At 73.3% G+C, this 56,658-nt stretch carries 51 protein-coding genes, 1 tRNA gene and 1 pseudogene; 17 read left to right on the top strand and 36 right to left on the bottom strand.

Annotation, left to right across the window (positions count from 1 at the left end; all coding sequences use genetic code 11):
- Positions 1-66: 66 nt before the first annotated feature.
- Both ABT006_RS31380 and ABT006_RS31375 read left to right on the top strand, forming a co-directional pair.
- Positions 67-1,566, top strand: a pseudogene (locus ABT006_RS31380) (transposase); the annotation flags it as partial.
- A gap of 129 nt (positions 1,567-1,695) precedes the next feature.
- The gene (locus ABT006_RS31375; RefSeq protein ID WP_350712088.1) at positions 1,696-2,919 is read left to right on the top strand and encodes an ABC transporter substrate-binding protein; all 1,224 of its coding nucleotides are present in this window, start codon (positions 1,696-1,698) and stop codon (positions 2,917-2,919) included.
- Between the two features lie 88 nt (positions 2,920-3,007).
- Here ABT006_RS31375 and ABT006_RS31370 read toward each other — a convergent pair whose 3' ends face one another.
- The 4 genes from ABT006_RS31370 to ABT006_RS31355 all read right to left on the bottom strand — a co-directional run bounded on the left by ABT006_RS31370 (position 3,008) and on the right by ABT006_RS31355 (position 8,116).
- Positions 3,008-3,601, bottom strand: coding sequence for a GTP-binding protein (locus tag ABT006_RS31370; RefSeq protein ID WP_091260490.1), 594 nt, complete (start codon positions 3,599-3,601; stop codon positions 3,008-3,010).
- Position 3,602: 1 nt separating this feature from the next.
- Positions 3,603-3,980, bottom strand: a complete 378-nt coding sequence (locus ABT006_RS31365) for a DUF742 domain-containing protein (RefSeq protein WP_030329021.1) — start codon at positions 3,978-3,980, stop codon at positions 3,603-3,605.
- A gap of 93 nt (positions 3,981-4,073) precedes the next feature.
- Positions 4,074-4,478, bottom strand: coding sequence for a roadblock/LC7 domain-containing protein (locus tag ABT006_RS31360; protein WP_067370442.1), 405 nt, complete (start codon positions 4,476-4,478; stop codon positions 4,074-4,076).
- The gene (locus tag ABT006_RS31355) at positions 4,475-8,116 is read right to left on the bottom strand and encodes a nitrate- and nitrite sensing domain-containing protein (protein WP_350712087.1); all 3,642 of its coding nucleotides are present in this window, start codon (positions 8,114-8,116) and stop codon (positions 4,475-4,477) included. Before ABT006_RS31355 ends, ABT006_RS31360 begins: the two co-directional genes overlap by 4 nt.
- Positions 8,117-8,575: 459 nt before the next feature.
- Here ABT006_RS31355 and ABT006_RS31350 point away from each other — a divergent pair, with 459 nt between their 5' ends.
- Positions 8,576-8,914, top strand: coding sequence for a hypothetical protein (locus tag ABT006_RS31350; RefSeq protein WP_350712086.1), 339 nt, complete (start codon positions 8,576-8,578; stop codon positions 8,912-8,914).
- A 21-nt stretch (positions 8,915-8,935) separates the two neighbouring features.
- Here the strand turns inward: ABT006_RS31350 and ABT006_RS31345 are convergent, their stop codons facing one another.
- From ABT006_RS31345 to ABT006_RS31335, 3 genes are all read right to left on the bottom strand, one after another.
- Positions 8,936-10,015: an adenosine deaminase gene (locus tag ABT006_RS31345; RefSeq protein ID WP_350712085.1), complete on the bottom strand. Its 1,080-nt coding sequence runs from the start codon at positions 10,013-10,015 to the stop codon at positions 8,936-8,938.
- A 162-nt stretch (positions 10,016-10,177) separates the two neighbouring features.
- Positions 10,178-10,591, bottom strand: a complete 414-nt coding sequence (locus ABT006_RS31340; RefSeq protein WP_350712084.1) for a PPOX class F420-dependent oxidoreductase — start codon at positions 10,589-10,591, stop codon at positions 10,178-10,180.
- Complete coding sequence (locus tag ABT006_RS31335) at positions 10,588-10,767, bottom strand: hypothetical protein (RefSeq protein ID WP_350712083.1); 180 nt, start codon at positions 10,765-10,767, stop codon at positions 10,588-10,590. The genes ABT006_RS31340 and ABT006_RS31335 overlap by 4 nt, the downstream gene beginning before the upstream one ends.
- 57 nt (positions 10,768-10,824) lie before the next feature.
- Between ABT006_RS31335 and ABT006_RS31330 the strand changes: the two genes are divergently transcribed.
- The 5 genes from ABT006_RS31330 (at position 10,825) to ABT006_RS31310 (ending at position 16,320) form a co-directional block, all read left to right on the top strand.
- On the top strand, positions 10,825-11,298 hold the full coding sequence (locus ABT006_RS31330) for a MarR family winged helix-turn-helix transcriptional regulator (RefSeq protein ID WP_350712082.1): 474 nt from the start codon (positions 10,825-10,827) through the stop codon (positions 11,296-11,298).
- Positions 11,299-11,413: 115 nt separating this feature from the next.
- Positions 11,414-13,597 carry an MMPL family transporter gene (locus tag ABT006_RS31325; RefSeq protein ID WP_350712081.1) on the top strand — a complete coding sequence of 728 codons (2,184 nt, stop codon included), beginning with the start codon at positions 11,414-11,416 and terminating at the stop codon, positions 13,595-13,597.
- Positions 13,594-14,811, top strand: a complete 1,218-nt coding sequence (locus ABT006_RS31320; RefSeq protein WP_350712080.1) for a sensor histidine kinase — start codon at positions 13,594-13,596, stop codon at positions 14,809-14,811. Before ABT006_RS31325 ends, ABT006_RS31320 begins: the two co-directional genes overlap by 4 nt.
- Positions 14,799-15,443 (top strand): LuxR C-terminal-related transcriptional regulator, encoded by a 645-nt coding sequence (locus ABT006_RS31315; protein WP_350712079.1) that lies wholly within the window; start codon positions 14,799-14,801, stop codon positions 15,441-15,443. Before ABT006_RS31320 ends, ABT006_RS31315 begins: the two co-directional genes overlap by 13 nt.
- Before the next feature lies 1 nt (position 15,444).
- A complete protein-coding gene (locus ABT006_RS31310) occupies positions 15,445-16,320 on the top strand; it encodes a putative RNA methyltransferase (RefSeq protein WP_350712078.1) in 876 nt (291 codons plus the stop codon).
- 42 nt (positions 16,321-16,362) lie between these two features.
- On the opposite strand, the gene ABT006_RS31305 is transcribed toward ABT006_RS31310, so the two are convergent.
- The 9 genes from ABT006_RS31305 to ABT006_RS31265 all read right to left on the bottom strand — a co-directional run bounded on the left by ABT006_RS31305 (position 16,363) and on the right by ABT006_RS31265 (position 26,599).
- On the bottom strand, positions 16,363-17,043 hold the full coding sequence (locus ABT006_RS31305; RefSeq protein ID WP_350712077.1) for a DUF4272 domain-containing protein: 681 nt from the start codon (positions 17,041-17,043) through the stop codon (positions 16,363-16,365).
- Between the two features lie 110 nt (positions 17,044-17,153).
- Entirely contained in the window at positions 17,154-18,434 is a 1,281-nt protein-coding gene (locus tag ABT006_RS31300; protein ID WP_350712076.1) for a thymidine phosphorylase, read from the bottom strand.
- A gap of 178 nt (positions 18,435-18,612) precedes the next feature.
- The gene (locus ABT006_RS31295) at positions 18,613-19,317 is read right to left on the bottom strand and encodes a cytidine deaminase (protein ID WP_350712075.1); all 705 of its coding nucleotides are present in this window, start codon (positions 19,315-19,317) and stop codon (positions 18,613-18,615) included.
- A gap of 14 nt (positions 19,318-19,331) precedes the next feature.
- Positions 19,332-20,612: an ABC transporter permease gene (locus ABT006_RS31290; protein WP_350712074.1), complete on the bottom strand. Its 1,281-nt coding sequence runs from the start codon at positions 20,610-20,612 to the stop codon at positions 19,332-19,334.
- Between the two features lie 3 nt (positions 20,613-20,615).
- Entirely contained in the window at positions 20,616-21,947 is a 1,332-nt protein-coding gene (locus tag ABT006_RS31285; RefSeq protein WP_350712073.1) for an ABC transporter permease, read from the bottom strand.
- Between the two features lie 76 nt (positions 21,948-22,023).
- The gene (locus ABT006_RS31280; RefSeq protein ID WP_350712093.1) at positions 22,024-23,574 is read right to left on the bottom strand and encodes an ABC transporter ATP-binding protein; all 1,551 of its coding nucleotides are present in this window, start codon (positions 23,572-23,574) and stop codon (positions 22,024-22,026) included.
- Between the two features lie 265 nt (positions 23,575-23,839).
- Positions 23,840-24,904 carry a BMP family lipoprotein gene (locus ABT006_RS31275; protein WP_350712092.1) on the bottom strand — a complete coding sequence of 355 codons (1,065 nt, stop codon included), beginning with the start codon at positions 24,902-24,904 and terminating at the stop codon, positions 23,840-23,842.
- Between the two features lie 278 nt (positions 24,905-25,182).
- Positions 25,183-25,524 carry a hypothetical protein gene (locus tag ABT006_RS31270; protein WP_350712072.1) on the bottom strand — a complete coding sequence of 114 codons (342 nt, stop codon included), beginning with the start codon at positions 25,522-25,524 and terminating at the stop codon, positions 25,183-25,185.
- A gap of 46 nt (positions 25,525-25,570) precedes the next feature.
- Positions 25,571-26,599: a hypothetical protein gene (locus ABT006_RS31265; protein ID WP_350712071.1), complete on the bottom strand. Its 1,029-nt coding sequence runs from the start codon at positions 26,597-26,599 to the stop codon at positions 25,571-25,573.
- A gap of 89 nt (positions 26,600-26,688) precedes the next feature.
- Between ABT006_RS31265 and ABT006_RS31260 the strand changes: the two genes are divergently transcribed.
- Positions 26,689-27,288, top strand: coding sequence for a TetR/AcrR family transcriptional regulator (locus ABT006_RS31260; RefSeq protein WP_350712070.1), 600 nt, complete (start codon positions 26,689-26,691; stop codon positions 27,286-27,288).
- A gap of 67 nt (positions 27,289-27,355) precedes the next feature.
- Here ABT006_RS31260 and ABT006_RS31255 read toward each other — a convergent pair whose 3' ends face one another.
- The 4 genes from ABT006_RS31255 to ABT006_RS31240 form a co-directional block, all read right to left on the bottom strand.
- Positions 27,356-29,218, bottom strand: a complete 1,863-nt coding sequence (locus ABT006_RS31255; protein WP_350712069.1) for a glycoside hydrolase family 13 protein — start codon at positions 29,216-29,218, stop codon at positions 27,356-27,358.
- Positions 29,219-29,439: 221 nt separating this feature from the next.
- Complete coding sequence (locus ABT006_RS31250) at positions 29,440-30,357, bottom strand: sugar ABC transporter permease (RefSeq protein WP_502891043.1); 918 nt, start codon at positions 30,355-30,357, stop codon at positions 29,440-29,442.
- A gap of 5 nt (positions 30,358-30,362) precedes the next feature.
- Complete coding sequence (locus ABT006_RS31245) at positions 30,363-32,003, bottom strand: ABC transporter permease subunit (RefSeq protein ID WP_350712068.1); 1,641 nt, start codon at positions 32,001-32,003, stop codon at positions 30,363-30,365.
- Positions 32,003-33,256 carry a sugar ABC transporter substrate-binding protein gene (locus tag ABT006_RS31240; protein WP_350712067.1) on the bottom strand — a complete coding sequence of 418 codons (1,254 nt, stop codon included), beginning with the start codon at positions 33,254-33,256 and terminating at the stop codon, positions 32,003-32,005. The genes ABT006_RS31245 and ABT006_RS31240 overlap by 1 nt, the downstream gene beginning before the upstream one ends.
- Positions 33,257-33,457: 201 nt before the next feature.
- Between ABT006_RS31240 and ABT006_RS31235 the strand changes: the two genes are divergently transcribed.
- The 3 genes from ABT006_RS31235 to ABT006_RS31225 all read left to right on the top strand — a co-directional run bounded on the left by ABT006_RS31235 (position 33,458) and on the right by ABT006_RS31225 (position 36,915).
- Positions 33,458-34,531, top strand: coding sequence for a LacI family DNA-binding transcriptional regulator (locus tag ABT006_RS31235; protein WP_350712066.1), 1,074 nt, complete (start codon positions 33,458-33,460; stop codon positions 34,529-34,531).
- Positions 34,532-34,728: 197 nt separating this feature from the next.
- Positions 34,729-36,363: a glycoside hydrolase family 13 protein gene (locus ABT006_RS31230; RefSeq protein WP_350712065.1), complete on the top strand. Its 1,635-nt coding sequence runs from the start codon at positions 34,729-34,731 to the stop codon at positions 36,361-36,363.
- 180 nt (positions 36,364-36,543) lie between these two features.
- The gene (locus ABT006_RS31225; RefSeq protein ID WP_350712064.1) at positions 36,544-36,915 is read left to right on the top strand and encodes a VOC family protein; all 372 of its coding nucleotides are present in this window, start codon (positions 36,544-36,546) and stop codon (positions 36,913-36,915) included.
- Between the two features lie 72 nt (positions 36,916-36,987).
- Here ABT006_RS31225 and ABT006_RS31220 read toward each other — a convergent pair whose 3' ends face one another.
- The 6 genes from ABT006_RS31220 to ABT006_RS31195 all read right to left on the bottom strand — a co-directional run bounded on the left by ABT006_RS31220 (position 36,988) and on the right by ABT006_RS31195 (position 41,661).
- Positions 36,988-37,431, bottom strand: a complete 444-nt coding sequence (locus ABT006_RS31220) for a hypothetical protein (RefSeq protein WP_350712063.1) — start codon at positions 37,429-37,431, stop codon at positions 36,988-36,990.
- Between the two features lie 112 nt (positions 37,432-37,543).
- A complete protein-coding gene (locus tag ABT006_RS31215) occupies positions 37,544-37,912 on the bottom strand; it encodes a GntR family transcriptional regulator (RefSeq protein ID WP_466021927.1) in 369 nt (122 codons plus the stop codon).
- 14 nt (positions 37,913-37,926) lie between these two features.
- A complete protein-coding gene (locus ABT006_RS31210; RefSeq protein ID WP_350712061.1) occupies positions 37,927-38,850 on the bottom strand; it encodes a YihY/virulence factor BrkB family protein in 924 nt (307 codons plus the stop codon).
- Positions 38,851-38,971: 121 nt separating this feature from the next.
- A complete protein-coding gene (locus ABT006_RS31205; RefSeq protein ID WP_350712090.1) occupies positions 38,972-39,529 on the bottom strand; it encodes a 2'-5' RNA ligase family protein in 558 nt (185 codons plus the stop codon).
- Positions 39,530-39,576: 47 nt separating this feature from the next.
- Positions 39,577-40,602 carry a tryptophan--tRNA ligase gene (trpS, locus tag ABT006_RS31200; RefSeq protein ID WP_350712060.1) on the bottom strand — a complete coding sequence of 342 codons (1,026 nt, stop codon included), beginning with the start codon at positions 40,600-40,602 and terminating at the stop codon, positions 39,577-39,579.
- A gap of 33 nt (positions 40,603-40,635) precedes the next feature.
- Entirely contained in the window at positions 40,636-41,661 is a 1,026-nt protein-coding gene (locus tag ABT006_RS31195) for a hemolysin family protein (protein ID WP_350712059.1), read from the bottom strand.
- Positions 41,662-41,835: 174 nt separating this feature from the next.
- Between ABT006_RS31195 and galE the strand changes: the two genes are divergently transcribed.
- From galE to ABT006_RS31180, 3 genes are all read left to right on the top strand, one after another.
- On the top strand, positions 41,836-42,819 hold the full coding sequence (gene galE, locus ABT006_RS31190; protein WP_350712058.1) for a UDP-glucose 4-epimerase GalE: 984 nt from the start codon (positions 41,836-41,838) through the stop codon (positions 42,817-42,819).
- Entirely contained in the window at positions 42,816-43,976 is a 1,161-nt protein-coding gene (gene galK / locus ABT006_RS31185; RefSeq protein ID WP_350712057.1) for a galactokinase, read from the top strand. The genes galE and galK overlap by 4 nt, the downstream gene beginning before the upstream one ends.
- Before the next feature lie 77 nt (positions 43,977-44,053).
- Positions 44,054-45,298, top strand: coding sequence for a tetratricopeptide repeat protein (locus ABT006_RS31180; protein WP_350712056.1), 1,245 nt, complete (start codon positions 44,054-44,056; stop codon positions 45,296-45,298).
- 3 nt (positions 45,299-45,301) lie between these two features.
- Here ABT006_RS31180 and cysN read toward each other — a convergent pair whose 3' ends face one another.
- From cysN to ABT006_RS31135, 9 genes are all read right to left on the bottom strand, one after another.
- Positions 45,302-46,606, bottom strand: coding sequence for a sulfate adenylyltransferase subunit CysN (gene cysN / locus ABT006_RS31175; RefSeq protein WP_350712055.1), 1,305 nt, complete (start codon positions 46,604-46,606; stop codon positions 45,302-45,304).
- Complete coding sequence (cysD, locus tag ABT006_RS31170; protein ID WP_350712054.1) at positions 46,606-47,517, bottom strand: sulfate adenylyltransferase subunit CysD; 912 nt, start codon at positions 47,515-47,517, stop codon at positions 46,606-46,608. The genes cysN and cysD overlap by 1 nt, the downstream gene beginning before the upstream one ends.
- An 80-nt stretch (positions 47,518-47,597) precedes the next feature.
- Positions 47,598-48,431 carry an inositol monophosphatase family protein gene (locus ABT006_RS31165; RefSeq protein ID WP_350712053.1) on the bottom strand — a complete coding sequence of 278 codons (834 nt, stop codon included), beginning with the start codon at positions 48,429-48,431 and terminating at the stop codon, positions 47,598-47,600.
- A gap of 111 nt (positions 48,432-48,542) precedes the next feature.
- Positions 48,543-49,133 carry an aminoacyl-tRNA hydrolase gene (pth, locus tag ABT006_RS31160; RefSeq protein ID WP_350712052.1) on the bottom strand — a complete coding sequence of 197 codons (591 nt, stop codon included), beginning with the start codon at positions 49,131-49,133 and terminating at the stop codon, positions 48,543-48,545.
- 105 nt (positions 49,134-49,238) lie between these two features.
- Positions 49,239-49,928, bottom strand: a complete 690-nt coding sequence (locus tag ABT006_RS31155) for a 50S ribosomal protein L25/general stress protein Ctc (RefSeq protein ID WP_350712051.1) — start codon at positions 49,926-49,928, stop codon at positions 49,239-49,241.
- Between the two features lie 297 nt (positions 49,929-50,225).
- On the bottom strand, positions 50,226-51,206 hold the full coding sequence (locus tag ABT006_RS31150; protein ID WP_350712050.1) for a ribose-phosphate diphosphokinase: 981 nt from the start codon (positions 51,204-51,206) through the stop codon (positions 50,226-50,228).
- 57 nt (positions 51,207-51,263) lie between these two features.
- A complete protein-coding gene (gene glmU, locus ABT006_RS31145; RefSeq protein ID WP_350712049.1) occupies positions 51,264-52,886 on the bottom strand; it encodes a bifunctional UDP-N-acetylglucosamine diphosphorylase/glucosamine-1-phosphate N-acetyltransferase GlmU in 1,623 nt (540 codons plus the stop codon).
- 63 nt (positions 52,887-52,949) lie between these two features.
- A tRNA-Gln gene (locus ABT006_RS31140) sits at positions 52,950-53,021 on the bottom strand.
- 24 nt (positions 53,022-53,045) lie between these two features.
- Positions 53,046-53,891, bottom strand: a complete 846-nt coding sequence (locus ABT006_RS31135) for a helix-turn-helix domain-containing protein (RefSeq protein WP_350712048.1) — start codon at positions 53,889-53,891, stop codon at positions 53,046-53,048.
- A 136-nt stretch (positions 53,892-54,027) separates the two neighbouring features.
- Between ABT006_RS31135 and ABT006_RS31130 the strand changes: the two genes are divergently transcribed.
- Together ABT006_RS31130 and ABT006_RS31125 are read left to right on the top strand one after the other, a co-directional pair.
- A complete protein-coding gene (locus tag ABT006_RS31130) occupies positions 54,028-54,987 on the top strand; it encodes an acyl-CoA desaturase (RefSeq protein ID WP_350712047.1) in 960 nt (319 codons plus the stop codon).
- A gap of 227 nt (positions 54,988-55,214) precedes the next feature.
- Positions 55,215-55,898, top strand: a complete 684-nt coding sequence (locus ABT006_RS31125) for a TetR family transcriptional regulator (RefSeq protein ID WP_350712089.1) — start codon at positions 55,215-55,217, stop codon at positions 55,896-55,898.
- Positions 55,899-55,911: 13 nt separating this feature from the next.
- Here the strand turns inward: ABT006_RS31125 and ABT006_RS31120 are convergent, their stop codons facing one another.
- Positions 55,912-56,388 carry a DUF4383 domain-containing protein gene (locus tag ABT006_RS31120; RefSeq protein ID WP_350712046.1) on the bottom strand — a complete coding sequence of 159 codons (477 nt, stop codon included), beginning with the start codon at positions 56,386-56,388 and terminating at the stop codon, positions 55,912-55,914.
- Between the last annotated feature and the right edge of the window lie 270 nt (positions 56,389-56,658).

Genomic DNA, 56,658 nt, shown 5'->3' with positions numbered 1-56,658 from the left:
TTTTTTGGGGCGGAGCCCGGCGCCCGCCACTTGGTAAAAATTTTTGGTAGAGCTACACCCTCGTTGGCCGCCCCGGTGGGGTGCCCGGGCGGCGCCCCCACCCCCCGCCGGGCCCCGCCCGCCGGGGCGCCCCCCGGCCGGCGGGCCGCGGCCCGACGCGGCGAGCCGGTCGGCGACCTGCCCGGCCTCGCCCCCACCGGAGCGGGCCCGCGTCCCGTCCGGGTGACAGAGCCCGAGCCGGCCCCGTCCGGCGGTCGCCGGAGCCGGCCGGAACCCGTTTCCGGCGCGACGCCGCCCCCGGCGCCACGGCCACTCGGCCCGCCGCCGGTCGCCCCGGCGCCCGTCGCGCCGCCGCCGGTCGCCCCGGCGCCGGTGACCCCGGCCGCGGTGGCCGGTCCGCCCGTCTCCGCGCCGCCCTCGCGGCCGGCCTCGGCGCCGAGCCGGATCGACGGCCCGACCAACCGCCCGGTCTCCGCGCCGCCGCCCCCGCCGCCCGGCATCACCCCGATCGCCCCGGCACAGCGCGGCACCGTGCCCCCGGCCGAGGCCGGGGAGCCGTTCCGGCCCACGCTGACCACCGCGGCGATCCAGAGCGCCCGCGCCGAGCGGCAGCGCACAGTGATCCCGCCCCGGCCCAAGACCACCGGCGAGCCCCCCGCGCCCACGGGCGGCTTCAGCGCCACCGACCACAGCGTGCCCGTGCCCACGCCGCGGCCCGACCAGGAGTCCGCTCCCCCCGGGTCCCGGGCCAACTGGCCACTGGTCAACAACCCGGAGGACCCGTCCGACAGCCCGGCCAAGAGCCCGGTCGCCGGCCCCTACCGCGACCGGGGCGGAAGCGGCATCGACGCGCCGACCGACCCGGGCGCCGAGCGTCGGGTCACCCCGCCCTGGCTCGCCGACGACCTGCCCCAGGAACCGCCGATGCTGCGCCTGGTCGAGCCGCCGCCGCTGGCCGACCGCGCGCTGCGTGGCGGGCCGGGCCAGGCCGCGGAGCCGGAGACGCCGCCGCTGCGGCTGGTCGACCGCGAGGAGCCCGGACGCAACGGCCGCCCGGCCGCCCGCGCCGAGCGCCCGGTGGCCGAGCATCGACCGGCGCCACCCGTGGAGCGGCGGCCCCCGCCGGTCTCCGACGAGGGCGACGGCGACCTGCTGATCTTCGCCCAGGCGAAGTCCGCCTGGTTCGTCGGGCACGCCGAGGAGTCCGACCTGGACTGGTCCACCACGGCCGACACCGGCTGGCAGGCGGCCGAGCAGGCCGCCCGCCCGGCGGTCGGCGCGGAGACAGCGGCCGGGCTGCCCAGGCGGGTCCCGCAGGCCAACCTCGTCCCCGGGTCCCCGTTGCGGGACGAGCGTCCGCTGCGGATCGTCCGGGACGCGGCGAGCCTCGCCGAGAACACCACCGGCTACTTCCGCGGCTGGCGCCGCGGGCAGGAGATCGGCGGGTTCGCGGTCGGCGGCCGACCCGGCCGGGAGGCCGCCGGGGGCTGGGACTTCAGCCGCGACACCGGCGACCGCGACGACGACCGGGAATACGAGTACCGTTCCGCCGGCTACCGCTCCTGAGTGGACAAACCGCCTTCCACCTGCGTGTTCCTGCCCACACCCGGATAATTTGACGCCGGGTCGCGGCGGCCGGGAGCATACCCGGCGGAACAGCCGGCGGCAGGGGTCGCCGGGGTGGGAAGGCGACTCGTGGCGACATCGGCAACCAACCCCTCCGTGCTCACCCGTCGCGGCCTGCTGGCCGCGACGGCGGGCAGCCTGCTGCTCAGCGCCTGCGGGCGCGGCGATGCGGGCGAGAGGGATCCCGTCAGGACGGCCGCGCCGGGCGGTCACGAGCTGCTGATCGGGGCCAGCCTGGAGCTGACCGGGCCCGGTGCGGCACTTGGCGTACTCCAGCAGCGGGCGTTGGACATCACCGCCGAGGCGCTCAACGACAAGGGCGTGCCGGTCGGCAACCTGCGCCGCACCGTACGACTGGAGGTGCGGGACAACGCCGGCGATCCCCGGCTGGCGGCCCGGCAGGCCACCGAGCTGGCCCGCGACACCGGCGTGCACGCCCTGCTCGGCGGCACCATGGCCGAGACCTCGATCGCCCTCGCCGAGGTGGCGCAGCAGCAGCGGGTGCCGTTCCTCTCGCTCGGCTTCGGCGACGGCATCGTGCTGCCGCTGCCGCAGCGGACGTACGTCTACAAGCTCACCCCGGACGCCGGTGACATGGCCCGGCGGCTGGCCCGGCTGGTCGCCTCGCAGCGGCTGCGCCGGGTGGCGGTGCTGGCCGCGCACGGGCTGCACGGCGACTCGGGCGTACGGGCCATGACGGGGGCCCTGCGGACGGCCGGGATGGAGCCGGCGGCCAGCATCCGGCTGCCCCGCACCGGCGAGGACTTCCGTCGCGCCGCCCGCTCGACGGCCGCCGCCCGCCCGGACGGCGTGGTGGTCTGGGCGACCGCCCCGGACTCCGCCGCCGCCGTCGGGGCGCTGCGCCGGGCCGGTTACGACGGGCCGGTGTTCCTCGACGCGGGCGCGGTCGCCGAGGAGACCCTGGAGGGCGCCAACGCCTCCCTGATGGAGGGTGCGTACGCGGTCCACCCGGTCTCGCTGGGCGGGGCCATGCTCGCCAACACCACCATGTCGGCGCTGCAACGCAAGGACTTCGTCTACCGCTACGTGCAGCTGCACGGCGGGTTCAGCGGCTTCGCCCCGTACGCGTCCGACGCCGTGCAGCTGATCGCCGACGCGGCCCGGCTCTCCACCAGCGTCGACCGTGGACGGCTGCGGGCGTTCCTGCAGAACCAGGTCACCGAGGGGATGGTGGGGATGTACTCCTTCACCCCCATCCGGCACGGCGGCATGGACCAGGGGTCACTGGGCCTCTACACCGTCAGCTCGGGCGCCTGGACCCGGGTGTCCTGACGTCCGCCCACGCCGGCCTGACCCGGACGCGGGCAGCGACGAGCGCCCGGTGACGGCCGAAGCCGCCGCCGGGCGCTCGTCGAAGCGATCAGGCCGGGGCGACGGCGCGCGAGCGCCGCATGGTGAGCACGTACTCGACCAGCGAGATCAGCACGTGCTTCGTCGACTCCCGGTTCCGGGCGTCACAGGCCACCACCGGCACGTCGCTCGAGATCGCGAGCGCGTCCCGGACGTCCTGCGGGTCGTGGTACTGCATCCCGTCGAAGCAGTTGATGGCCACCAGGTACGGCAGCCGCCGGTGCTCGAAGAAGTCGATCGCCGCGAAGCAGTCGGCCAGCCGGCGGGTGTCCACCAGCACGACCGCGCCGATCGCGCCGCGCACCAGCTCGTCCCACATGAACCAGAACCGGGTCTGACCCGGCGTACCGAACAGGTACAGGATCAGATCGCGGTCGATCGAGATACGACCGAAGTCCATCGCCACCGTGGTCGTCGTCTTGCCCGGCACCTGCCGGGTGTCGTCGACGCCCACGCCGGCGGAGGTCATGATCGCCTCGGTCGTCAGCGGCGTGATCTCCGAGACCGAGCCGACCAGCGTCGTCTTGCCGACGCCGAATCCACCGGCGATAACGATCTTCGCCGACGTCACGCGCCCGCTCGGGGCCGGCGGCCGGTGCGACATGTCAGAGCCTGCGAAGTCCACTCAGCACCCTCTCCAGCAGTTCAGTGCCCACCGCGTCGTCCGAGTCGTCCAGAATGGTCGGCTCGTGGACCGCGACCAGGCCGTCCGTCGCCATGTCGGCGATGAGCACCCGGGCCACACCGAGCGGGAGCTGCATCCGCGCCGCGATCTCGGCGAGCGACTGCACACGTCCGTCACACAGCGCGGCGATGTACTGGTGCTCGCGGCCCTGGCCGCCGTTGCCATTGGCAGCGGCCCGGCCGCGCACCGTCGTCTCGACGAGCGCCTCCAGCGCGATGTCGAGACGGGGGCGGGTACGACCGCGGGTCACGGCGTATGGACGGACCAACGCCCCGGTCGGTTCGTCACGATCGGCCATGTCGCCGCTCACCTCCTTCGCACCCGGCACCGGCTCCGGATGGAGCCCGTCGTTGTCGTTGTCGCCCCGCCGACCTCACCGGTCAGCAGTTCGTCAGCCCAGCATGCCCGCGGCCGCACGCGGCTGCGGGGTCAACGCGTCGCCCACCCGGTCGACCAGCAGGGCCATCTCGTAGCCGACCTGCCCGACGTCGCAGCTGCGGGCGGCGAGCACCGCGAACGACGAGCCGTCCGAGATGGACATCAGGAACAGGAAGCCGTTGTCCATCTCGACCACCGTCTGCAGCACCGCGCCTCCCTCGAAGCAGCGGGCCGCGCCCTGGGTGAGGCTGACCAGGCCGGACGCGATCGCGGCCAACTGGTCGGCCCGGTCACGCGGGAGATCCCGAGACGACGCGAGGAGCAGGCCGTCCGCGGAGACGGCGACCGCGTGCGCGACGCCGGGCACCCGGTCCGCGAAGTTGGCCAGCAGCCAACCGAGATCCTGCGTAGTTGTCATCCTTCTTGCTCCTTCTGCCTGCTCCCGGCCACCGGGCCTGAGCCAGACTGCGAGGATTGCTGCCCTCCCGGAGTCGCCTCCGGGTTGGTCGGGTTGCTGTCCGATGGGTGCGTACGCCCCCGCTGCACGCCCCGGTGGTATGCCGAGAGCAGGCCACGGACACCCTCCGGCGTGCGCCGCTGCACGGAGGTGGTGGGCTTCTCCACCGCGCCCGGCACCAACTGTGCCATGGGGGTGCGCTTGGGCAGCCCCGTCGAGGTGGTCGCCGCCACCGGCACCTCGGTCGCCGCCGAAGCCGCGCGCCACCCGTCGTCGGCGGCGGTCTGCCAGCCGCTGCCCTGCTGCTGCGAGGGCCGGCGATGACCGAAACTGTCGGCGACGCCGGGGCGGGCAGCCCCGTTGACCGTCGATCCGTTCTCGCGCGGCGCTCCTCCGGCCGTCGGCTTCTCTGCCATCGGTGCGTTACCTGTCCCGAGTGGTGTCTGCTGCGGGCCCGGACCGCCGGCGTCGACCCGGGCGAACTGCTGGGTCGCGGCGCCGTTGGCCGCCGTCTTCGCGGCGGGCGCTGCCGCCTCCTCCGGGCCCGGCCGACGGGTCCGGAACCAGGCCGACTCGAGCTCCCGGAAGATCGGCAGCTCCATCGTCTCGTCCGCGTACCGCTGCCGGTTCTGGGCCTGCTGCGGGGCGGTCGGCCGGGCCGGCGCGGCGACCGGCTCCGGAGCCTGGGCCTGGGCCTGGGCCTGGGCCTGGGCGGTCGGGTGCTCCGCGCCGGGGCGGGGCAGCCGCGGCAGCTCGGTGGTCATGTCCAGCGCGGCGGCGAGGCGCTCGGGCACCGGCGGGGTCACGGCGTCACGCTCCGCCCCGGCGACCGGCGGCCAGGCCGGCGGTGCCGGCGTGGCCGGGCCCTGCGCGCCGGGAACCGGGCGCTGCGGCAGCGGGCCGCTCGGCGGCGCCGAGACCGGCGGGCCGGAGAACGGCGCGGCCGAGACCGGGTGGCCGGAGACGGGCGACGCCGAGACCGGGTGGCCGGAGACCGGCGACGCCGAGACCGGCATGCCGGAGACCGGCGGGCTGGACACCGGGGGCGCGGAGTAGGGAATCGGCGGGGTCGACACCGGCGGGCCCGCGTAGGGCACCGGCGGCGCGGAGATCGGCGGGACCGGCGGAGCCGAGTAGGGCCGGGCCTCGGGGCTGCTGGGCAGCTGCCGCGGGACGGCGGACTGCTGGCCGGTCGCGTCCGGGTCGTCGCTGGACCGCCGCTGCGGCAGCGGATCGATCGGCTGGCCGTTGGAGGTGCGCGGCCGGAATGCCTCGCCGTTGGTGGTGCCGCTGGCGCCGGTCAGGTCGGACCAGGCCGGCATGGACCGCGTCCCACCCGTCGAGGCCGACGTGCCGGCCCCGTTGCGCGGCGCCGGGTCGAACGGCCGGCCGCCCAGGGTGACCTGGTTGCCGGACTCGCCGGGGCGCTGGGTCGGCGTCGGGTTGGCCGGGCGGCTGCCGAGCGCCGGCAGCGCGCCGAACGCCGGGGCGGGGCCGGACGACGGCCCGCCGAACGCCGGGGCGGGGCCGGAGGACGGCCCGCCGAACGCCGGGCCGGAGGACGGGGCGCCGGAGGCGGGCAGGGCGGGCGACGACTGCACGCGGCCGGAGAGGGCCCGGGGCACGAGCACCGACGTGGGCATGACCACCTCGGCGACGGTGCCCCGGTCGGTGCCGGGACGCAGCTCGACCTTGACGCCGTGGCGGGACGCCAGCCGGGCGACCACGACCAGGCCCATCATCCGCGAGACCGCCACGTCCACCTGCGGCGGCGTGGCGAGACGCTCGTTGAGCTCGTTGAGCTGCTCGGGGCTGATGCCGATGCCCCGGTCCTCGACGTAGAGCGACGCGCGGTCGCCGACCCGGCGGGCCTCGACCATGACGTGCGAGTCCGGCGGCGAGAACGCGGTGGCGTTGTCGAACAGCTCGGCGACCAGGTGCACCATGTCGTTGACGGCGTGCGCGGCGACCTCGATGTCCCGGTCGATCACCCCGAACTCGATCCGGGTGTAGTGCTCGACCTCGGACTGGGCGGCCCGGAGCACGTCGATCAGCGCGGCCGGCTCGCGCTGCACGCGGGTGGAGTCGGCGCCGGCGAGCACCAGCAGGTTCTCGTCGTTGCGGCGCATCCGGGTGGCCAGGTGGTCGAGCTGGAACAGCTCGGCCAGCCGGTCCGGGTCCTCCTCGCCGCGCTCCAGCCGGTCCAGGTGACCGATCAAACGGTCGACCAGGATCTGCGACCGGCGGGCCAGGTTGACGAACATCGTGGCGACGGACGCGCGCAGCGCGGCCTGCTCGGCGGCGGTACGGACCGCCTCCAGGTGCACCGCGTTGAACGCCTCCGTCACCTGGCCGAACTCGTCCTTGCTGCGCACCGGCAGCGGCTCGGCGATCTGGTTGGCGAGCTGCACCGGGGAGAGCTGGCCGGTGACCTGGGGATCACGCAGCCGGGCCACCGCCTGGGGCAGGCCGTACTGGGCGATCGAGAGGGCGCCCTGCCGCAGGTCGCGCAGCGAGCGGGCCATCGAGCGGGCGACCAGGTAGGCGAAGAGGATGGCCAGCAGCAGCATGCTGAGCAGCAGGCCGGTCTCCAGGAACACCTGGCGCTGCACGTCCGAGCGCAGGTCGTCGGCGACCGCGACGACGTCGCCGTCGATCTTCGACTCGACCGTGCGGATGAGCTTGGCGTTGGCCACCATGGCCGCGTCCCACTCGTCCGCGTCGAACGGCGCGCCGGTCAGGGTGTCGGCGGTGGTGATGCCGTTGAGCCAGCTGTTGTAGGTGTTCGCCTCGCGCAGGTCGGGGCCGGCGACCACCTGCGCGTAGTACTCCTGCTCGGACTGGGAGGCCACCACCCGGAAGCTCTGCAGCCACTGGCTGGAGCCGGTGCTGGCGGCGATGTACTCGTTGCGCAGGTTCGGCGTGAGCCGCTGCTGGATGAACGCGCGGTGCACCACGTCCCGGCGGCGGGACAGGAACTCCTTGTTCCGGGCGGTGGCGGTCGCGGCGCGCATCTGGTCGCTCAGCTCGTTGTCGCCGGCGAGCTGGGTGGCCGAGTCGCGGACGCTCAGCAGGTTGTCGATCAGGCCGTCGTACGCCTGCATCGCCGGGACGAGCCCGAGCTTGCCGTTGAAGACCTGACTGCGGGTGCCGGAAAGGTCGGTCAGGGTCTGGTCGATCTCGCGGAGCAGGGTCTCGAGGTTGGCCGGGAGGTCCTCGACCTTGCCCCGCTGCTGGGAGTACGGCCCCCATGCCTTGTCGACCCGGCCGTTGGCCTCCTCGTACGCCTGCTTGAAGCGGGCCGCGTCCTGCCCCTTCGGCACGCCCAGCAGGCGCAGCGCGTTGGTCCGTTCGTCCTGGAGCGTGTCGACCAGGTCACCCGAGTAGCCGACGAGATTGGCCAGGTCACCCGCGCGGTTGGCATTGTTGAGGGTCTCCAGGTGGTCCACCAGACCGCTGGTGCCCACGACGACCGTGGCGATGGTCGGCACGATCATGATGAGACCGAGCTTGGACCAGATCGGCATGTCGCGGAGCCGACCGGCCGGCCGGCGCAGCCGCGACAGGAAGGAGCCCGCCGTCTTTGGCCGTTTGCTCACGTCACCGCCCTCGCGATTATGCGTCCGCGTCGCCCTCGGGCAACGCCCAGCGGCCGACCCGGCGGGTCGGACCATCCGAGATTCCATCACGCTACCCCTCAAAGAGAAAGCCCAGGTTGGCCGTCACTCGAGGTGTGATGAGATGTTGATGCAATTTGATCGCAGTCCGTCTGGCCGGAGTCACTGAAGGTAATGGATCACCCCCACCGCGTTGTCCTGCTCGCCGGCCCTTCCGGCTCAGGAAAGTCGTACATAGCGCAGCGAACTGGCCTCCCGGTGCTATGCCTGGACGACTTCTACAAGGACGGCGACGACCCTACGTTGCCGCGACGCGACGGCCTGGTCGACTGGGAGTCACCCCGGTCCTGGGACGCCGAAGCCGCCGTGGAAACGATTGCCCGACTGGCCAGGGAGGGCAAGGCCGATGTGCCGGTTTATGCGATCGGTGAGGACCGCCGCGTGTCCACCCGGCCATTCGACATAGCTGGTTCGCCACTCTTCGTTGCCGAAGGGATTTTCGCTGCCGACATCGTCGAGGAGTGCCGCCGGCGGGGGCTGCTCGCCGGGGCGTACGCCCTGCGCCGGCCGCGCGGCGCGACCTTCGTGCGCCGGCTGGCCCGCGACCTCGCCGAACAGCGCAAGGCACCCCGGGTGCTGGTGCGCCGGGGGCTGACGCTGCTGCGCAGCGAGCCGGCCGTGCTGCGCCGGCAGACCGGCCTCGGCGCGGAGGCCGCCCGGGCGGGCGAGGTGTTGCGCCGGGTGGCCGGACTGCTCGCCGGCCACCCGCACCGCCCCTGACGCCGGCCGCGCGGCCCGCGCTCAGCCCAGCAGCTTGGCGTACGCCGGCTTGATCACCTCGTCGATGATCTTCAGCCGCTCGTCGAACGGGATGAAGGCGCTCTTCATCGCGTTGATGGTGAACCACTGGAGTTCCTTCCAGCCGTAGCCGAAGGCGTCCGCCAGCAGGGCCATCTCCCGCGACATCGAGGTGCCGCTCATCAGCCGGTTGTCGGTGTTCACCGTCACCCGGAAGCGCAGGTCCCGCAGCAGCCCGATCGGGTGGTCGGCGATCGAGGCGGCGGCGCCGGTCTGCACGTTCGACGACGGGCACAGCTCCAGCGGGATCCGCTTGTCCCGCACGTACGCGGCCAGCCGGCCGAGCACCGGCTCCGGGCCGGGGGTGATGTCGTCCACGATCCGCACCCCGTGGCCGAGCCGGTCCGCCCCGCACCACTGGATCGCCTGCCAGATCGACGGCAGGCCGAACGCCTCGCCGGCGTGGATGGTGAAGTGGAAGTTCTCCCGCTGGAGGTACTCGAAGGCGTCCAGGTGCCGGGTGGGCGGGAAGCCGGCCTCGGCGCCGGCGATGTCGAAGCCGACCACCCCGGTGTCCCGGTGCCGGACGGCCAACTCGGCGATCTCCTGCGACCGGGCGGCGTGCCGCATGGCGGTGAGCAGGGTGCCGACCCGGATGGGGGTGCCCGCCTCGGCGGCCAGCGCGCTGCCCTCGACGAAGCCGGCCAGCACCGCCTCCACCACCTCGTCCAGGGTCAGGTCCCGTTCCAGGTGCTGCTCGGGGGCGAACCGCACCTCGGCGTAGACCACCCCGTCGGCGGCCAGGTCCTGCGCGCACTCCCGGGCCACCCGGCGCAGCGCCGGCGCGGTCTGCATGACGGCGACGGTGTGCGCGAACGTCTCCAGGTAGCGCTCCAGGGAGCCGGAGTTGGCCGCCTCGACGAACCACCGGCCGAGCGCCTCGGGGTCGGTGGTGGGCAGCTCGTGGCCTGCCTCGGCGGCCAGCTCGACGATTGTCGCCGGCCGCAGGCCGCCGTCGAGGTGATCGTGCAGCAGCGCCTTCGGGACCTTGACGATGTCCTCGTAACGGATTGTCGCGACCATGCCCAGACCCTAGTCGGCCCCGCCCTCCCGGCCCACGCTGCCGTACTCGCAGAGCCGGGCCGAGAGGCCCCGGACCGCGCCGGGGACCGGCGGGGGCCGGGGTCACGCGCCCCGGGAGGCCGCCCGTGCCACGCCGGCCCGACCGGGGCGACGTCGCGTCGGTCAGGGGCGCCAGCCGTAGAGCCGGTCGACGGTGAGCCGGAGCATCAGCCGGCCGTCGGCGACCATCGCCGCCCGGTAGTCGGCCCAGTCGGGGTGCTCGCCGCGGATCCGCCGGTAGACCTCGACCAGCTCCTCGACGGTGGCGTCGTCGGGCGCCGCCGCCGGCGGGGTGAGCGCGGCCCTCCCCTCCGCTACGGCGTACGCCCCGCCGTCGACCGTGGTGACGTGGAAGCTGACCCGGGGGTCGCGGCGCAGGTTGCGCACCTTGGCCCGGCCGGCGGTGGTGGAGCACCGGATCAGGCCGGGCTCGGCCAGGTAGTCGACGTTGGAGAGCTGCGGTCGGCCGTCCCGGCGCAGGGTGACCAGCACGCCCCGGCCGCGTTCGCCGAACAGCTCCCACAGGCGGGCGGTCACGCCGACACCCGCAGCGGAGCGAGGGCGGCGGTGAGCCGGGCGACCTTGGTGAACCAGTCGCTTGGCCGGCGGCCCACCCGGCCGGATCGAGGGCTGGCGACGATGACGTTCAGACGGCCGAACAGCACGAGGCCGGTCAGCAGCCGGACCAGCCGGCCGGGCAATTTGGTTGACATGTCACGCACCCTAGGATCGGGTTGATGACATGTCAACCAGATGGCTACGATGACGGCATGGAGCAACCACGCTGGCTCGACGACCGGGAGCAGCGCGCCTGGCGGGGCTACCGGCGGATGCGCCGCCTGCTCGACCTGGAGCTGGCCCGCGAGCTCGCGCGGGACGCGGGCCTGTCCGAGCCGGACTACGACGTCCTGTCCGACCTCTCGGAGACCCCCGACCAGCGGCTGCGGCTCAGCGAGCTGGCCGACCGGATGCTCTGGTCCCGCAGCCGGCTCTCCCACCACCTCACCCGCATGCAGCAGCGCGGCCTGGTCACCCGCGAGGAGTGCACGACGGACGGCCGGGGCGCGGTCGTCGCGCTCACCCCCGAGGGCCGGCGCGCGATCGAGGCCGCCGCCCCGGGCCACGTGGCGGCCGTCCGCCGGCACCTCATCGACCTGCTGACCCCCGACGAGGTCGACGCGCTGGACGCGCTGACCCACCGCGTGGTCGACCACCTGACCGGGATGGACCGGGCCCGACGGTGAACCGATGGTGGTGCAGGCACCACCATCCGACCGGCGTGCGCGCACCATCGAAGTGACCCGTCCGGCTGCCTAGCGTCACTGGCGTCACCAGAAGCCGAGACGGGGAGAGTTGCACGTGTTCACGACATTGGCCACGGCGGTGGTCCGGCGTCCGGGGCGGGTGATCGCCGGCTGGCTGCTCGCCATCGCCGCGCTGACCGCCGCCACCTTCGCCGTCTACGGGCCGGAGGGGCCTCGGCCCGCCGACAGCCAGGCCGAGTTCCTGCCCGACCGGTACGAGTCCGCGCGGGCCGCCGCGATCGGATCCCGGATCTTCCCCGAACCACCGGGCAGCAGCGCGGTGCTGGTCGTCCGACGGGCCGACGGGGCGGCGCTGACCGCCGACGACAGCGCCCGGATCGACCGGCTGCCGCAGCAACTGCGGGTCGTCGGCGTCACCGGGGTGACCGCCGGCGCGACCGCCCCGGACGGGCGGCTACGCCTGGCCGAGGCACGCCTGCCCGACGCCGCGCACGCGGAGACGACCGTCCAGACGGTCAAGCGGCTGCGGGCGGCCACCGACGACGCGCTGGCGGGAACCGGCCTGGTCGGTGGCTGGACCGGGCAGGCCGCCGGCGCGGCCGACAGCTTCCTGCTCGACCTGATCGTCCACGGCGCCATGCTGCTGGTGATCCTGGTCCTGCTGCTGGTCGTCTTCCGCAGCCCGGCGATCGCGCTGCTCAACCTGTTCCTCGTGCTGCTGGTCGCGCAGGCCGCCACCGGGCTGCTCGCCCTGGGCGGGAAGGTCTTCGGATACGCCCTGGACGCCTCCACCACGGGCCTGCTTCCGGTCGTGCTGCTCGGCATCGGCACCGACTACGCCGTCTTCCTGCTCTTCCGCTACCGGGAACGTCTCCGGGCCGGCGACGACCGCCGTACCGCGATGGTCCACGCGGCCAGCCGGATCGGCGGGGTGGTCACCGTGTCCGCGCTGGTCGTGGCGGTGGCGTTCGGCGCGCTAGTGCTCTCCCGGCTCGCGTCCTTCCAGGTGCTCGGCCCGGCGCTGGCCGTCGCCGTCCTGCTCATGGTGGCCGCCGCGCTGACCCTGTTCCCCGCGGTCTACTCACTGCTCGGCCGCCGGGCCTGGTGGCCGGCGAAGCTGGTCGCGCCGGGTGCCGGGTCGACGCCGGGCCACGGCGGCGACGAGGCGACCGGGCGGTCGGCCCGGACCGCCCGTCTGGTCGCCCGCCGGCCGGCCCGGGTCGCGCTGGCCACGGTGGCCGCCCTCCTGCTGCTCGGTCTCGGCGCGCTGCAGGTCCGGCCCAGCTACGAACTCGACACGCTGCCACCCGGCTCCGAGTCGGCCCGGGCGCTGGAGTGGCTCCACTCGGGCCTGCCCGCCGGGACGCTCTCCCCGACGGTCGTGTACCTCACCGGCGCCGGGGTGGACGCGGCCACCGCCGAACGGTTCGCCGCGCGCCTCGCCGAGGTGCCGATCGTGGCGGCCCCGGGCGGGGTCGAGATCGAGGGGGACGTGGCCCGGGTGCGGCTGCTGCTCACCGAGCCCCCGTACTCGCAGCGGGCGATGGACGCGGTGGAGAACCAGCTACGCCCGGCCGCGCACGCCGCCGCACCGCCCGGCACCCGGGCGTACGTCGGTGGGGAGACCGCCACCTTCGCCGACATCCGGACCGTGCTCGACGAGGACCTCCGGCTGATCTTCCCGGTGGCCGCCGGGCTGATCGGGCTGCTCCTGCTGCTGATGCTGCGCGGCCTGCTCGCCTCGCTGGGCCTGCTCGCGGCGGTCGCGCTCGGGTTCGCCGCCACCCTCGGCACCAGCGTGCTGGTGTTCCAGGTCATCGGCGGCCAGTCGGGGCTCAACTTCCAACTGCCGCTGGTCGTGTTCCTCTTCGTCACCGCGATCGGGACCGACTACAACATCCTGATGATCGCCCGGTTCCGGGAGGAACTGCGCGCGGGACGGCCGGCCCGTCAGGCCGCCGCGGAGGCGGTACGCCGGGCCGGCCCGGCGGTCGCCGCCGCCGGGGTCATCCTGGCCGGCAGCTTCGGGGTGCTCGTGGTGTCGCCGATGCTGGCCCAGATCGGGCTCGCCGTCGCGGTCGGCGTGCTGATCTCGACGTTCGGGCTCTCCTGGCTCCTGGTGCCGGCGCTGGCCGCGCTCACCGGTCGGGCCGCCTTCTGGCCGGCCCGTACCCGGCCCCGGCCCGGCCCCGCTCCCCTGCCGGGCGTCGCGCCGGAGGCCGAGCCGGTCCCCGCGCCGGCGGGGGACGCCGCGCCGGCTGGGACAATGGCCCGATGAGTGGGGTGCGGCGGGCATGGCGGGACCTGCACCAGTTGGCTGTCGGGGCGGGGCTGGCCGGGGCGGGCATCGGGCTCGCGCTGGCCACGCTCCTCACCGCCGGGCTCAGCCTGCTCGGTGTCGGCCTGCCCCTGCTCGACCGCACCCTCGCCGGCACCCGGACGCTGCTGGACCGGCAGCGCCGCCGGGTGCCGGGCCCACCGGTCCGGTCCCCGTACCGGCCGGTGACCGGCGGGCTGGCGGCCCGGTTGCGGACGGCGGCCGGGGATCCGGCCACCTATCGGGACCTGGCGTTCCTGTTCGCCCACTTCTGTCTCGCCCCGGTCGCCGTGGTGCTGGCCGTGGGGCTCTGGCTCGGCGTCGCGCAGGGCCTCGCCCTGCCGCTGATCCACACGGTGGCGCCCGGCGCGATCGACAACTTCCTCGGCCTGCCGATCGACTCGCTGCGCAACGCCGCGCTGGCCGTGGTGCTCGCGCTACTGGTGGGGGTCGGGGCGTACTGGCTGCCCCGGGGGCTGCTCCACCTGGAGCACCGGCTGACCCGGGCACTGCTCGCGCCGACCGCCCGGGCGGCCCTCGCCGAGCGGGTGGAGGAGCTGGCCGACACCCGCGCCCAGACCGTCGACGCCCAGGCGGCCGAGCTGCGCCGGATCGAGCGCGACCTGCACGACGGCGCGCAGGCGCGGCTGGTCGCGATGGCGATGAACCTCGGCCTCGCCGAGGAACTGCTGGCCCGGGACCCGGAGGCGGCCCGGGGGCTGGTCACCGAGGCCCGCTCCGCCGCCGGCACCGCCCTGTCCGAGCTGCGCGACGTCGTACGCGGCATCCACCCGCCGGTGCTGGCGGACCGGGGGCTCGCCGGCGGCGTCGCCGCCCTCGCCCTCGGCGCGGCCCTCCCGGTCGACCTGGACGTCGACCTGCCCGAGCGACTGGCGCCCCCGCTGGAGTCGGCGCTCTACTTCACCGTCGCCGAGCTGATCACCAACGCCGCCCGGCACAGCGGCGCGGCCCGGGTGGCGGTGCGGCTGCGCCGGGTCGACGGCACGGTCCGGCTGACCGTCTCCGACGACGGTCGGGGCGGCGCCGACCCGGCGCGGGGCACGGGTCTGGCCGGCATCCGGCGGCGGCTCGCGGTCTTCGACGGCCGGGTGCGGATCAGCTCCCCGGACGGTGGGCCTACCGTGGTCTACGTGGAGCTGCCGTGCGCATCGTGATCGCCGAGGACCTGGTGCTGCTGCGCGACGGGCTGATCCGGCTCTTCACCGCGTACGGCGACGAGGTGGTGGCCGCCGTGGAGACCGGCGACGACCTGCTCGCCGCCCTGCTGGAGCACCGCCCCGACGTAGCCGTGGTGGACGTCCGGCTGCCGCCCGGGCACACCGACGAGGGGCTGCGGGCGGCGCTGGCCGCCCGCGCCCGGGTGCCCGGCCTGCCGGTGCTGGTCCTCTCCCAGTACGTCGAGCAGCTCTACGCCCGGGAGCTGCTCTCCGACGGCGCGGGCGCGGTGGGCTACCTGCTCAAGGACCGGGTGGCCGACGTGGCGCAGTTCGTCGCCGCGGTGCACCGGGTGGCCGGGGGCGGCATGGCGATGGACCCCGAGGTGGTCTCGCAGCTGCTCGCCCGGCCGGCCCACGCCGCGCCGCTGGGCCGGCTCACCCCGCGCGAGCACGAGGTGCTGGCGCTGATGGCCGAGGGACGCTCCAACGGCGCGATCGCGCAGCGCCTGGTGGTCACCGAGAAGGCGGTCAGCAAACACATCAACTCGATCTTCACGAAGCTCGACCTGCGCGACTGCGACGACGACCACCGGCGGGTACGCGCGGTGCTGACGTACCTGGACGCCTGACGTGGACACCCGCATCGTCGACCGGCTCCGCTGCCCGGTCTGCGCCGAGCCGCTGGCGGAGGCCGCCGCCGGCACCGCCACCGCGCTGCGCTGCCCGCGCCGGCACAGCTTCGACGTCGCCCGGCAGGGCTACGTCAACCTGCTCGCCGGCCGCGCCCCGCACGCCGGGGACACCGCCGAGATGGTGGCCGCCCGCGCCGACTTCCTGGCCGCCGGCCACTACGACCTGATCTCGACCGCGCTCGCCACCGCCGCGACGGAGGCCGCGGACCGGGTCCGCGCGGCGCGGCCCGGGGCGTACCCCCTGGTGGTGGACGCCGGTGCGGGGACCGGCCGGCACCTCGCGGCGGTGCTGGCGGCGCTGCCGGACGCGGCGGGCCTGGCCCTGGACGTGTCGAAGCCGGCACTGCGCCGGGCGGCGCGGGCGCATCCCCGCGCGGCGGCGGCGCTGGCCGACACCTGGCAGCGGCTGCCGCTGGCCGACGCCGGCACCGCCGTGCTGCTGAACGTCTTCGCCCCGCGCAACGGCGCGGAGTTCCACCGGGTCCTCGACCCGGCCGGGTCCCTGCTGGTGGTGACGCCGGCCGAGGAGCACCTCGCCGAGCTGGTCGGCGCGCTCGGCCTGCTCCGGGTGGACCCGGCCAAGGCGGACCGGGTCGCCGAGAGCCTGGGCGGGCGCTTCGCGCAGGTGGCGTCGACCGGGCACCGGCGGGAGCTGGCGCTGACCGGGCTGGAGGTCGCGACGCTGGTCGGGATGGGCCCGAGCGCGTGGCACACCGACCCGACCGGGCTCGCCGCCCGGGTCGCCGCGCTGCCCGAGCCGGTCCGGGTGACCGTCGCGGTGGACCTCACCGTCTGGCGGCCGGGCCCGCGCTGACCCGGCAAATCGGGTGGTGAGGCCCCCGGCCGACCCGGCGGGTCAGGTGGAGAGGTCGACCTCTTCCCAGCCCGGGGGCTCGTCGTGGTAGGGCCCCCGCAGGACCACCGCCCACTCCAGCGCCCACCGGCGCTGGCCGATGGCGTTGGCGTCGACCAGGCCGGGCGGCGTGCGGCCGGCCCGCTCCGTCTCCAGGTACGCCCAGTCCAGGCAGTAGTGCAGGTCGAGCAGCGCGGCCGCGTCGGCGGGGTGCTGCGGGGCCGCGAGGATCCGGGCACGCCACTGGCCGAAGGTCTCCCCGCCGGGGATGTGCGGCATCCGCTCCACCAGCCGCTCGTCCACCGGCAGGGTCGGGTCGAGCTGCTTGGTCAGGCCGAGCACCCAGGCCAGCGCGAAGAGCGCGTCGTGGTGCAGCACGAACGACCGGTGGTCGCCCTTGCCGCCGGTCACGAACTGGAACTCCGGCGGCGTGACCATCTCGACCAGGTGCGAGGCGAGCAGCCAGCTCATCGCGGCCTGCGGCGGCATCCCGAAGCAGCGCGCGAGGATCAGGTGCAGCACGGCGATCCGGGCCTCGATCTCCGCGGTGGGTCGCAGTTCGATCTGGTCGCCGGGCTCCCACACGAGCGGGAACTGGGGTGGCGGCAGCGGGAGACGCAGCCGGGACAACTCGTCCAGGCTCGCCTCACGCACCTCCCGTGGATCGGGGGCAGGTACGGTCACGGCGGAAATGTCCTGTCTGCTCGCGACGACTCGGCGCCGGTTGTCCCCCTGGCCAGGGAGGATAGCGCTCCGAGCCGGCCGGCACCATGCCGCCCCGGCGACCGCCCCGCTCAGCCGATGCGCTCGATGACCAACGGCGTCGCGGCGGGCGCGGTCGGCGAGATCCGCACCGCCCGCGCGGCGTCGTCCCGCGCCGCCGGAATCCGGGCGGCGTGCTCCGCGCGCAGCTCGTAGAGGGGGTCGCCGGCCCGCACCGGATCGCCGGGCCGCTTGTGCAGCACCACCCCCGCCGGCACGCTGACCGGGTCCTCCTTGCGCGCCCGTCCGGCGCCGAGCCGCCAGGCGGCCACCCCCATGGCGTACGCGTCGACCGAGGCGACGAAGCCGTCCGCGTCCGCGCGGACCACCTCGACCTCGTTCGCGGTCGGCATCGGGGCGTCCGGGTCGCCGCCCTGGGCGCGGATCATCGCGCGCCAGGAGTCCATCGCCCGGCCGTCGCGCAGCGCGGCCTCCGGGTCGGCGTCCGGCAGCCCGGCCGCGTCGAGCATCTCGCGGGCCAGCGCCAGGGTCAGCTCGACCACGTCGGCGGGGCCGCCCCCGGCCAGCACCTCGACGGACTCGGTCACCTCGACGGCGTTGCCGATGGCCAGGCCGAGCGGGGTCGACATGTCGGTGAGCAGGGCGACGGTCCGCACGCCGTGCGCGCCGCCCAGCTCCACCATCGTCCGGGCCAGCTCGCGGGCCTGCTCGACGGACTTCATGAACGCGCCGGAGCCGACCTTCACGTCGAGCACCAGCGCCCCGGTACCCTCGGCGATCTTCTTGCTCATGATCGAGCTGGCGATCAGCGGGATGGCCTCGACGGTGCCGGTCACGTCGCGCAGCGCGTACAGCTTGCGGTCGGCCGGGGCGAGCCCCGCGCCGGCCGCGCAGATCACCGCGCCCACGTCCCGGAGCTGGGCGATGAACTCGTCGTTGCGCAGCGCCGCCCGCCAGCCGGGGATGGACTCCAGCTTGTCGAGCGTGCCGCCGGTGTGGCCGAGGCCACGACCGCTGAGCTGCGGCACGGCCGCGCCGCACGCCGCGACCAACGGGGTCAGCGGGAGGGTGATCTTGTCGCCGACGCCGCCGGTGGAGTGCTTGTCGACGGTCGGCCGGTCGACGGCGGAGAGGTCGAGCCGCTCCCCGCTGGCGATCATCGCGGCGGTCCACCGGGCGATCTCCGGCGCGGTCATGCCGCGCAGCAGGATCGCCATGGCCAACGCCGACATCTGCTCGTCGGCGACCAGCCCCCGGGTGTAGGCATCCACCACCCAGTCGATCTGCGCGTCGGAGAGCACACCCCCGTCCCGCTTGACCCGGATGACGTCAACCGCCGTAAAAGCGCTCACCTTTGAGTTCCTATCAATCGTTGCGGAACCGGCCGACGGGCCGCGACCACCGACGGATCGGGCCGACCGTGACCGGCGGAGGGATCAAGCCTGACCGCCCAGAGCCGGTCATGGTCGGCCCGATCCCCAAGCTCAACCAACCGGAGCCGGGCACGGCAGGCCCCAGCCGGCTCTGAACTCAACCACCCCAGCGGACAGGGATCTCCATCGGCGGCTCGCCCTCGCCGGCCCAGAAGATCGTGCCCGAGGCGTCCACGACCACGACCCGGGGCGTGCGGGCGTGCCCCCAGGCGATCGCCTCCGCCGGGTCGTCCCAGCTCGGGCCCTCCTCGAGCACGCCGGTCTCGGCGCCCTCGCTGTCCCCCGCGGACCGCTCCCAGTAGGCCGTCCAGACCTGCTGGCCGGCGGAGAGGTCGGGGTGAACGAAGACCGTGCCCCGGCCGCGCCAGGCCGCCAGCCGCTCCGGCACCACCGGCACCGGCGCCTCCCCGGTGACCGCCTCGAGGTCTGCCACGTCGAAGGCGTGCGGCAGCAGCTCGGCCATCCGCAGCGGGCCGCCCCTGGCCTCGATCAGGCACTCCGGGCCGCCCTGCTCCCACAGCAGCTGGCGGCACCGGCCGCACGGCATCAGCGGCTCGCCGGTGGCGTCGACGCAGGACAGGGCGACGATCCGGCCGCCGCCGGTGGCGTGCAACGAGGAGACCACGCCGCACTCGGCGCAGAGCACCACGCCGTACGCGGCGTTCTCCACGTTGCAGCCGACCACCACGCGGCCGTCATCGACCAGGGCGGCTGCCCCGACGGGGAACTTCGAGTACGGCACGTACGCATGCCGCATCACGTCCGTGGCGGCGGCCCGCAGCCGCTCCCAGTCGATCTCCATGTCGTGCTCCCCCGTCAGCCCTTGATGTACGGCTTGCCGTCGGCGGCCGGCGCCCGGACCCGGCCGACCAGACCGGCCACCGCCAGGATCGTCGCCAGGTAGGGCAGCATGGCCAGGAACTGGCTCGGGATGGCGCTGTTGATCGCGCCCAGGTACGTGGCGAGCTGGTCGGCGAAGCCGAAGAAGAGCGCCGCGAGCAGGGCACCCGTCGGGCTCCACCGGCCGAAGATCAGTGCGGCCAGGGCGATGAAGCCCTTGCCGCCGATCATGTTCTTGGTGAACGAGTAGAGCGCCAGCGTGTACGAGGCGCCACCGATGCCGGCGACCACCCCGGCGAGCAGCACGTTGCGGTAGCGCAGCCCGAGCACGCGGACGCCCAGCGTGTCGGCGGCGGTCGGGTGCTCGCCGACCGAGCGGGTCCGCAGGCCCCACCGGGTGCGGAACAGTGCGATGTGGATGACCAGCACCAGCAGGAGGCCGAGGTAGAGGAAGATGTTGCCCCGGAACAGCGCCGGCCCGATCAGCGGGATGTCCGACAACAGCGGGATCTCCCAGTTGCTGAACCGGGGCGCGCTGTTGTACTTCTGCGCGTTGGGCTGCATCAGCCGCTCGTAGAGGAAGCCGGTGACGCCGACCGCCAGCAGGTTGAGCACGATGCCCATGACCACCTGGTCGACCAGGTAGCGGATCGAGAAGACGGCCAGCAGCAGGGAGATGAACGCGCCGCCGAGCGCCGCCGCGACCAGGCCCACCCAGACGTTGCCGGAGAGGCTGCCGAAGAGCGCCCCGCTGAAGGCGCCCATCAGCAACTGCCCCTCGATGGCCACGTTGACCACGCCGGAGCGCTCGCACAGCACGCCGGCCAGCGCGCCGAAGATCAGCGGCAGGGCCAGGATGAACGTGCCCCGGACGATGTTGACCAGCGGCATGAAGTTCTGCCCGTTCGGCGCGGCCGAGACCTGCCAGCAGAGGAACGACAGCACGAAGCCGACCAGGCCGACGCCGAGCACGAGGGTGAACCAGCGCTTCGGCAACCCGGCGAGCATCGCGACGCCGGCGGCCACGGCGACGACTCCGAAGAGAATCGCGCCGAGCGTGCCGTCGATCTTCAGGGCGGCGCCGGCGGCGTCCTCGCTGAGGGTGAAGCGGGCCTGCTCGCCGGTGGCGAGCGCCCCGAACAGCACCGTCGCCAGCAGGCCGAGCCCGAGCAGCACGGCGCCGACCTTGCGGGTGCGGGTCCAGAACCCCAGGTCGACGGGGGCGACGGCGACGTCTTCGACAGCCATGGTGGACATGAGTTACCAGCCCTTCGCCAGGCTCGTCTGCAACCGGGCGGCGCGGGCGGCCCGGAGCTGGAAGATCGCCTTCACCAGGGCCGGCGCGGCGATGAAGATGACGATCAGCGCCTGGAGCACGGTGACCAGCTCCAGCGAGATCCCCGAGTACGACTGCATCCGGTTGCCGCCGGCCTGGAGCGCGCCGAAGAGCAGCGCGGCCAGCGCCACGCCCCACGGCTTCACCCGGCCGAGCAGCGCCACCAGAATGCCGTCGAAGCCGATCTGCGCGACCACCAGCGGGGTGAGCGCGCTGGCGGTGGTGCCGAGCACCATGTTCGAGCCGCCGAGGCCGGCCAGGATCCCGGCGAAGACCATGATCAGGACGTACGTCCGGGTGACGCTGATGCCGGCGGTCCGCGCGGCGTCCGGGTTGGCGCCCACCGCGCGCAGCTCGAAGCCGAGCGTGGAGCGGTTCAGCAGCCACCAGACGGCCCAGGTGGCCAGCACCGCCAGGATGATGCCGGCGTGCACCCGCAGCCCGTCGCCGAACAGCCGGGGCAGCTGGGCCGACGGGTCGACCGGCTTGCTGATCGCGTCCGTACGGTTCGGGTCCTGGATGCCGTTCTGCACGATGATCCAGGTCAGGAAGTACGTGGCGATGTAGTTGAGCATGATCGTGTTGATCACCTCGTGGGCGCCGGCGCGCGCCTTGAGGATGCCCGGGATGAAGCCCCAGATCGCCCCGCCGAGCGCGCCGGCGAGCACCGCGACGAGCAGGTGCAGGCCGGGCGGCAACGGCAGCAGGAAGCCGGCCAGCGCGGCCAGGATCACGCCCATCGTGGCCTGGCCCTGGGCGCCGATGTTGAACAGGCCGCCCCGGAACGCCAGCGCCACCGACAGGCCGGTGAAGACCAGCGGCGCGGTGTAGGTGAGCGTCTCGGAGATCGGGCTCATCACGGCCTGGAAGCCGACCGCCTCGGGGTCGAAGACGGCGCCCTTGAACAGGTTGCCGTACGCCTCGCTGACCAGCGTCCAGCTCGCGTTGAGCGCGTCGGACGGCCGGGCGGTGATGTAGCTGTAGGTGGCCAGCACCTCGGGGTCGGAGACGATCATCAGCACGGCGCCGACGACCATCGCCAGGACCAGCGACAGCAGCGTCACCGTGAAGGTGTTCGCGGCCCAGAGGTTGTCCAGGAACAGCCGCCCCAGCGAGGGCTTCGCCTCCGGCTCCGGCTGCTTCGGGGAGGTGGCCGTCTCGGCGCGCTCGGTGTTGCCGAGTGCGGTCTGCGCGGCCTGCGCCTCGGTCGCCGGCGCCTTGTCCGGGGAGCCCGACGGGGGGTTCGGGTTGCTCATGCCGGCACTCCGCTTCGCTCCGTGCCGCCATGAGGCATCACCGCACAGAGCCTGATGATTCGCTCGCTTCGCTCGCTCATGCCTCGTCCTCGCTACCAGGGCCCTCGGCGGCGGGGGCCGCCGCGCCGCCGTCGGCCGTCGTGGCGCCCGCGGTCGTGCCGGTCGCGGCGGCGGGCGCCGCGTCGGGGGTGATGCCGGCCATCAGCAGGCCGATCTCCTCGCGCGGGGTGTCCGGGCCGACGATGCCGATGATCCGGCCGCGGTACATCACGGCGATCCGGTCGGCCAGGCCGATCACCTCGTCGAGTTCGCTGGAGACCACCATGACGGCGGTGCCGACGTCCCGCTCGCGGATGACCCGGCTGTGGATGAACTCGATGGACCCGACGTCGACGCCCCGGGTCGGCTGGGCGGCGATGAAGAGCTTCAGCGGCCGGGACAGCTCCCGGGCCACGATCACCTTCTGCTGGTTGCCGCCCGAGAGGGTGCCGACCGGCGCGTCGGCCGAGGAGGTGCGGACGTCGAACTGCGCGATCCGCTCCTTCGCCGACTTCGCGATGGCGTCCGGCTTGAGCGCCAGGCCCTTGCCGAAGGGCGGCCGGTCATAGATGTCGAGCACCAGGTTCTCCGCGACGGAGAACTCCTTGACCACGCCGTCGACGCTGCGGTCCTCCGGCACGTAGCCGACGCCGGCGCGGAGCACCTTCTTGGTCGACCAGCCGTTGACCTGCTGCCCGTCGAGCGTGATCGTGCCGGCGAGCGTCGGGCGCAGCCCCATGATCGCCTCGATCAGCTCGGTCTGGCCGTTGCCCTGCACGCCCGCCACGCCGAGCACCTCGCCCGCGCGTACGGTCAGGTCGATCCCGTCGACCGCCCGGATCTGCCGGTCGTCGTCGACGACCAGGCCGGCGACCTCCAGGATCGGCTTGCCGGGGGTGGCCGGCTCCTTCTCCACGGTGAGCCGGACGCTGCGGCCGACCATGAGGGCGGCCAGCTCGTCCCGGCTGGCCTCGGGAGAGGCGGTGCCGACGGTCTTCCCGCGCCGGATGACGGTGATCCGGTCGGCGATCGCCTTGACCTCGCCCAGCTTGTGCGTGATGAAGACGATCGACTTGCCGGCGGCCTTGAGCGACCGCATGACGGTGAGCAGTTCCTCGGTCTCCTGCGGAGTGAGCACCGCCGTCGGCTCGTCGAGGATGAGCAGGTCGACGTCGCGGGTGAGCGCCTTGACGATCTCCACCCGCTGCTGGATGCCGACCGGCAGGTCCTCGATCACCGCGTCCGGGTCGACCCGCAGGTTGTAGCGCTCCGAGACCTCGGCGACCTCGCGTCGGGCCCGCCGCCGGTCCAGGAAGCCGGCGATGCCGCCCCGGACCTGCTCGGCGCCGAGCATGATGTTCTCGGCGACGGTGAAGACCGGCACCAGCATGAAGTGCTGGTGCACCATGCCGATCCCCGCCGCGATCGCGTCGGAGGGCCCCCGCAGCTTCAACGGCTCGCCGTCGACCAGGATCTCGCCCTCGTCGGGCTGGTAGAGCCCGTAGAGCACGTTCATCAGGGTCGACTTGCCCGCGCCGTTCTCGCCGAGCAGGGCGTGGATCTCTCCAGGCTCCACCGTCAGGTCGATGTGGTCGTTGGCGACCAGATCACCGAACCGCTTGGTGATGCCGCGCAGTTCGAGTCTCAGCGCAACCTCCTGGAGTGCGAAGCGATGGTGCAGCGTAGCTGCCGGGGGACCGCTCGCGGCGCAGGGCCGTCGTCGGGGGTGGAGCGGATCGGCCGCCCCGGCGCCGTGGGGGTTCCCCGCGACGCCGGGACGGCCGGAACGTCGTGCTGTACCGCTCGCCGGCCCTACCCCGGTGATCGTCTCACCGGGGTGGGTCGGCGGTGCCTCACTTCGGCTGGGCTGCGGAGGTGACGGTGACGGTGCCGGCGGCGATGTCCGCCTTCAGCTTGTCGATCTCCGCCTTCAGCTCGGCCGGGACCTTGCTGTCGAACTCGTGGTACGGGGCGAGCCCGACGCCGTTGTTGGCGAGGTTGCCCAGGTAGCCCGGGTCGTGCGAGAGCTTCTCGCCGTTGGCGGCCTTGACGACGGCCTCCTTGACGGCCTCCGGGATGTTCTTCTCGACCGTGGTGATGATGGCCGAGCAGTCCGGGGTGCTCTCGCAGCCGTCGACGTCCACCCAGATGGTGTTGTACTTGCCGCCCGACGCCTTGGCCGCGCCGGTGGTGCCGAGGCCCGAGCCGCCGGCGACCGGCATGATGATGTCGGCGCCCTGGGCGACCAGCGCGTCGCTGACCTTCTTGCCCTCGTCCTGCTTGACGAAGTCGTTGGTGAAGGAGCCGTTCTGGCTCGCCTTGTCCCAGCCGACGACCTTGACGGTCTTGCTCTTCGTCTTGTTGTAGTGGGCCACGCCGTCGACGTACCCGTCCATGAAGATGGTGACCGGCGGGATCTTCATGCCGCCGTAGGTGCCCACCGTGCCGCTCTTGGTCATGCCGGCGGCCAGGTAACCGGCGAGGAAGCCGGCCTGGGCGGTGTCGAACTGCATCGGGTAGACGTTGCTCTCCGGCAGCTTCGCGTCGACGATGCCGAACTGCTGGTTCGGGTTCGCCTTGGCGATCTTGGAGGTGGCGGTACCCATCAGGCCACCGACGGCCAGGATGAAGTCGCACTTCTGGTTGACGTACTGGGTCAGGTTGACCTCGTAGTCGGCCTCGGCCTTCGACGCGACGTACTTGATGTCGATGTTGTCGTTGGCCTTCTTGGCGGCCTCGAGGCCCTGCCACGCGGAGGTGTTGAACGACTTGTCGTCGATGCCGCCGACGTCGGTCACCATGCAGGCGCTGTACTTCTTGTCGCCGCTGCCGGCGTTGTTGCTGTCCTCGGGAGCCTCACCGCACGCGGCGGCGCTCAGCACGAGCCCACCCACCGCGAAGACCGAGGCAATCCGCATCCCACGCACCGAGCGCAAGACGTCTCCTTCCCCATTGCACACCGCGTCCTGCACGGTGGCAGCCCTATGAGCCGGCTGCGCTGCGCCGCCGGCGTCCCACGTTACGGACGGGAGCGTACGCCCGCGCCCACCCACCGGCCGACAATCGTGCACGAACGTTGAGCGCCTGTTACCCCTACGTAACCCTTAGGTGGGGCAGATCACTCTGAGTGCTGGTAGGTGAGCGCCGGGGCGTCGCGGAAACGTCCGTTTTTTCCGGGCAGCCCCTGGCGGAAACGTTACCGCCAGAAGACCGCCACCGCCGCGTTGACCAGGGTCAACCCGACGATCGCAAGGAAATGGCCGCGGTTGACCACGTCGCGCTTCCGGGAAAAGAAGACCATGACGAAGATCAGCAGGGCGAGCACCAACTTGGTAACAAGTTTGGCCGGGTCCGGCTCGTTGCCGTCGCGCAGCGGCGCGGAGAGGCCGATGCCGGTCAGCAGCATGATCACGGAACCCCAGAGCATGGCCGGGTTGATCCGCAGCTTTCCGCTGATGTACTGGACGATCGCGCCGCCGAGCAGCAGGGCGAAACCGATCAGATGGACGTAGCGCAGTATCAGTCTGAGAGCTTCCACGCGCACATCCTCCCCCACCAACGACGGACCGTAGTAGCGGGGCGGTTCAGGGCGTGTCAGCCACCGCCCGGGGGCCGACCGGGCGCGGCGACCCGGCGGCGACCGGGTGCGGCGATCCGGCCGCGGTGGCGCCGGAGGGCCGGCGCCCCACCAGGACCAGCACCAGCCCGGCCAGCGCATACCCGGCGAGGACGGCGAGCGGCCGGGCGGACCCGGCGCCGTCGAAGAAGGCCACCGAGCGCAGCAGGGTGCCGCCGGCGCCCACCGGCAGGAACTGGCCGACCGTGCCCCACGGCTGCGGCAGCAGCTCGGGTGCCGCGCTGACCGCCGAGAGCGGGTTGCCGACCAGGAAGACCAGCAGTGCGCCCAGGCCGAGGCCCGGCCGGCCGAGCAGCGCCCCGAGACCCGCCACCGTGGCCGCGCAGGCCAGCGCGAAGAGCCCGACCGCCGCCGCCTCGGCGGCCGGATCGCCGTCGAGCACGCCGAGCCAGCCGTGCAGCACGACCACGCCGGCGCCCCCGGCGAGGACGCCGAAGACCACCAGGCCGACCAGCCGGGCGACCCGGCCGGCGACCAGGAGGGTCAGCAGCGCGCCGGCCAGCAGGCTCGCCATCGCGAACGGCAGGAAGCCGGCGCCGAATCCGGCGCCCCGGGGGTCGTCCGGGGCGGCGGGGACCACCTCGACCACCGGCACCGGGCGGCCGGCGGCGAGCTGGGCGGCCGCCTCGGTGAGCAGCGCGGCGACCGCCGGGCTGGCGGCCGGCGCGGTGTGCAGGGCGACGCCCTCGTGGCCGGCGACGAACGCCGCGTACACCTCTCGGTCGCGCAGGGCCCGGTCGGCTGCCGCGGCGTCCGGGAGGGTGGTCACGTCGAAGGCTCCCGGCCGCGCGGCGGCGAGCCGGGCGGCCAGTTCGCCGGTGGCGGGCGCCGGGCCCGCGACTGCCACGGGCAGGTCGCGCGGCGCCAGGTTGGCGGCCGGAGCCGCGAAGAGGGGTACGAGCAGCGCCAGCAGGACCGCCGCCAGGGCGGCGACACCGAGGGCGGCCGGCAGGGGCGGCGGGGTGCGGGTCGACATGGGAGCCTCCTAAAACGAACGCTCATTCTTTTATGACTCCAGGCTGCCGCTGTGGTGCGCGACTGTCAAGAACGAACGTTCGATTTACGATGTGTCCCGTGCCCCGCGTCTCCCCGGAACACCTCGCCGCCCGCCGCCGCCAGATCGTCGACGCGGCCCGCCGGTGCTTCCTGCGGGAGGGCTTCCACCGCACGACGATGCAGGACGTGATCGCCGAGGCCGGTCTCTCCGTGGGCGCCGTCTACCGCTACTTCCCGAGCAAGGCGGATCTGATCAACGCGATCGCCGAGGAGGCGGTCGGCGGCGCCGGAGTCGTCCTCGACGACCTGCTCCGGCGGGAGCCACCGCTCCCCCTGGTCGAGGCGCTCGACCGCGCGCTGGCGTACGTGGAGACGCAGACCGGCGACGAAGGCGCCCTGCGGATCGCGATCCAGGTCTGGGGCGAGGCGCAGCGGGACCCGGTGCTGGCCGAGTTCGTGGCCGGCAAGTACGACGGCATCCGCCGCCACTTCGAGGCGCTCGTCCGACGCGCCCAGGGCACCGGCGAGGTGGCCGCCGACGCCGACCCGGAGGCGGTCGCCGCCGGCCTCTTCGCCCTGGTCATCGGCTGGTTCCTCCAGCGGCTCCTCACCGGCCGCCCGGACCGCGCCACCTACCTCGCCGGCGTCCGCGCCCTCCTCACCCCCTGACCGACCCCTATCCCGCCGGCCCCGCCCCGGCGCGCACAGAGCAGGGCGGGGCGCGGGCGGCCCCGGGTCAGGCGAGGCGCCAGGCCTGGAAGGTGGGGCCGTCGGCGGGCAGGGTGACCGTGCCGGCCGGGTCGGGGCGGAGGGCGGGGGCACCGCCGTAGACGTTCTCCGCCGCCCGCAGCCCGGCCAGGCGGACCGGAGCGCCGGCGGCCCGGCGGGCCAGCACCAGCACGCTGCCGGCCGCCGCCTCCCGCAGGAAGACCAGGGTGTCCGCGTCGTGGTGCAGCCAGCGCAGGCCGCCGTGGCGCAGCGCGGGCTCGGCGCGGCGCAGCGCGACCAGCGCCCGGTAGCCGGCGAACGTCGACTCGTCCCAGGTCTCGGGCCGGTGCCACGGCATCGGGGTCCGGGAGCCCTCCCCGTTGGTGCCGGTCAGGCCCAGCTCGTCGCCGGCGAAGATCACCGGGGTGCCCGGCATGGTGGCGAGCAGACCGGCGGCGACCTCCTGCCGCGCGGCGTCGCCGACCACGGTGCGGATCCGGGCCGAGTCGTGCGAGCCGAGCAGCTGCCACGAGTGGGTGTACGACCGCCACGAGACCAGCGACCGGTAGGCGTTCATGGTGGCCAGCACGGCGTCGGCGTCCCGCCGCAGCACGCCGCCGGGGGTGCCGAGGAAGTTCGGCAGCGGGTCGTCGCCGTGCCGCAGCCAGGACCAGACGGGGTCGGTGAAGCCGACGTAGTTCATCGTCCCGTGCCAGCCGTCGCGGTCCAGGTCGCCGGTGTGGTCGTGGCCGTGCTCGGCCAGCAGCAGGCCGTCGGCGCGGGTCTCGGCGACCACCCGGCGCAGCAGCGCCGCCACCTCGTGGGTGTACGCGTCGGCGCCCCGCCGCCCGGTCATGTTCGCCACGTCCACCCGCCAGCCGTCCAGCCCGTACGGCGGTCGCAGCCAGCGGCGCAGCAGCGAGTCCTCGGCGGTGGCGAAGCGCCGGCGCAGCTCGGCGCTGCCCCAGTTCAGCTTCGGCAGCGACTTGACCCCGTTCCAGGACTCGTACGACAGCTCCAGGTCGCAGCGCGGCGTCAGACGCGCCGAGCTGGAGTTGTCGCAGCCGGTCACCTCGTCGAAGTAGTACAGCTCCCGCTCCGGCGCGGACACGTCCGAGGCGGCCCGGGTGAACCACTCGTGCGCGTCGCCGGTGTGGTTGCTGGTGATGTCGCCGAGCAGCCGCCAGCCACGGGCGCGTACGGCGTCGGCGAGCCGGGCCAGCGCGGCGTTCCCGCCGAGCAGCGGATCGACGGTGTCGAAGCTGGACGCGTCGTAGCGGTGGTTGGAGCGGGCCGGGAAGATCGGCGTCAGGTAGACGGTGTTCACGCCGAGCCGGTCCAGGTGGTCCAGCCGTCCGGTGACGCCGTCCAGGTCGCCGCCGTAGAACTGGTAGGGGGTCTCCGGGCCGCGCCCGATCACCGGGGTGTCCCAGTCGCACGGGATCGCCCAGTCCGGCAGGTCGCGCCCGTCGGCGGCGGCGGAGCGGGCGAACCGGTCCGGGAAGATCTGGTAGATCACCGCGTCCCGGGCCCAGGCCGGCGGCGGGGCGTACGTGACCAGCTTGAAGTCGCCGTTGTCCGGCACGTCGTGGTGCGCCACGCCGGCGGCGTTCAGCCAGCGGTAGCCGCGGCGGCCGGTGAGCATGAACCGGTAGTTGCTGACCGGGTTGCGGGCCTCGACCGGGACCCGCCACCAGACGTCGTCGCCGTCGGTGCGGTCGACGACCGCCTCGGTGAACCGGGGCTCACCGTCGCCGGTGGTGCGCACGTGCACCTGGCGGACGTCGGCGCCGGCCGGCACCCGGACGAAGACGTCGACGGTGTCGCCGAGCGAGGGCTCCTGCTCGGGGACGTACAGGGCGGATCCGTCGTGGTGCGGCAACAGGGACATGGTGGTGCCTTTCGCGTCGATCGGACGGGGAGAGAAAGGGGGCACCCGCCGCGGCCGGTTTCCCGACCGCGGCGGTCGACCCGCGACTGCTCCGGTGTACGTCGGACGCCGACGCCCTTGCCGCAGCGCTGCGTGTTGCTGACCGGCCGGCGGACCCGGCTGGTCGCGACAGAGCGGCACCCCTCGCCTCGACCTCGGCGAGGAGCGGCCACCTGTCCGGTCTATCCTTTGACAGCTCCGGCGGTGAGGCCGGAGACGATGTAGCGCTGGACCAGTTGGAAGACCAGCACCGTGGGAATGGCGGTGAGCAGGGTGCCCGCCGCGAAGATGCCGAAGTTGTTGTTCCGCTCCCCGGCCACCAGACCGAACATGCCGACCGCGAGGGTCTTGGACTCGCTGTCGGTCAGGAAGACGTTCGCCATCAGGAACTCGTTGATGGTGCCGATGAAGGCGAGCAGGCCGGTCACCGCCAGGATCGGCGCCACCAGCGGCAGCATGATCCGGAAGAAGACCTGGGCGTGCGTGGCGCCGTCCATCGTGGCCGACTCGTCCAGCTCCCGGGGGAGCGTGTCGAAGAAGCCCTTCATCAGCCAGGTGTTCACGCCGAGCGCGCCGCCCAGGTAGAGCAGCAGCAGGCCCCACGGCGTGTTGAAGCCGATCGCCGGCCACAGGTCGGTGATCGTGGTGAAGATCAGGAAGATCGCCACGATCGCCAGGAACTGCGGGAACATCTGGATCAGCAGGAGCGACAGCAGCCCGACGCGCCGCCCGGAGAACCGCATCCGCGAGAAGGCGTACGCCGCCAGCGCCGACAGGAAGACCGACGCGAACGAGGCCACCCCGGCGATCAGCAGCGAGTTGACGAACCACCACCCGAACGCGGTGCGGTCGAACAGGTCCACGAAGTTGTCGAAGGACGCGCCGGTCGGCACCAGCTCGGTCGAGGAGAGCGTGCCGAGCGGGTTGAGCGCGGCCGAGAGCACGAACAGGATCGGGAAGAGGCTGAACGCGACCGCCAGCACGCCGACGAGATGGCGCCAGCCGACCCGGGCGAACCACCGGTTGCGGCCCCGGCCCGCGTTGCGGTTGGCGGCCGGGGCGGCGCCGGTGCCGCCGCCCGCGACCGAAGTGCCGTGCAGCGAGGTCACGAGTACACCTCCTCCTGCTTGCGGGTGCGCCGGAAGCTCACCGCCGAGACCACCGCGACGATGGTGAAGATGAAGATCGACACCGCGGCCGCCAGGCCGAACTGGGCTCCCTGGGCGCCGAAGGCCAGCCGGTAGGTGTACGTGATGAGCAGGTCGGTCGCCCCCGCGGTCGGGTTGTCCGCCGGGAAGGGGCCGCCCTCGGTGGTCAGGTAGATCGCGTTGAAGTTGTTGAAGTTGTACGCGAACGACGCGATCAGCAGCGGGGAGAGCGCGACCAGCAGCAGCGGCAGGGTGACCGACCGGAACGACTGCCAGGGCGACGCGCCGTCCACCGACGTCGCCTCGGTCAACTCCTTCGGGATGGCCTGCAACGCGCCCGTGGCGACCAGGAACATGTACGGGTAGCCCAGCCAGAGCTGCACCAGGATCACCGCGATCCGGGCCGACCACTCCTGGCCGAACCAGTCCACCCCGATCCCGAACAGGTTGTTGATCAGGCCGAAGTCCGTGTTGAACATGTCCCGCCAGACCAGCAGCATCGCGAAGGACGGCATGGCGTACGGCAGGATCAGCAGGACCCGGTAGAGGTTGGTGCCCCGCATCCGGGGCGAGTGCAGCGCCAGGGCGATGAACATCCCCAGCAGGAACGTGCCGCCGGTCGAGCCGATCGCGAAGGCGAAGTTCCACAGCAGGGTGCCGAAGAACGGCCCGGAGATGGCCGGGTCGGTGAGCACCCGGGAGAAGTTCTTGAGCCCGACGGTGACCTTCCAGCCCTGGGCCAGCCGCTCGCCGTCGGCGGCGACGAAGGCGCCGGTCTCCTCGTCCGCCGTCCAGGTCCGGCCGGTCTCGGTGTCCCTGATGCAGTCGCAGCCGGCGTCGTACGCCCGGACCGCCTTGCCCTCGTAGGCGCGGGACAGGCCGGCGGAGCGCACCGCGCCCCCGGAGGTCGGCACCACCAGGTCGGTGATCTCCTGGCTGCGCGCGCTGGCCTGACCGAAGTTGAGCACGGTGTAGCCCTCGGCGGCGGTGACCTTGCCGCCGGGCGCGACGGTGACCTGGGCGGCGTCGAGCTGGCGCAGCCCCCCGCTGTCGCCGGCCGAGACCACGCCGGTGGCCGGGTCGGAGACCAGGAAGACGAGCGGCCCGGTCGCCGGGTCGCCCTTGGTGGCGACCGACAGGGCGTACTCGGTGGAGCCGGGCACCTGCTTGACCGAGGCGGTCTGGATGGCGACGACGGCCTCGTCCTTGGTGCCGCGGTGACCGTCGCCGAAGTTCGTGAAGGCGGTGCTCGCCGTGTAGAGCACCGGGACCACCTGGAACGCGATCAGGAAGAGCGTGCCGGGGACCAGGTACTTCGCCGGGATGTGCCGCCGGGTCAGGTAGAGGTAGAACAGCCCGGCGGTGGTGGCGGCCAGGACTGCCAGCCCGATCCACTTCTCCGCCTCGACGAGCGGGAAGGCCGCCCAGATCGCGATCCCGGCGGTCAGGCCGAGCAGGATCACCTTGACGAGCAGACCGGTCGCGGTGATCGGCGCGTGGTGCCGCGCGGTGCGGGACGGGCGCGGGAGCCCGGAGCCGACGGGCTCCCGGCCCGGGTCCTGTGTGGCAGGTCCCGGGCCGGACAGCGACGTGCTCATTACTTGATCTGGCCGGAGATGGTCTTGCCGGCCGCGGTGATCGTCTTGGTCGGGTCGGCGCCGCCGATGATGGCGGCCTCGGCCTTACCGAACGGGTCCCAGATGGTGGCCATGGCGGGGATCGCCGGGAGCACCTGACCGTTCTTGCCGGCCTCCTGGAACTTGGCCAGGTCCGGGTCGGTGCCCTTGACCTGGTCCAGCGCGGCGGTCAGCGCCGGCGGGCGGGGCTCGGCGTTGTAGAGCGCCACGGCCAGCTCGGGGGTGGTGACGTGGTTGGCCACGAACTCCTGGGCCAGGGCCTTGTTCTTGCCCTTCGACGCCACGTAGAACGCCTGGACACCCACGAACGGCTGGGCCTCCTTGCCACCGGCGAAGCCGGGGACCGGGGAGATGTCGTACTTGATGTTGGCCTTCTTGGCGTCCGCGATCGCCCACGGGCCGGAGACCAGGAAGGCGCACTTCTTGCCGGTGAAGGTGGCGATCGAGTTCTCGCCGGTGATCGAGCGCTTCAGCGCGCCCTCGCCCTTCTCACCGAGCGCGGCGATCTTCTTGAACGCCTCGATCGACTCCGGCTTGCCGACGCCCAGGTCCTTCGGGTCGTAGTCGCCGTTGGCGGCGGTGCCGAAGAGGTACCCGCCACCGGAGGTGTAGAGCGGGTAGATGTGGTACGCGTCGCCGTTCTGGCCGGACTGGAGGCAGAGGATCTCGCTGGCCTTCTTCTCGGCCTTGAGCTTCTTGCCGGCGGCGACCAGGTCCTCGATCGTCTTCGGCGCCTCGGGGGCCAGTTCGGTGTTGCGGATCAGCGCCAGGTTCTCCATGGCGTAGGGCACGCCGTAGAGCTGGCCGTTGAAGGTCACGGCCTTGACGGCGGTCTCGTTGAAGCCGCTCTTCTGCTCGGCGGCGAGCTGCACCGGGTCGATGGCGCCGTTCTGGACGAGGTTGCCGATCCAGTCGTGCGCGCCGACCACGACGTCCGGGCCGCTGCCCTGCTGCGAGGCGGTGACGAAGTTGGTCTGGAGGTCCTTGGAGACGGCCTGGACCTCGACCGTGACGCCGTTCTCCTGGCCGAACTTCTCGGCGAACGGCTTGAGGGCGGCGGTGCGCTTGTCGTCGGCCCAGATCACCAGCTTGCCGCCGGCGGCGGCCTTGGTGGATTCCTTCGCGGCCGGCTCGTCGCTGCTGTCGCTGCCGCAGCCGGAGGCGGCGAGCGCCAGGCCGAGGACGGCGACCACACCCGCGGTACGGATGCGCATCGGTACTCCTGTCGTCATGGCGGCCCCCGGGGGAAGGGCGACCCGCCAGTGGAAACCTCTGTAAATTTCTTGCCAAACCGGCGCCCGATGTGCTGCGCCGCTGCTCTCGCGTGTTGCGGGGACGTTAGCAAGGGGTTTCAGAGAATGGAAGGGCTTGCAGGAGTGTACGCAAGATCTTGCTCGTGAGCTAAAGTGCGGGCCATGCGCGCTCGACTGTCCGACATCGCCCAGCAGGCCGAAGTCAGCGAGGCCACGGTGTCGCGGGTGCTCAACGACCGCCCGGGCGTGGCCCCCGAGACCCGGCAGGCCGTCCTGACCGCTCTCGACGTGCTCGGCTACGAGCGCCCCGCCCGGCTACGCAAGCGCAGCGCCGGCCTGGTGGGCCTGGTGGTGCCCGAACTGGACAACCCGATCTTCCCCGCCTTCGCCCAGGTGATCGAGTCGACGCTGGCGCAGAGCGGGTTCACCCCGGTGCTGTGCACCCAGACGCCGGGCGGAGTCACCGAGGACGAGTACGTCGAGATGCTGCTGGACCGGCAGGTCTCCGGGATCGTCTTCGTCTCCGGCCTGCACGCCGACACCGCCGCCAACCACGACAGGTACCGCGCCCTGATCGCCCGTCCGCTGCCCATCGTGATGATCAACGGGTACGCGCCGGGCATCCCCGCCCCCTTCGTCTCCTGCGACGACGGCGAGGCCACCGAACTGGCCGTGGCCCACCTGGTGGCGCTCGGGCACCGCCGCATCGGCCTGATCACCGGCCCGGACCGGTTCGTGCCGGTGCAGCGGCGGGTGGCCGGCTTCCGGGCCGCGATGGGCCGGCTGGCCGGCGCGGCCGAGGCGGACCTCGGCGAGCTGGCTGAGCTCTCCCTGTTCGGTGTGGAGGGTGGCGAGGCGGCCGCCGCGCGACTGCTGGACCGGGGCGTCACCGGCATCGTCTGCGGCTCGGACCTGATGGCGCTCGGCGCGATCCGGGCCGCCCGGCAGCGCGGCCTGTCCGTGCCGACCGACCTCTCGGTGGTCGGCTACGACGACTCCCCGCTGATGGCCTTCACGGACCCGCCGCTGACCACCATGCGCCAGCCGGTGGCCGCGATGGCGGTCGCCGCCGTCCGGGCCCTGGTCGACGAGATCAACGGGCACGCCGCCCCGCACTCGGAGTACGTGTTCCGGCCCGAGCTGGTGGTGCGCGGCTCCACCGCGGTCGCCCCGGCCGGCGGCGGCACCCCGGGCCGCCAGCGCCCCGCGCCGCCCGCGCTCGCCGTCCCCGCCTGACCGTCCACCTCGGCTGCCGCCCACCCGGGACCGGGCGGACCGGCCGTGGGCGTTCGCCCGGCGTGACCGGGGCATCCCTTGCGCAAGAAATGCTTGACTCTTGCAGCACCGGGCGGCATCCTGCTCAGACCGCGCCTTCCACCCGCACCGCGCCGGGTGTGCTGTCCCGCGCGTCACAGAACGGGGAACCGCCTCCGATGACCGTCAGCAACCCCACGCCGCTGACCTCCGACGACGACTGGTGGCGTTCCGCGGTCGTCTACCAGGTCTACGTCCGCAGCTTCGCCGACTCCAACGGCGACGGGATCGGCGACCTGCAGGGCATCCGCGAACGCCTGCCGTACCTGCGCGACCTCGGCGTGGACGCGCTCTGGCTGACCCCCTTCTACACCTCCCCGATGGTCGACGGCGGCTACGACGTCGCCGACTACCGCGACGTCGACCCGATGTTCGGCACCCTCGCCGACTTCGACGCGATGATCACCGACGCGCACGCGCTCGGCCTGCGGATCATCGTCGACCTGGTGCCCAACCACACGTCCGACCGGCACCCGTGGTTCCAGGCCGCCCTGGCCGCCGGCCCGGGCTCCGCCGAGCGCGAGCGGTACCTCTTCGCCGACGGCAGGGGCGCGGACGGCGAGCTGCCCCCGAACGACTGGGAGAGCATCTTCGGCGGCCCCGCCTGGACGCGGGTGGACGACGGCCAGTGGTACCTGCACCTGTTCGACCCGGCGCAGCCGGACCTGAACTGGCGCCACCCGGAGGTCCGCGCCGAGTTCGAGGACATCCTGCGCTTCTGGCTGGACCGTGGCGTGGACGGCTTCCGGGTCGACGTGGCGCACGGCATGATCAAGGCCGAGGGCCTGCCCGACGTCGGCTTCAGCACGATGACCACGGGGCAGCGCCAGGTGGAGCTGCTCGGCAAGGGTCGGCTCCCCTACTTCGACCAGGACGAGGTGCACGAGATCTACCGCGCCTGGCGGCCGATCCTGGACAGCTACCCCGGCGGCCGCATGGCCGTCGCCGAGGCGTGGGCCGAGACCCCGCAGCGGCTGGCCCGATACATCGGCCCCGACGAGCTGCACCAGGCGTTCAGCTTCGACTTCCTCGACGCGACGTGGTCGGCCGAATCGTTCCGCAAGGTGATCGACACCGCGCTCGCCGAGTCGACCATCGTCGGCGCGCCGACGACCTGGGTGCTGTCGAACCACGACAAGCAGCGGCACGTCACCCGATACGGCGACGGCGCCGAGGGGCTGCGCCGGGCGCGGGCCGCCACCCTGCTGATGCTCGCCCTGCCCGGCTGTGCCTACGTCTACCAGGGCGAGGAGCTGGGCCTGCCGGAGGTGCTCGACCTGCCGGACGAACTGCGCCAGGACCCGGCGTTCCTGCGCACCGGCGAGAGCCGGGACGGCTGCCGGGTGCCGATCCCGTGGAGCGGCGAGCTGGCCCCGTACGGCTTCGGGCCGGAGGGCAGCGAGCTGAGCTGGCTGCCGGCCCCGACGACCTGGCGCGCCCTCTCGGTCGCCGCCCAGGCCGGCGTGCCCGGCTCGACGCTGGAGCTCTACCGCACCGCCCTGCGGATCCGCCACGCGCACCCGGCGCTGGCCGCCGACGCGGGCGGGGTCACCTGGCTGGAGACCGGGCCGGGTGTGCTCGCCTTCAGCCGCGCCGCCGGCGACACCGTGCTGACCTGCGTGGTCAACATCAGCGGTGCCCCGGCCCTGATCGACGGGTACGGCGAGCCGATCGCCGCCAGCGAGGCGCTCACCGGCCAGGGCACGGGTCACCTGCTCCCGGTCGACGCGGCTGCCTGGTTCGAACGGCGCTGAGCGGGTAACCCGTCATCGACCTGGTCGTCCGTTGTGCCCCGCGCCGACGGGCGGCTGGGCCACCGACCCCTTGTGGTGGGGGGTGAGATGGCGCCGGCGCCTCGTGGAGTCCGCTCCGCGGGGCGCCGGCGTCCATCCCGGACAGGTGTCGCCCCCGGCCCGCCCGGGTACGACGAACCCATGGTGGTTCGTGTCACGCAGTACACCCTCGACGTCGTCGATCTCGACCTGATGGCCGGCTTCTGGTCGGCCGCCCTCGGCTACACGGTCCACGCCGGCGGTGACGGCAGCGCGAAGCTCTGGCCCTCGGACGACCGGGCTGGTGCGCCGACGGTCTGGCTCCAGGGCTCCGGCACCCCGAAGCCCGGCAAGAACCGGCTGCACCTGGACCTCGTCGCCGACGGTGACCCGGCCGACGAGGTCCGCCGACTGATCGGGCTCGGCGCCCGGCGCGCCGACGTGGGACAGCGCGGCGACGAGGGTTTCGAGGTGCTGGCCGACCCGGAGGGCAACGAGTTCTGCGTGCTGCACCGGCCGCCGCGCCGCCCCTGACCGCCCGCCGCCTCGTCACCGCCGCGAGCCCGTCCCCGCCGCCGGTCGGCTCAGGCGGCGCCGCCGGTCGGCTCAGGCGGCGCCGCCGGTGAGCTTCGCGGCGATGCGGGCGAAGCCGGCCCGCAGCTCGGCCTCGCTGGGCGGGGCGAGCGGCTCGGTGCGGTGCTCCTCCGCAGCCGCCGCCTCGAACTCCTCGTCGATGGTGTCCTCGAAGTCGCCGTAGAGGTCGGCCTCCTCGATCCGCGCCGACTCGTCCTCGGCGGCGACCTGCGCGGCGGCGATCTCGCCCCGGATCTCCTCCGCCGACACCGCCGGCAGCAGCGGCTCGACCACCGCCATCAGCTGCTCCTCGGCGACCACCGCCTCGGCCAGCGCGAGGGCGTGCGGTCGCTCGTAGGGGCCGCAGACCACCGGCTCCCACTCGTCGGCCTCGCCGAGCGGACCGAAGGTGATGATCCACGGCAGGCCGAGCATCGGGGAGTCTTCCGGCAGGTCCAGTGTCACGAGTGCGCCCACGCGCCCATCATCGTCCGTCCCCCCGGAAGCCCGGGTGGCATTCGGCCCAATCGCCGTCCCCGTGACGGTCGGATCCTCGTCCGCGCGGCCACCCGCCTCCGCCGTCGCGCCGTCAGCCCGGCCGCGCCGCGTCCAGGGCCGCGCGGACGAGGGCGAGCGCCGCCGACGGCGACACCCCCAACCGGGCGGCCTCGGCGGCGTAGTCGGCTGCCACCCGCTGCAACCGGTCCAGCGCATCATCGCGGCCGGGTGCGACGAAAGTGCCGTGCCGGCCCCGGGTCTCCAGCAGGCCGGCCGCCTCCAGCTCCCGGTAGGCCCGGGCCACCGTGTTGACCGCCAGCCCGAGGTCCGCCGCGAACTGCCGCACCGTCGGCAGCCGGGTGCCGACCGCCAGCCGGCCCGTCCCGATCAGCTCCGCGAGCTGCCCGCGCACCTGCTCGTACGGCGGCACCGCCGAGCCCGGGTCCACCGAGATCCGCACGCCCGCTCCCCCGTTCATCCGGCCCCGCCGGGGGCGCCGGGATCCGTGTCCGCGTCGAGGTCGGCCGGCGGCGGGCCCTCCGCCAGGTCCACCACCCGGCCGCGCCGGCTCGTCGCGGCGAGCGCCGCGCCGAAGAGCACCAGCTGGTTGAGCAGGTAGAGGTAGAGCAGCAGCCCCACCGCGCCCGCCACCACCGTGTACGCCGGATTACGCTCGGTGCGCACGACGTAGTAGCGCCCGACGGTGTTCAGCAGCGTGATGCCGACCGCGACGAGCAGCACCACCGGGCGCAGCCGGACCCGGCTCATCCGCAGCCGCGGCACCGCCACCAGCAGCAGGGTGGCCAGCACCGCGTTGACCAGCACGCTGAGCACCGCGCTGACCGTGGTCAGGCCGACCGAGCCGGTGCTGCGCAGCAGGAAGCGCAGCAGCGACTCCAGCGCGTCCACCGCCGCCACCGAGACGCCGAGCAGCACGAAGACGACGAGCAGCACGCCCAGGTCGACCAGGCGGCGCACCACCAGGTTGCCGGGCTGCTGGTTGAGCCCGTACATCAACCGCTGCGAGGAGCGGATGGCCTCCACCCAGCCGATGCCGGTCAGGACGAGGATGATCAGGCCGACCACCCCGACCGTGCCGCTGCTCTCGGCGATCTGCACCGGGTCGAGGAACGGCAGGTTCTCCCGCAGGAAGCCGGCGGCGGCGGCGCTGACCTCGTCGTTGTCCTCCAGGATGGCCCCGAAGATCGAGTACGCGACCAGCGCGAGCGCGAACACCGCGAAGAAGCCGTAGTAGGCGATCGCGGCGGCCAGCCGCCCGCCCAGCACCTCGGCGTAGAGCACGCCGGCCCGCCACAGGTGGTCGACGGCACCGGACCGGCGGCGCGCGGCGCTGATCCGGCGGTCGACGCCCGCCTCGATGCGGCCCCACACGTTCACGCCGTCATCCTCGCCGATCTATCGCCGTCACGGGGGCAACCTGCCGCCGGCCCTCGCCAGCCCGGCGCGTCGCCCGGTCGGCGTCGTCGCCCCGGCCGCCCCGGCGCACCGGCGGACGGGGTCAGCCGCCCAGCCGGAAGTCCCGGCGCGGCTGCCACCGGGTCTGCCCGCTGTGCGAGAAGAGGGTGAACGCCTCCACCTCGAACATCGCGGAGAAGTCGGCCAGGTCCTCGTACGCCTTGTCCAGCGCCTCCGGCGCGACGTCCTGCGCGACGGTGACGTGCGGGTGGTACGGGAAGCGCGCCTCGCGACGCAGCTCCGGGGCGGCGCTGATCGCGGCGGCGAGCAGCTCGCACTCGCTGATCCCGGCGGCCACCGCCACGAAGACCACCTGGGTCACCGGCCGGAACGTGCCGGTGCCCCGCAGGTGCAGCGTGAACGGCAGGTGGGCGGCGGCGACCGCGGTGAGGTGCCGCTCCACCGCCGGCAGCGTCGCCACCGGGATCTCGGTCGGCCCGAGCAGGGTCACGTGCGCGGGCACGACCTGGGGGTCGCCGGCCTCGACCCGGCGTCGGGTGAGCGTGCCGCCCCACGGCTCCGGGATGTCCACCGCGATGCCGATCTGGATGGTGTCACCGGCGTCCGGCGCCCCGTCCCTGCGATCCACGCTCCGCGCCATCCCTCCGGCCACCGACCTGTCCACCCTCACCCCGTCGCGCCGCGGCGCTACTCGCCGCGCACCGGCGGGAAGAAGCCCACCCGCTCGTACGCGGCCCGCAGCGTCGCCGCGGCGACCACGCGGGCCTTCTCCGCGCCGGCGGCGAGCAGCTTGTCCAGCTGCGCCGGGTCGTCGAGGTAGGTCCGGGTGCGCTCCTGGATCGGCGTGACGAACTCCCGCACCACCTCGGCGAGGTCCTTCTTCAGGTCGCCGTAGCCCTTGCCGGCGTACGCGGCCACCAGGTCGTCGATGCTCCGCCCGGTCAGGGCGGAGTAGATGGTGAGCAGGTTGGAGACGCCCGGCTTGGTCTCGGCGTCGAAGACGATCTCCCGGCCGGTGTCGGTGACCGCCGAGCGGATCTTCTTGGCCGAGCGGGCCGGGTCCTCCAACAGGTCGATGATGCCGGCGGGCGAGGACGACGACTTCGACATCTTCGCCGTCGGGTCCTGCAGGTCGGTGATCTTCGCGGTGTCCTTGACGATGTGCGGCGCGGGCACGGTGAAGGTCTGCCCGAACAGCGAGTTGAACCGCTGGGCCAGGTCGCGGGAGAGTTCCAGGTGCTGGCGCTGGTCCTCGCCCACCGGCACGGCGTGGGCCTGGTAGAGCAGGATGTCGGCGGCCTGGAGGATCGGGTAGGTGAACAGGCCGACGCTGGCCCGCTCGCCGCCCTGCTTCTGCGACTTGTCCTTGAACTGGGTCATCCGGCTCGCCTCGCCGAACCCGGTGATGCAGCCCAGGACCCAGGCGAGCATCGGGTGCTCGGGCACCTGCGACTGCACGAACAGCGTGCTGCGCTCCGGGTCGAGACCCACGGCGAACAACTGCGCGGCGGCCAGCCGGGAACGCTGCGTGAGCACCTTCGGGTCGTGGCCGGCGGTGATCGCGTGCAGGTCGACCACGCAGTAGTAGGCGTCGTGGGTGTCCTGCAGGGCCACCCAGTGCCGCACCGCGCCCAGGTAGTTGCCGAGGTGGAACGAGTCGGCCGTCGGCTGGATGCCGGAGAAGACGCGGGGGCGGGCGGGAACGTCGGACATGCCGGCAATTCTGTCAGCAACGCCTGGCGTACGTCATGACGGGCCGGCGGGTCGGCTCGGACCCACCGGTGCCGGGGCGGTGACCTCGCGCCGGGGTTCCGGCACGCGCACGGCGGCGACGGTGAGCCGGGCCACGCGGCGACCCTCCAGCGTGTGTACCCGCAGCAGCCAGCCGCCGGGCGGGTCGTCGGCTGCCGGGCCGCCGGCGCCGGCCGGGCCGCCGGCCACCGGCACCTCGTCGCCGGCGACCGGGAGCCGGCCGAGCGCCGCCATCACGAAGCCGCCCACCGTCTCGTACGGCCCCGGGGGCAGGGTCACCCCGGTGCGCTCGGCGAAGTCGGCGAGGTTGAGCCGGCCGTCCACCACGGCGGGCAGGCCGGCGTGCACCGGGTCGGGGGCGGTGTCGTACTCGTCGTGGATCTCCCCGATCAGCTCCTCGATCAGGTCCTCCAGGGTGACGATGCCGGCGGTGCCGCCGTACTCGTCGACCACCACGGCGAGGTGGTGGCGCTCCCGGCGCATCTCGCTGAGCGCGGCGAGCACCCGCTTGCTGCCGGGCAGCCGCTTCACCTCCCGGGTCAGCTCGCCGACGGTGGTGCAGGGGTCAAGGTCGGGGCGCAGCAGCACGTCGCGCAGGTGCACGAAGCCGACCACGTCGTCGTGGGTGCCGTCGACGACCGGGTAGCGGGTGTGCGTCTCGGCCCGGACCAGCCGCTCCGCCTCGGCGATGGTCAGCCGGGCGGAGAGGAAGACCACCTCGGTGCGGGGCATCATCACCTCGCGGACCAGGCTCGCGCCGGCGACCAGCACCTCGTCGATGATCCGGCGCTCGACCGGGTCGAGCAGGGTGTTGGCGGCGACCAGGTCGCGCAGCTCCGCCTCGCTGATCCGCTCCCGACCGGCCGCGGGGCTGGCGCCGAGCAGGGCCGTCACCGCGCGGGTGGCGCCGTCGGCGGCGCGGACCACGATCCGGGCGACGGCCCGGGCCAGCGGGCCCGGCTCGCGGCGCGGTCGCGTCCGGGCGCGTCGACGCGGCCCGGGACCACCCGCTTCCCGCATGACAGTGATGGTAGACAGCGCCGGGCCGCCGGGTGCGCCATGTTCGCCTCTGTTCGAACATGGGGGTTCATGGTGGAATGGCGGGGACGTCGATGGAGCGCGGAAGCACGGCGACCGGCCGTAGGGTGATCACGACATGGCCGCGACGCGGCGGCCGGGCGGGAGGAGACCGACGTGAAACTGCTCGTCACCGGCGGCGCCGGCTTCATCGGCAGCGTGGTGACCCGGATGCTGCTCGACGCCGGCCACCAGGTGGTCGTCCTCGACGACCTGCGCACCGGCCACCGGGAGGCGCTCGCCCCCGACGCCACCCACGTCGACGCCGGCCTCCACGACGCCGCCCGGGTGCTCACCCCGGAGGCGGGCTTCGACGGGGTGCTGCACTTCGCCGCCCTCATCGCCGCCGGCGAGTCGATGGTGAAGCCGGAGCTCTACTGGCACACCAACACCGTCGGCTCGCTCGCCCTGATCGACGCCGTCCGGGCCGCACGCGTGCCCCGGCTGGTCTTCTCCTCCACCGCCGCCGTCTACGGCAACCCCACCGAGCTGCCGATCCCGGAGACCGCGGTCAAGGCCCCCACCAACACCTACGGGGCCACCAAGCTCGCCGTCGACATGGCACTCACCTCCGAGGCGGTCGCGCACGGCCTGGCCGCCGTATCGCTGCGCTACTTCAACGTGGCCGGGGCGCACCTCGACGGCGACGTCGCGCTCGGCGAGCGGCACGACCCGGAGACCCACCTGATCCCGATCGCGCTCGAGGTGGCCGCCGGGCGCCGGGAGAAGCTCCAGCTCTTCGGCGACGACTACCCCACCGTCGACGGCACCTGCGTGCGCGACTACATCCACGTCGCCGACCTGGCCCGCGCCCACCTGCTCGCGCTCGGCGCGGCGACCGCCGGCCAGCACCGGATCTACAACCTGGGCAACGGCAACGGCTTCACCAACCGCCAGGTCGTCGACGTGGTCCGCGAGGTCACCGGGCACCCGGTGCCCGTCGAGGTGGCCCCACGCCGCGAGGGCGACCCCGCCGAGCTGGTCGCCTCGTCCGCGCTGGCCCGCGAGGAGCTGGGCTGGGTGCCGCAGAAGCCGACCCTGCACGACATGGTGGGCGACGCCTGGGCCTTCTACCGCACGCACCTCGTGGCGCCGCGGTGACCGACGACGTCGCGGCCCGCGCCACCGCCGGCTTCCGTTCGGCGTACGCCGAGCCGCCCGCCGGCCGCTGGGCGGCTCCCGGCCGGGCCAACCTGATCGGCGAGCACACCGACTACAACGACGGCTTCGTGCTGCCCTTCGCCCTGCCGCTGCGTACGGTGGCCGCCGCCGCGCCGCGGCCCGGCGAGCGCTGGACGGTCTGGTCCGAGCTGTCCGGCGAGACGATCGCCTTCGGTGCCGACGAGGTCGCCGGGCCGGGCCGGGTCACCGGCTGGGGCGCGTACGTGGCCGGGGTGGTCTGGGCCCTGCGGGAGGCGGGACACGCCGTGCCCGGCGCCCGGCTGGCGATCGCCTCCGACGTGCCGCTGGGCTCGGGGCTCTCCTCCTCGGCGGCGCTGGAGGCCGCCGTGCTGGCCGCCCTGGTCGACCTGGGCGGGCTGGACCTGCCCGCCGACCGGCAGCCCCGGCTGGCCCAGCGCGCCGAGAACGGCTACGTCGGCGCGCCGACCGGGATCATGGACCAGTCGGCGGCGATCCGCTGCCGCGCCGGGCACGCGCTCTTCCTGGACTGCCGCGACGAGTCCGTCGAGCACATCCCGTTCGACCTGGACGCGGCCGGCCTGGCCGTGCTGGTGGTCGACAGCCGGGCCCCGCACCGGCACGCCGACGGCGAGTACGTCGCCCGCCGCAGGTCCTGCGAGGCGGCGGCCGGGCTGCTCGGCGTCGCGGCCCTGCGGGACGTCCCCACCGACGGGCTGGCCGACGCGCTGGCCCGGCTCGACGACGCCGAGACCCGCCGCCGGGTGCGGCACGTGGTGACCGAGGACCAGCGTGTCCTCGACACCGTCGCCCTGCTGCGCGCCGGCAAGGTACGCGAGATCGGCCCGCTGCTGACCGCCTCGCACGCCTCGATGCGCGACGACTTCGAGATCACGGTGCCGGAGGTCGACACGGCGGTCGAGGCGGCCCTGTCGGCCGGCGCCCTGGGGGCACGGATGACCGGCGGCGGCTTCGGCGGCTGCGTCCTCGCCCTGGTCGACGCGGAGCGCGCCGACGCGGTCGCCGCCGCCGTCACGGCCGCGTACGCCGAACGCGGCTTCGCCGCGCCCGGCCACGTCACCGTCCTGCCCGGGCCGGGAGCGACCCGGCTGGACTGACTGCGCGGCTCGACCATCCGGTCAGGACGGTCGGTAGGGTGTGGCGTCAACCGGATCGTGCCGGAACGGGAGGCGACGTGAGCGATGCCGGAACGGTCGCGCAGGAGCGCGCCCAGGCGCTGAGCCGCGTCGGACGGCACGCCGAGGCGGCGCAGGTGCTGCGCGGCGCGCTGGCCGAGCAACCCCAGCACGCCGGGTTGCTGCTCCACCTGGCCCGCTGTCACCGGTCGACGGGCCAGCTGGCGGAGGCCACGCGCCTGGTGGACCAGGCCCTCGGCGTCGCCCGCGCCCAGGAGCACCTGCTCGCGGAGAAGGCCCGGATCCTGCTGGCGGCCGGGCACCCCGGCCACGCGGCGGCCGCCGCCCAACGCGCCCTGGAGGTGGCGCCGCGGTCCTGGGAGGCCCACGCGCTGTTCGCGGAGGCACTGCTGACCCTCGGCAACCCCACCCGCGTCGTGGTCGCCCGCCGGCACGCCGACACCGCGCGGGAGATCCGCCACGACATCCCCGACATCCACCTGCTGGACGCCCGGATCCACCTGCGGATGGGCCGGCTCCGGGCGGCCCGGGAGGCATGCCGGCAGGCCCTCGTCCTGGACCCGACGTACGAGCCGGCGCTGGCCCTGCTGGCGCGGATGGACGCGTCGCGGGACCGGGTCGGCCGGGCCGCCCGGGGGTTCACCGACGCCCTGGCCGCCAACCCGCACGCGCGGGGGGTCGCCGCGGCGCACGAGGCCGTCGCGGTGGCCCTGTGCTGGCGCCTGTTCGACGCGGCGGCGCTGGCCGGCACCAGCCACTGGGCGCTCTTCGCGCTGGTCGACGGCGGGCGGCCCGAGCGGCTCGCCGCCGCCGTGGCGCTCCTGGCGGTCGTCGCCGGGTCTGCCCTGCCGGTCTGGCGGCGGCAGCCGCCGGCGGTCCGCCTCCAACTACGCCGCCAGCTCGGCTCGACGTCCGTCGTGCTCTGCCTGGCGCTCACCGCGACGGCACTCGGCGGGCTGGTGGTCAGCGGCCTCGCCCCGGCGAGGGACACCCCTGCCGGCGGGGTGGCCGCGCTGCTGCTGATGCCGGCCGGCGCTGTCTTCGCCTTCCGCGCCTGGCGGCAGCTCACGCGCCGGGCCGTCCCGGTGGTCCGCTGGATCGGCTACCGGATCTGGACGCGCCTCGTGGCCCGCGCGACCGCGCGGGCCACGGTCGCCGGCGCGGCCAGTGCCACGGAGGGCACGGCCAGCCCGGCGGCCGGCGTGGCCGGCCCGACGGCGGGCACGGCCGGCGTGGTCAGCGCGGCGGACGACGGGCGGGCGTCGGCGCCCGCCCGTCGATGAGGCTCACTGCGCCTCGACGATCATCCCCGCGCCGACCGTACGGTTGGTGGTCTCGTCGATGATGACGAACCCGCCGGTGGTGCGGTTGCGGCGGTACTCGTCCGCGAGCAGCGGCACGGTGGTGCGCAGCCGCACCCGGCCGATCTCGTTGAGCCTCAGCTCGCCGGCCGAGTCGTCCCGGTGCAGGGAGTTGATGTCCAGCCGGTAGTGCAGGCCGCGCACGATGGCCCGCGCCGCGCGGGTCGTGTGCTTGACGGCGTACTTGCCGCCGACCTGGAGCGGGCGGGTCTCGTCCATCCAGCACACCATCGCCTCGATGTCCTGGGCCACCGCCGGGGCGTTGTTCGGCCGGCAGATCATGTCGCCCCGCGAGATGTCGATCTCGTCTTCGAGGCGTACGGTCACCGACATCGGCGGGAACGCCTCCGCGACCGGCCCGTCGGCGGTCTCCACGGCGGAGATCCGGCTGGTGAAGCCGGACGGCAGCACCATCACCTCGTCACCCGGCTTGAGCACACCGGAGGCGACCTGGCCGGCGTAGCCCCGGTAGTCGGTCACGGTGGTGGACTGCGGCCGGATCACGTACTGCACCGGGAACCGGACGTCGACCAGGTTGCGGTCGCTGGCGATGTGCACCCGCTCCAGGTGGTGCAGCAGCGACGGCCCCTCGTACCAGGGCATGTTCTCCGACCGGCTGACGATGTTGTCGCCCTTGAGCGCGGAGATCGGCACCACGGTCAGGTCGGGGGCGTCGAGCTTCGCGGCGAACGCCGTGAACTCGTCCGCGATCCGCTCGAAGACCTCCTGCGAGTAGTCGACCAGGTCCATCTTGTTGACGCAGAGGACCAGGTGCGGCACCCGCAGCAGCGAGCAGAGGAACGCGTGCCGGCGGGACTGCTCGACCAGGCCCTTGCGGGCGTCCACCAGGATCAGCGCCAGGTCCGCCGTCGACGCCCCGGTGACCATGTTGCGGGTGTACTGGATGTGCCCGGGGGTGTCGGCGATGATGAACTTCCGCCGCGGCGTGGCGAAGTAGCGGTACGCCACGTCGATGGTGATGCCCTGCTCCCGCTCGGCCCGCAGGCCGTCGGTGAGCAGCGCCAGGTTGGTGTACTCGTCGCCGCGCGCCGCGCTGACCGCCTCCACGGCGGCGAGCTGGTCGGTGAAGAGCGACTTGGTGTCGTAGAGCAGCCGCCCGATCAGGGTCGACTTGCCGTCGTCCACGCTGCCGGCGGTCGCGAAGCGCAGCAGGTCCATGGGGCGACCGGCCGTCTCGGTGGTCGCCGGAGCGACGGTCTCGGTGGTCATCAGAAGTAGCCCTCCCGCTTGCGGTCCTCCATGGCGGCCTCGCTGACCCGGTCGTCGCCGCGGGTCGCGCCGCGCTCGGTGATCCGGGTGGCGGCGACCTCCTCGATGACCTTCTCCACCGTGTCGGCGTCGGAGCGGACGGCCGCGGTGCAGGACGCGTCGCCCACCGTCCGGTAGCGCACCCGCGCCTTGAACCGCTCCTCGCCCGCCCGGGGGCGGAAGAACTCGTTGACCGCGTAGAGCATCCCGTCCCGCTCGATCACCTCGCGCTCGTGCGCGTAGTAGATCGACGGCAGGGCGATCCGCTCGCGGGCGATGTAGTGCCACACGTCCAGCTCGGTCCAGTTGGACAGCGGGAAGACCCGGATCGACTCGCCCGGGTGGTGGCGGCCGTTGTAGAGCGTCCACAGCTCGGGACGCTGGTTCTTCGGATCCCACTGGCCGAACTCGTCGCGGAAGCTGAACACCCGCTCCTTCGCGCGGGCCTTCTCCTCGTCGCGGCGGGCGCCGCCGAAGAGTGCGTCGAAGCGGTGCTTCTCCACCGCCTCCAGCAGCACCGGCGTCTGGATCCGGTTGCGCATCCCGTCGGCCGACTCGCGGACCAGACCGCTGGCCAGGGCCTCCGGCACGCTCGCCACCACCAGTTGCAGCCCCAGCTCCGCGACCCGCTGATCCCGGTATTCCAGGACCTCCGGGAAGTTGTGGCCGGTGTCCACGTGCATCACCGGGAACGGGATGTTGGCCGGGGCGAACGCCTTCTGGGCCAGCCGGAGCATGACGATCGAGTCCTTGCCGCCGGAGAAGAGCAGCACCGGCCGCTCCATCTCGGCGACCACCTCGCGCATCACGAAGATGCTCTCGGCCTCCAGCGCGTCGAGGTGGGACACCTGGTAGGCGGCGGGGGCGGTCATGACACGGGCTCGCTTCGGTCGAATCCGCTCATCTGATTCCAGACCTTTCCGGTCGGGCATGCCAAGAAGTGCCGCTCAGGCTACCCGGAATGACGCTCCAGCGCTGCAAGCAACCGACTGGCGAGATCCTTGCGACAGACCAGCAGGTCCGGCAGGCGCGGATCCGCCTCGTTGTATTTCAGCGCAGAACCGTCGATCCGGGAAGCGTGCAGTCCGGTGGCCGTCGCCACAGCCACCGGCGCCGCCGAATCCCACTCGTACTGCCCGCCCGCGTGGATGTAGGCGTCCACCTCACCCGTCACCACCGCGGCGATCTTCGCCCCGGCCGAGCCCATCGGCACCAGGTGCGCCCCGACGTCCTCCGCCAGGTCGGTCAGGAACACCGGCGGCCGGCTCCGGCTCGCCGCCAGGCGGATCGTCCGCCCGCCCGGCGCGGTCGCCGCCTCCACCGTCATCGGCGGGTACGCCGGCGGATAGTCCGTGCCCAGCACCCGGTGCTGCGCCGGCAACCCCACCGCCCCCGCGACCAGGCCGTGCGGCGTCGGCGCGGTGCGCGCCCAGAGCGCCACGTGCACCGCCCAGTCCGACCGGCCCTCCTCGGCGAACTCCCGGGTGCCGTCCAGCGGGTCGACGATCCACACCCGGTCCGCGGTCAGCCGGGACACCGCCCCGGCGTTCACCTCCGCCGCCCAGGCCAGGCGCGACCCCTCGTCCTCCTCGGAGAGCACCGCGTCACCCGGCCGCCACTTCGCCAGCTCGGTGCGGATCAGGTCGTGCGAGACCTTGTCGCCCGCCGACTTCAGCGCGCCCGCGTCCGCGTAACCCATCTCGGCCCGCAGCGCGAGCAGCGCCTGGCCGGCCCGGGCCGCCAGCCACCGGGCGAACGCGCCGTCGATCATCGGAGGACTGCCCATGACTCCTGCTCCCGTCGCCTCGCCACGCTCCGCGCCGGCACGCCGAGCCGCGTCGCCGGTGCGCCAGGCCGAAAGGCGAAGACTACCGGCTCACCGCGGGCGATACGGTGCTCACACCCCGTGGTAGAGGTTCTGCGTCGGCTCCACGCCCCTGGTGATCACCGACTCCACCACGTCCGCCGCCCGGTCCACCAGGAACTCCAGTTCCTTGCGCTCGGCCGCGCTGAAATCCGACAGTACGTAGTCTGCCGGGTCCTGCCGTCCCGGCGGCCGGCCGATGCCGAACCGCACCCGGACGTACTCCTTCGTGCCCAGCGACTTCGACATCGACCGCAGACCGTTGTGCCCGCCCTCGCCGCCGCCGCACTTCACCCGCACCTGGCCGTAGCCGATGTCCAGCTCGTCGTGCACGGCGATCACCCGGCCAGGCGGCACCTTGTGGAACTGGGCCAGGCCGGCCACCGGCCCGCCGGAGAGGTTCATGTAGGTCAGCGGCTTGACCAGCACCAGCTTCGGCCCACCGAGCCCGAGCCGCCCCTCGGCGACCTCCGCCACCGCCCGCTTGTGCCGGCCGAACCTCGCGCCGAGCCGACCCGCCAGCAGGTCGGCCACCATGAAGCCGACGTTGTGCCGGTTGCCGGCGTACTCCCGACCGGGGTTGCCCAGGCCGACCACCAGCCATGGCCCCGTCTCGTCCGTCACGCCCCGCCCCTCCCGCTGCTCGCCCTCACCCACCTGCCAGGGCACCGATACGCCGACAGGCGCCCCCGACCGCGCGGGGACGCCTGTGGCAACGATGCGGACCGATCAGGCCTCGGTCTTCGCCTCGGCGGTCTCCTCGCCCTCGGCGGCCGGAGCCTCGGCGGCCTCGGCGGTCTCCTCGCCGACCTCGGCCTCGGCCTCCTCGGCGGCCTCCTCGACCTCGGGGAGGGTGGCCTCGAGCTGCTCGGCGGTCGGCGCGGCGGTCACCGCGGCGACCGGCAGCTCCGGGTCGGCGACCAGCTCGACGCCGGCCGGCAGCTCCACGTCGCCGGCGGTGACCTGGGTGCCCGCCTCCAGGCCCTCGATCGACGCCTCCAGGTGGTCCGGCACCTTGGTGGCGTCGGCGGTCACCGAGAGGGTGTCGTGGTCGTGCACGATCAGGGTGTCCTTCGCGGCCTCACCGGTCAGCTGGACCGGGACCTCGACGGTGACCTTCTCGCCCCGGCGGACCAGCAGCAGGTCCACGTGCTCGAAGGTGTCCTTGATCGGGTCACGCTGGATCGCCTTCGGCAGCGCCAGCACCTGGGTGCCGTCGCTGACCTCGATCGCGAAGAGCTGGTTGGCGCCGCCCTTGCGGATCGCGGCCGCGAACTCACGGGCCGGCAGCGCGATGTGCTTGGGCTTCTCGCCGTGGCCGTACAGCACGGCGGGCACCTTGCCGGCCCGGCGGGTACGACGGGCACCACCCTTGCCGAACTCGGTACGGGGCTCGGCGCTGATCTTTACCTCGGACACGGGGAAACTCCTGATGCTTCGCTGCGGCGGCTTGTCGACTGGCGGTGCTGGGGCGAGGGGCTCGCTGGGGCTCATGCGTCGAGAACGACTGCCCGGAGCACCGCGTCGATGACGGTGCCTCCGTGCGGCGCTTGTCAGCGGCCCGCCGGGCACCCTCGCCGTGGCAACCGCACCAGTCTACCCGAGCTGATTCCGCGCTTTCCGGCAGTCCCCATATCACCGTTTCCGCCACCCGCAGGGGCGACGCGGACGCCGGGCCGAGGGATCACCCCCGCCCGGCCCACGCGCGTCAGGTGGTCAGCTCAGGCCACCGAAGAGGGTGGTCACCGAGCCGTCGTCGAACACCTCGCGGATCGCCCGCGCCAGCAGCGGCGCGATCGACAGCACGGTGAGCTTGTCGAGCTGCTTCTCCGGCGGCAGCGGCAGCGTGTTGGTCACCACGACCTCGCTGATCGGGCTGTTCTTCAGCCGCTCGGTCGCCGGGTCGGAGAGCAGGGCGTGGGTGGAGGCGACGATCACGTCGGCGGCGCCGGACTCCCGGAGGATGTCCGCCGCCTTGCAGATCGTGCCGCCCGTGTCGATCATGTCGTCGACGATCAGGCAGACCCGCCCCTCGACCTCGCCGACCACGCGGTTCGCCACCACCTGGTTCGGCTTCAACGGGTCCCGGGTCTTGTGGATGAAGGCCAGCGGGCAGCCGCCCAACCGGTCGGTCCACCGCTCCGCCACCCGCACCCGGCCCGAGTCCGGCGCGACCACCGTCATCGGGCGGCCCGCGTACTTGTGCTGGACGTACTCGGCCAGGATGTCCATCGCGAACAGGTGGTCGACCGGGCCGTCGAAGAAGCCCTGGATCTGCGCGGTGTGCAGGTCGACGGTGAGGATGCGGTTGGCTCCGGCCGTCTTCAACAGGTCCGCGATCAGGCGCGCCGAGATCGGCTCCCGGCCGCGGTGCTTCTTGTCCTGCCGGGCGTACGGGTAGAACGGCAGGACCACGGTGATCCGCTTGGCCGAACCGCGCTTCAGCGCGTCGATCATGATCAGGGTCTCCATGACCCAGGTGTTGACCCCGTGCGTCACGGACTGCACCACGAAGGCGTCCGAACCGCGCACCGAGTCCTTGTACCGTACGAAGATCTCACCGTTGGCGAAGTCGTACGCGTCGGCCGGCGTCGGCGCGACGCCGAGCACCTCACCGATCTCCTTGGCCAACTCCGGAAAGCCACGTCCGGAAAAAAGCATCAGGCTCTTGCGGTTTTCGGCGACGATGCTGCCCATGGGCCCGTCTGCTCCCGTTGGTCGGTGGTACCCGGCACGGTGGTGGTGGGCCGGGGACTATTCGGTTGCAGTATCCCCCGCGCCGGACGCCGGGCTGACCGCCTCGGCATCCCCGTGGATTGCCTCACCTTCGCTTGCCCCGAAAGCGCGCGCCGACGCACCCTCGTCGGCCCGACCAGCACCACCAGCACCACCAGCCCGACCAGTACCACCGGCCCCGCCGGCCCGCTCGGCCGCCTCGGCGGAGGCCGTCCCGGCCCGCTTGCGGGCCACCCAGCCGTCGATGCTGCGCTGCGGCGCCCGGGTCACCCCGAGCGCGCCGGGCGGCACGTCCTGGGTGATCGCACTGCCCGCCGCCACGTACGCCCCCGCGCCCACCTCGACCGGCGCGATCAGGCTGGTGTCGCAGCCGATGAAGGCGGCCTCGCCGACCGTCGTGCGGTGCTTGTTCACCCCGTCGTAGTTCACGAAGATCGTCGCCGCGCCGATGTTGGCCTTCGCGCCGATCGTCGCGTCCCCCACGTACGACAGGTGCGGCACCTTCGCGCCCGCGCCCACCTCGGAGTTCTTCACCTCGACGAACGTGCCCACCTTGGCCTTCTCCGCCAGCCGGGCGTCCGGCCGCAGGTACGCGTACGGCCCGACGGTGGCGCCCGGACCGACCTCGGCGCCCACCGCGTGGCTGCGCAGCACGGTGGCGCCCGGGCCGACCACGGTGTCGATCAGCGTCACGTCCGGCCCCACGACCGCGCCGGTGCCGACCACCGTGCCGCCGCGCAGCTGGGTGTTCTGGTCGACCACCGCGTCCCGGTCCAGGGCGACCGTCACGTCGATCCACGTGGTGTCCGGGTCGAGCAGGCTGACCCCGGTCCGCATCCAGGCCTCGTTGACCCGGTCGCGCAGCAGGCGGCGCAGCGCGGCCAACTCGACCCGGTCGTTGCAGCCCAGCGTCTCGACATGGTCGGCAGCGACGTGCACCGCCACCGGCTCGCCGGCCGAGACCAGCAGGCCGAAGACGTCCGTCAGGTACTCCTCGCCCTGGTCGTTGTCGGTCGACAGCTTGCCGAGCGCGTCGCGCAGCCGGGCCGCGTCGAACGCGTAGATGCCGGCGTTGATCTCCCGGACCGCGCGCTGCGCCGGGGTGGCGTCCCGCTCCTCGACGATCTGCTCCAGCCGCCCGTCGGCGTCCCGCACGATCCGGCCCAGGCCGGTCGGGTCGGGCACCTCCGCGGCGAGCACGGTCGCCGCGGCGCCCACGCCCTCGTGCGCCTCGACGAGCGCGGCCACCGTCTCCGGGCGGAGCAGCGGCACGTCGCCGTTGATCACGACCACGGTGCCCGTCGCGTCCGGCGCGGCGTCCAGGGCGATCCGGACGGCGTGCCCGGTGCCGAGTTGCTCGGCCTGGAGCACCGGCGTGGCCTGGGGGGCGATCTCCGCCAGGTGCGCGCGGACCTGGTCGGCGCCGTGACCCACCACGACCACCGTGCGGTCGGCGGCCAGTGGCGCGGCCGCGGCGAGCACGTGGCCGACGAGGGTACGACCGAGCAGCGGGTGCAGCACCTTGGGCAGCGCCGACTTCATCCGCTTGCCCTCCCCGGCGGCGAGCACGACAACGGTGCGGAGGTGGGGCTGGGACACGACGCGGGCTCCCGTCGGGACGGCGGACACTCTCGCGGCCATGCTAACCAGACAGTGGGCCGACGTCTGGCGCGGCCGCACGAATGCCGGTAGATACGGTTTGAGCTGGGGTGCCTGGATTCGAACCAGGAGCTCAAGGCTCCAAAGGCCTGCGGGTTGCCGTTACCCCACACCCCAATGAATGTCAAGCTTTACGAACCGTCAGTTTTTGTTACCGCCGCCCGTGATCCGGAACAGCTCGGCGATCATACCTTCGATCCGCCAGTAGAGCTCGCGACTGCGCGGCACGGTGATCACCAAACAGCCACGATAGTCATCACCGGTGTTGCGGCGCACCGTCACCGCCCGGTGTTTCTTGAGACTGGCGGGCCGAAAGCGCTCGACCGGCAGATCGAGCTCCCGCGCCCACCAGGACACGGCGGCCTCGGCGTCGGCCGTCTCGTGGATGCTGACGCGATAGCCGGGGACGTCTCGGCCGATCCCGCACACCTCCAGGAAGCGCAGGAAGAGCGCGAGCAGGCCCGGATCGCTGTTGACGAACTGGAGGCGGTCGTCCCGCCGCCACGGCTTCGACTTGGTCCCCTCGCACCAGTAGATCGCCGCGCCGAGGAGGAGATCCCGTTCGTCGAGGGACCCCACCACGCCCGCCGCCCGTGCCCGTTCCGCGGCCTGGGCGGCGTCCCGGGCCTCGCGGTGCGCCGCCCACCGCGCCTCGGACATCAGCGCCGGATGCTCCCTCCGCCGCTCGGCGACCGCCGAGTCCGCGTCCAGCGGCAGGTGCCTGACCCACTGATACGCGGTGGACTTGGCCACGCCGAGCTGCCGGGCGATGTCGTTGACCGACCGCCCCTCGGCGCGCAACTCCACGGCTGCGGACCTGAGGTCGTCCTTGGCGCGCGGCCGGCGCGTCCGCTCCGGCGGCGGGACGCCCCGCAGCAACTCGTGCGCCCGGTTACGGCCAAGGCCGGTGCGCGCCCGGATCTCGCGGACGGAGAGCTGCTCGACGGTGCGCAGCCGACGCACCTCGGCGGCGAGGAAATCGGTCATGAGCAGCACGCTAGAACACGCGTACTACAGACCGGGACATTCATGCTCGACGCTGTCCGCTGCGCGCCGAGGGAACCTAAGTTACGGTGACGTAGGCGTAACTTCGTGATCTCCCGTCCCTCTGCTGCGAGGTGCCATGTCCACCACACTCCTCGAGCCCGCCGCCGCCGGCCCCAAACCTCTCACCCAGGGCAGCCAGTCCCGAGGCATCCTCGTCGCCCTCTGGGCGTTCGTGGTGGTCCCCTTCCTGGCCCTCGTCGCCGCCGTACCGGTCGCCTGGGGCGGCTGGCTGAGCTGGACCGACCTGGCCGTGGCCGCGGTCTGGTACGCGATCTCGGGGCTGGGCATCACCGTCGGCTACCACCGGTACTTCACGCACGGCTCGTTCAAGGCGAAGCGGTGGCTGCGGGTGGCGCTGGCGGTCTCGGGCTCGCTGGCGGTGCAGGGCGAGATCATCCAGTGGGTGGCCGACCACCGCCGCCATCACGCCTTCTCCGACCTCGACGGCGACCCGCACTCGCCGTGGCGGTTCGGGGAGAGCGTCCGTGGCCTGGTCAAGGGCCTGTTCCACGCGCACGTCGGCTGGCTCTTCGGCCGGGAGTTGTCCAACCGGAAGCGGTTCGCCCCGGACCTGCTCGCCGACCGCGACATCAACCGGGTGGACCGGCTCTTCCCGCTGCTGGTGACCGTCTCGGTGCTCGGGCCCGCGCTGATGGGCGGCCTGCTCACCTGGTCGTGGCAGGGCGCGCTGACCGCTCTCTTCTGGGGCGGCCTCGTCCGCATCGCGCTGCTGCACCACGTGACCTGGTCGATCAACTCGGTGTGCCACGTCTACGGCGAGCGGCCGTTCGCGATGCGCCAGGGTGACCGGGCGTCGAACTTCTGGCCGCTGGCGATCCTGTCGCTCGGCGAGAGCTGGCACAACCTGCACCACGCCGACCCGACCAGCGCCCGACACGGCGTGCTGCGGGGTCAGGTGGACATCTCGGCGCGGGTGATCTGGTTGTTCGAGAAGGTCGGCGCGGCCTGGGACGTGCGGTGGCCGAAGCCCGAACGCATCGCGGCGAAGCTCGTCAAGCCGGTCACCGAGCGGTAAACCGGGCGGTGCCGGCGAAGGCTACCTGGCAGTATGGGCCGGGTGACCGAGCACAGCGGGGGCAACGACGGACGGCCCGGCGCCGTGGGGGCCGGGCCCGGCGGGGATACGGTCGGACGGCGCGGCAGCGCCACCCGACCGGCCGCCGGTGGGGCGACCAGATGAGCCAGCACACCGGCGGCACCATCCCACGACAGGGCGTCACCGAGCGCCGGCGGAGTAACGACATGGCGGATGCCCCTGGCAGCGACGGCAGCACCGGCCGGCGGCGAGCGGTTCCCGCCGGCAAGCCCTCCGCACGGGTACGCATGTCGGCCGCCCAGCGCCGCGAGCAGTTGATCTCGATCGCCCGGCAGATCTTCGCCGAGCGCGGTTTCGACGCCACCTCGATAGAGGAGGTGGCGGCCCGCGCGAAGGTCTCCAAGCCGGTGGTCTACGAGCACTTCGGCGGCAAGGAGGGGCTCTACGCGGTGGTGGTGGACCGGGAGGTCCGGGCCCTGCTGGACCGGATCACCACGGCCCTGACCGCCGGCCACCCGCGCGAACTGCTGGAGCAGGCGGCGATGGCCCTGCTGACGTACATCGAGGAGGAGACCAGCGGCTTCCGGGTGCTGGTGCGCGAGTCGCCGGTGCTCTCGGCGACGGGCAACTTCAGCAGCGTGATGAACGACGTGGCACACCAGGTGGAGCACATCCTGGGCGCGGAGTTCTCCAGCCGCGGGTACGACCCGAAGCTGGCCGAGCTCTACTCGCAGGCGCTGGTGGGCATGGTGGCGCTGACGGGCCGCTGGTGGCTGGAGGTGCGCAAGCCGCGGAAGGAGACGGTGGCGGCGCACCTGGTCAACCTGGCCTGGAACGGGCTGTCGCACCTGGAGGCCAAGCCGGGCCTGATCACGGTGCGGGGGCGGTGAGTCCGCCCGCCGGTCAGCGGGTGTGCGCCTCGGAGACGGGGTGGTGGCGGTGGCGCCGCTCCTCCGCGGCGTGCTCGTCGGTGCCGACCTTGTCGTACAGGCCGGTGCCGAGCAGGAGGAGGCCGAAGAACATCGACACGATGACGGTGGACATCGAGAAGTTGAGGAAGTTGGCCTCGGTCTGGAGCACGGCCATCATGAGGATGCTGGTCACCAGGAAGACGACTCCGGCGGTCAGGTTCATGTAGTGGCCGAGGTTGCCGCGCCGTGAGGCGCCGATGATCAGGACGATTCCGAAGATCACCGAGGCCAGCGAGAACGCCAGGTTGGTGCGGAGCCCGAGGACCCAGGTGTCGCCCCGGTCGAAGAGTGGCTCGCCCAGCGTCTGGACGGTGCCCCAGAGCCCGAAGACCAGGATGTAGAGCCCGACCAGCCCGGCGAGGACCCGGTAGATCGGCCGCGCCGGGTGGTTTACCGGAAAGTGCACCATGGCCCCTCCGCCCGAGTAGTGACAATCACCCGATTGTCACCCGTACAGAAGGCCGATGTCCGCCAAAACGCCCGAAGGCAACATTCGGCAGAGGCGGAACCACAAATGTCCCACCCCACCGGCCGCAGGGCCGGAATGGAGCGGGACCAGGTCGGTTGTCGCCGGAGCCCGACCCGCGGAGGGATCAAGCCTGACCGCCCGGAGCGGGTCGGCGATCCGACGGCGAAAGCGTGGTTGGAGTGGAACCACGAACGATCGCACAAGCACACG

It is taken from the genome of Micromonospora sp. NPDC002717 (genome assembly GCF_040295705.1).
GTDB lineage: Bacteria > Actinomycetota > Actinomycetes > Mycobacteriales > Micromonosporaceae > Micromonospora.
Note: the sequence above shows the minus strand (reverse complement) of the source record. Positions and strands in the feature narration are given on the sequence as shown.

Bases quoted from the DNA above. Each gene is read 5' to 3' on its own strand.
- ABT006_RS31370 (WP_091260490.1), bottom strand. From the start codon at position 3,601: ATGTCGCACCGGCCGCCGGCCCCGAGCGGGCGCGTGACGTCGGCGAAG.
- ABT006_RS31365 (WP_030329021.1), bottom strand. From the start codon at position 3,980: ATGGCCGATCGTGACGAACCGACCGGGGCGTTGGTCCGTCCATACGCC.
- ABT006_RS31360 (WP_067370442.1), bottom strand. From the start codon at position 4,478: ATGACAACTACGCAGGATCTCGGTTGGCTGCTGGCCAACTTCGCGGAC.
- ABT006_RS31345 (WP_350712085.1), bottom strand. From the start codon at position 10,015: ATGGTCGCGACAATCCGTTACGAGGACATCGTCAAGGTCCCGAAGGCG.
- ABT006_RS31335 (WP_350712083.1), bottom strand. From the start codon at position 10,767: ATGTCAACCAAATTGCCCGGCCGGCTGGTCCGGCTGCTGACCGGCCTC.
- ABT006_RS31330 (WP_350712082.1), top strand. From the start codon at position 10,825: ATGGAGCAACCACGCTGGCTCGACGACCGGGAGCAGCGCGCCTGGCGG.
- ABT006_RS31320 (WP_350712080.1), top strand. From the start codon at position 13,594: ATGAGTGGGGTGCGGCGGGCATGGCGGGACCTGCACCAGTTGGCTGTC.
- ABT006_RS31295 (WP_350712075.1), bottom strand. From the start codon at position 19,317: ATGGAGATCGACTGGGAGCGGCTGCGGGCCGCCGCCACGGACGTGATG.
- ABT006_RS31290 (WP_350712074.1), bottom strand. From the start codon at position 20,612: ATGTCCACCATGGCTGTCGAAGACGTCGCCGTCGCCCCCGTCGACCTG.
- ABT006_RS31285 (WP_350712073.1), bottom strand. From the start codon at position 21,947: ATGAGCAACCCGAACCCCCCGTCGGGCTCCCCGGACAAGGCGCCGGCG.
- ABT006_RS31275 (WP_350712092.1), bottom strand. From the start codon at position 24,904: ATGCGGATTGCCTCGGTCTTCGCGGTGGGTGGGCTCGTGCTGAGCGCC.
- ABT006_RS31265 (WP_350712071.1), bottom strand. From the start codon at position 26,599: ATGTCGACCCGCACCCCGCCGCCCCTGCCGGCCGCCCTCGGTGTCGCC.
- ABT006_RS31260 (WP_350712070.1), top strand. From the start codon at position 26,689: ATGTGTCCCGTGCCCCGCGTCTCCCCGGAACACCTCGCCGCCCGCCGC.
- ABT006_RS31255 (WP_350712069.1), bottom strand. From the start codon at position 29,218: ATGTCCCTGTTGCCGCACCACGACGGATCCGCCCTGTACGTCCCCGAG.
- ABT006_RS31245 (WP_350712068.1), bottom strand. From the start codon at position 32,003: ATGAGCACGTCGCTGTCCGGCCCGGGACCTGCCACACAGGACCCGGGC.
- ABT006_RS31240 (WP_350712067.1), bottom strand. From the start codon at position 33,256: ATGCGCATCCGTACCGCGGGTGTGGTCGCCGTCCTCGGCCTGGCGCTC.
- ABT006_RS31235 (WP_350712066.1), top strand. From the start codon at position 33,458: ATGCGCGCTCGACTGTCCGACATCGCCCAGCAGGCCGAAGTCAGCGAG.
- ABT006_RS31230 (WP_350712065.1), top strand. From the start codon at position 34,729: ATGACCGTCAGCAACCCCACGCCGCTGACCTCCGACGACGACTGGTGG.
- ABT006_RS31225 (WP_350712064.1), top strand. From the start codon at position 36,544: ATGGTGGTTCGTGTCACGCAGTACACCCTCGACGTCGTCGATCTCGAC.
- ABT006_RS31205 (WP_350712090.1), bottom strand. From the start codon at position 39,529: ATGGCGCGGAGCGTGGATCGCAGGGACGGGGCGCCGGACGCCGGTGAC.
- trpS (WP_350712060.1), bottom strand. From the start codon at position 40,602: ATGTCCGACGTTCCCGCCCGCCCCCGCGTCTTCTCCGGCATCCAGCCG.
- ABT006_RS31195 (WP_350712059.1), bottom strand. From the start codon at position 41,661: ATGCGGGAAGCGGGTGGTCCCGGGCCGCGTCGACGCGCCCGGACGCGA.
- cysN (WP_350712055.1), bottom strand. From the start codon at position 46,606: ATGACCACCGAGACCGTCGCTCCGGCGACCACCGAGACGGCCGGTCGC.
- cysD (WP_350712054.1), bottom strand. From the start codon at position 47,517: ATGACCGCCCCCGCCGCCTACCAGGTGTCCCACCTCGACGCGCTGGAG.
- ABT006_RS31165 (WP_350712053.1), bottom strand. From the start codon at position 48,431: ATGGGCAGTCCTCCGATGATCGACGGCGCGTTCGCCCGGTGGCTGGCG.
- ABT006_RS31150 (WP_350712050.1), bottom strand. From the start codon at position 51,206: ATGGGCAGCATCGTCGCCGAAAACCGCAAGAGCCTGATGCTTTTTTCC.
- glmU (WP_350712049.1), bottom strand. From the start codon at position 52,886: ATGGCCGCGAGAGTGTCCGCCGTCCCGACGGGAGCCCGCGTCGTGTCC.
- ABT006_RS31135 (WP_350712048.1), bottom strand. From the start codon at position 53,891: ATGACCGATTTCCTCGCCGCCGAGGTGCGTCGGCTGCGCACCGTCGAG.
- ABT006_RS31130 (WP_350712047.1), top strand. From the start codon at position 54,028: ATGTCCACCACACTCCTCGAGCCCGCCGCCGCCGGCCCCAAACCTCTC.
- ABT006_RS31125 (WP_350712089.1), top strand. From the start codon at position 55,215: ATGGCGGATGCCCCTGGCAGCGACGGCAGCACCGGCCGGCGGCGAGCG.
- ABT006_RS31120 (WP_350712046.1), bottom strand. From the start codon at position 56,388: ATGGTGCACTTTCCGGTAAACCACCCGGCGCGGCCGATCTACCGGGTC.